Annotated in this window: 52 protein-coding genes and 1 tRNA gene (2 of these 53 cut by a window edge); 23 read left to right on the top strand and 30 right to left on the bottom strand. The window is 46.8% G+C overall.

The features are described from left to right. The 4 genes from FN124_RS13955 to FN124_RS13940 form a co-directional block, all read right to left on the bottom strand. On the bottom strand, nucleotides 1-944 hold the 5' portion of the coding sequence (locus FN124_RS13955; RefSeq protein WP_142685316.1) for a tyrosine-type recombinase/integrase. It extends 469 nt beyond the left edge of the window; 944 of the gene's 1,413 nt are visible here — the first part of the coding sequence; the start codon lies at nucleotides 942-944; its stop codon lies off the left edge, out of view. 271 nt (nucleotides 945-1,215) lie between these two features. Then, a complete protein-coding gene (locus FN124_RS13950) occupies nucleotides 1,216-2,175 on the bottom strand; it encodes an ISAon1 family transposase (RefSeq protein ID WP_260607295.1) in 960 nt (319 codons plus the stop codon). A 16-nt stretch (nucleotides 2,176-2,191) separates the two neighbouring features. After that, entirely contained in the window at nucleotides 2,192-2,515 is a 324-nt protein-coding gene (locus FN124_RS13945) for an ISAon1 family transposase N-terminal region protein (protein WP_142683040.1), read from the bottom strand. 228 nt (nucleotides 2,516-2,743) lie between these two features. After that, nucleotides 2,744-2,817: transfer RNA gene (locus FN124_RS13940), tRNA-Pro, on the bottom strand. Between the two features lie 417 nt (nucleotides 2,818-3,234). Here FN124_RS13940 and FN124_RS13935 point away from each other — a divergent pair. The 6 genes from FN124_RS13935 (at nucleotide 3,235) to FN124_RS13910 (ending at nucleotide 8,549) form a co-directional block, all read left to right on the top strand. Beyond that, nucleotides 3,235-3,906, top strand: coding sequence for an arginase family protein (locus FN124_RS13935; protein ID WP_142685315.1), 672 nt, complete (start codon nucleotides 3,235-3,237; stop codon nucleotides 3,904-3,906). A gap of 49 nt (nucleotides 3,907-3,955) precedes the next feature. Next, nucleotides 3,956-4,561, top strand: coding sequence for a Crp/Fnr family transcriptional regulator (locus FN124_RS13930; RefSeq protein ID WP_142685314.1), 606 nt, complete (start codon nucleotides 3,956-3,958; stop codon nucleotides 4,559-4,561). 62 nt (nucleotides 4,562-4,623) lie between these two features. Then, a complete protein-coding gene (locus FN124_RS13925) occupies nucleotides 4,624-5,076 on the top strand; it encodes a nuclear transport factor 2 family protein (RefSeq protein ID WP_142685313.1) in 453 nt (150 codons plus the stop codon). A gap of 189 nt (nucleotides 5,077-5,265) precedes the next feature. Continuing rightward, nucleotides 5,266-6,288 (top strand): outer membrane protein assembly factor BamB family protein, encoded by a 1,023-nt coding sequence (locus FN124_RS13920; RefSeq protein WP_185937192.1) that lies wholly within the window; start codon nucleotides 5,266-5,268, stop codon nucleotides 6,286-6,288. 86 nt (nucleotides 6,289-6,374) lie between these two features. Further along, complete coding sequence (locus FN124_RS13915; RefSeq protein WP_142685311.1) at nucleotides 6,375-7,241, top strand: helix-turn-helix domain-containing protein; 867 nt, start codon at nucleotides 6,375-6,377, stop codon at nucleotides 7,239-7,241. A gap of 93 nt (nucleotides 7,242-7,334) precedes the next feature. Continuing rightward, nucleotides 7,335-8,549 carry an epoxide hydrolase family protein gene (locus FN124_RS13910; protein WP_142685310.1) on the top strand — a complete coding sequence of 405 codons (1,215 nt, stop codon included), beginning with the start codon at nucleotides 7,335-7,337 and terminating at the stop codon, nucleotides 8,547-8,549. 127 nt (nucleotides 8,550-8,676) lie between these two features. On the opposite strand, the gene FN124_RS13905 is transcribed toward FN124_RS13910, so the two are convergent. From FN124_RS13905 to FN124_RS13890, 4 genes are read right to left on the bottom strand one after another with little or no spacing between them, the layout of a single operon-like run. Next, nucleotides 8,677-9,642, bottom strand: coding sequence for a 2-dehydro-3-deoxygalactonokinase (locus FN124_RS13905; RefSeq protein ID WP_185937191.1), 966 nt, complete (start codon nucleotides 9,640-9,642; stop codon nucleotides 8,677-8,679). Nucleotides 9,643-9,667: 25 nt separating this feature from the next. Continuing rightward, nucleotides 9,668-10,954 carry an MFS transporter gene (locus FN124_RS13900; protein WP_142685308.1) on the bottom strand — a complete coding sequence of 429 codons (1,287 nt, stop codon included), beginning with the start codon at nucleotides 10,952-10,954 and terminating at the stop codon, nucleotides 9,668-9,670. 21 nt (nucleotides 10,955-10,975) lie between these two features. Next, complete coding sequence (gene dgoD / locus FN124_RS13895) at nucleotides 10,976-12,124, bottom strand: galactonate dehydratase (RefSeq protein WP_142685307.1); 1,149 nt, start codon at nucleotides 12,122-12,124, stop codon at nucleotides 10,976-10,978. A gap of 17 nt (nucleotides 12,125-12,141) precedes the next feature. Further along, nucleotides 12,142-12,765, bottom strand: a complete 624-nt coding sequence (locus tag FN124_RS13890) for a bifunctional 4-hydroxy-2-oxoglutarate aldolase/2-dehydro-3-deoxy-phosphogluconate aldolase (protein WP_142685306.1) — start codon at nucleotides 12,763-12,765, stop codon at nucleotides 12,142-12,144. A 166-nt stretch (nucleotides 12,766-12,931) separates the two neighbouring features. Here FN124_RS13890 and FN124_RS13885 point away from each other — a divergent pair, with 166 nt between their 5' ends. Both FN124_RS13885 and FN124_RS13880 read left to right on the top strand, forming a co-directional pair. Further along, a complete protein-coding gene (locus FN124_RS13885) occupies nucleotides 12,932-13,372 on the top strand; it encodes a (2Fe-2S)-binding protein (protein WP_142685305.1) in 441 nt (146 codons plus the stop codon). A gap of 16 nt (nucleotides 13,373-13,388) precedes the next feature. Further along, the gene (locus FN124_RS13880) at nucleotides 13,389-15,482 is read left to right on the top strand and encodes a xanthine dehydrogenase family protein molybdopterin-binding subunit (protein ID WP_142685304.1); all 2,094 of its coding nucleotides are present in this window, start codon (nucleotides 13,389-13,391) and stop codon (nucleotides 15,480-15,482) included. Between the two features lie 74 nt (nucleotides 15,483-15,556). Here the strand turns inward: FN124_RS13880 and xylA are convergent, their stop codons facing one another. After that, nucleotides 15,557-16,885 (bottom strand): xylose isomerase, encoded by a 1,329-nt coding sequence (gene xylA / locus FN124_RS13875; protein WP_142685303.1) that lies wholly within the window; start codon nucleotides 16,883-16,885, stop codon nucleotides 15,557-15,559. A 138-nt stretch (nucleotides 16,886-17,023) separates the two neighbouring features. On the opposite strand from xylA, the gene FN124_RS13870 reads away from it, so the two are divergent. Continuing rightward, on the top strand, nucleotides 17,024-17,863 hold the full coding sequence (locus tag FN124_RS13870) for an AraC family transcriptional regulator (RefSeq protein ID WP_185937190.1): 840 nt from the start codon (nucleotides 17,024-17,026) through the stop codon (nucleotides 17,861-17,863). Between the two features lie 91 nt (nucleotides 17,864-17,954). Here the strand turns inward: FN124_RS13870 and FN124_RS13865 are convergent, their stop codons facing one another. From FN124_RS13865 to FN124_RS30895, 3 genes are all read right to left on the bottom strand, one after another. Continuing rightward, nucleotides 17,955-20,339 (bottom strand): ABC transporter permease, encoded by a 2,385-nt coding sequence (locus FN124_RS13865; RefSeq protein WP_142685301.1) that lies wholly within the window; start codon nucleotides 20,337-20,339, stop codon nucleotides 17,955-17,957. Nucleotides 20,340-20,534: 195 nt separating this feature from the next. Beyond that, nucleotides 20,535-20,798: a hypothetical protein gene (locus FN124_RS13860; protein ID WP_142685300.1), complete on the bottom strand. Its 264-nt coding sequence runs from the start codon at nucleotides 20,796-20,798 to the stop codon at nucleotides 20,535-20,537. A 37-nt stretch (nucleotides 20,799-20,835) separates the two neighbouring features. Further along, entirely contained in the window at nucleotides 20,836-21,006 is a 171-nt protein-coding gene (locus FN124_RS30895; RefSeq protein ID WP_185937189.1) for a hypothetical protein, read from the bottom strand. Between the two features lie 310 nt (nucleotides 21,007-21,316). Between FN124_RS30895 and FN124_RS13855 the strand changes: the two genes are divergently transcribed. Then, a complete protein-coding gene (locus FN124_RS13855) occupies nucleotides 21,317-22,852 on the top strand; it encodes a DUF5010 domain-containing protein (protein ID WP_142685299.1) in 1,536 nt (511 codons plus the stop codon). 133 nt (nucleotides 22,853-22,985) lie between these two features. On the opposite strand, the gene FN124_RS13850 is transcribed toward FN124_RS13855, so the two are convergent. Together FN124_RS13850 and uxuA are read right to left on the bottom strand one after the other, a co-directional pair. Then, on the bottom strand, nucleotides 22,986-23,873 hold the full coding sequence (locus FN124_RS13850) for a hypothetical protein (protein ID WP_142685298.1): 888 nt from the start codon (nucleotides 23,871-23,873) through the stop codon (nucleotides 22,986-22,988). Nucleotides 23,874-24,001: 128 nt separating this feature from the next. Then, the gene (gene uxuA / locus FN124_RS13845) at nucleotides 24,002-25,171 is read right to left on the bottom strand and encodes a mannonate dehydratase (protein WP_312847223.1); all 1,170 of its coding nucleotides are present in this window, start codon (nucleotides 25,169-25,171) and stop codon (nucleotides 24,002-24,004) included. A 265-nt stretch (nucleotides 25,172-25,436) separates the two neighbouring features. On the opposite strand from uxuA, the gene FN124_RS13840 reads away from it, so the two are divergent. Genes FN124_RS13840 through FN124_RS13820 form a run of 5 tightly spaced genes read left to right on the top strand, consistent with a single transcriptional unit; the run spans nucleotide 25,437 to nucleotide 33,896 of the window. Next, nucleotides 25,437-26,480, top strand: coding sequence for a LacI family DNA-binding transcriptional regulator (locus FN124_RS13840; protein WP_142685297.1), 1,044 nt, complete (start codon nucleotides 25,437-25,439; stop codon nucleotides 26,478-26,480). Between the two features lie 52 nt (nucleotides 26,481-26,532). Continuing rightward, complete coding sequence (locus FN124_RS13835; protein ID WP_142685296.1) at nucleotides 26,533-28,683, top strand: alpha-glucuronidase family glycosyl hydrolase; 2,151 nt, start codon at nucleotides 26,533-26,535, stop codon at nucleotides 28,681-28,683. Between the two features lie 28 nt (nucleotides 28,684-28,711). Beyond that, nucleotides 28,712-29,461, top strand: coding sequence for an SDR family NAD(P)-dependent oxidoreductase (locus tag FN124_RS13830; protein ID WP_142685295.1), 750 nt, complete (start codon nucleotides 28,712-28,714; stop codon nucleotides 29,459-29,461). A 13-nt stretch (nucleotides 29,462-29,474) separates the two neighbouring features. Beyond that, the gene (locus tag FN124_RS13825; RefSeq protein ID WP_142685294.1) at nucleotides 29,475-31,961 is read left to right on the top strand and encodes a glycosyl hydrolase 115 family protein; all 2,487 of its coding nucleotides are present in this window, start codon (nucleotides 29,475-29,477) and stop codon (nucleotides 31,959-31,961) included. A 24-nt stretch (nucleotides 31,962-31,985) separates the two neighbouring features. After that, the gene (locus tag FN124_RS13820; protein WP_142685293.1) at nucleotides 31,986-33,896 is read left to right on the top strand and encodes a sialate O-acetylesterase; all 1,911 of its coding nucleotides are present in this window, start codon (nucleotides 31,986-31,988) and stop codon (nucleotides 33,894-33,896) included. Between the two features lies 1 nt (nucleotide 33,897). On the opposite strand, the gene FN124_RS13815 is transcribed toward FN124_RS13820, so the two are convergent. From FN124_RS13815 to FN124_RS13800, 4 genes are read right to left on the bottom strand one after another with little or no spacing between them, the layout of a single operon-like run. Next, nucleotides 33,898-35,376: a glycoside hydrolase family 28 protein gene (locus tag FN124_RS13815; RefSeq protein WP_142685292.1), complete on the bottom strand. Its 1,479-nt coding sequence runs from the start codon at nucleotides 35,374-35,376 to the stop codon at nucleotides 33,898-33,900. Between the two features lie 11 nt (nucleotides 35,377-35,387). Further along, nucleotides 35,388-36,347, bottom strand: coding sequence for a pectinesterase family protein (locus FN124_RS13810; protein WP_142685291.1), 960 nt, complete (start codon nucleotides 36,345-36,347; stop codon nucleotides 35,388-35,390). A gap of 10 nt (nucleotides 36,348-36,357) precedes the next feature. Beyond that, nucleotides 36,358-37,098 carry a 3-keto-disaccharide hydrolase gene (locus tag FN124_RS13805; RefSeq protein ID WP_142685290.1) on the bottom strand — a complete coding sequence of 247 codons (741 nt, stop codon included), beginning with the start codon at nucleotides 37,096-37,098 and terminating at the stop codon, nucleotides 36,358-36,360. Between the two features lie 10 nt (nucleotides 37,099-37,108). Next, nucleotides 37,109-37,375, bottom strand: coding sequence for a glycoside hydrolase family 95-like protein (locus FN124_RS13800; RefSeq protein WP_221887774.1), 267 nt, complete (start codon nucleotides 37,373-37,375; stop codon nucleotides 37,109-37,111). A 14-nt stretch (nucleotides 37,376-37,389) separates the two neighbouring features. Between FN124_RS13800 and FN124_RS13795 the strand changes: the two genes are divergently transcribed. After that, a complete protein-coding gene (locus FN124_RS13795) occupies nucleotides 37,390-37,755 on the top strand; it encodes a hypothetical protein (protein ID WP_142685288.1) in 366 nt (121 codons plus the stop codon). A 12-nt stretch (nucleotides 37,756-37,767) separates the two neighbouring features. Then, on the top strand, nucleotides 37,768-38,778 hold the full coding sequence (locus FN124_RS13790; protein ID WP_142685287.1) for a GntR family transcriptional regulator: 1,011 nt from the start codon (nucleotides 37,768-37,770) through the stop codon (nucleotides 38,776-38,778). Here FN124_RS13790 and FN124_RS13785 read toward each other — a convergent pair. From FN124_RS13785 to FN124_RS13775, 3 genes are read right to left on the bottom strand one after another with little or no spacing between them, the layout of a single operon-like run. Further along, nucleotides 38,775-39,791, bottom strand: coding sequence for an ABC transporter permease (locus FN124_RS13785; protein ID WP_142685286.1), 1,017 nt, complete (start codon nucleotides 39,789-39,791; stop codon nucleotides 38,775-38,777). The genes FN124_RS13790 and FN124_RS13785 overlap by 4 nt on opposite strands. After that, the gene (locus FN124_RS13780; RefSeq protein ID WP_142685285.1) at nucleotides 39,733-40,752 is read right to left on the bottom strand and encodes an ABC transporter ATP-binding protein; all 1,020 of its coding nucleotides are present in this window, start codon (nucleotides 40,750-40,752) and stop codon (nucleotides 39,733-39,735) included. Before FN124_RS13780 ends, FN124_RS13785 begins: the two co-directional genes overlap by 59 nt. Nucleotides 40,753-40,755: 3 nt before the next feature. Further along, the gene (locus FN124_RS13775; RefSeq protein ID WP_260607424.1) at nucleotides 40,756-41,535 is read right to left on the bottom strand and encodes a COG1470 family protein; all 780 of its coding nucleotides are present in this window, start codon (nucleotides 41,533-41,535) and stop codon (nucleotides 40,756-40,758) included. A gap of 206 nt (nucleotides 41,536-41,741) precedes the next feature. On the opposite strand from FN124_RS13775, the gene FN124_RS13770 reads away from it, so the two are divergent. Further along, nucleotides 41,742-42,452 (top strand): 4'-phosphopantetheinyl transferase family protein, encoded by a 711-nt coding sequence (locus FN124_RS13770; RefSeq protein ID WP_142685283.1) that lies wholly within the window; start codon nucleotides 41,742-41,744, stop codon nucleotides 42,450-42,452. A 165-nt stretch (nucleotides 42,453-42,617) separates the two neighbouring features. Next, nucleotides 42,618-42,989, top strand: a complete 372-nt coding sequence (locus tag FN124_RS13765) for a response regulator (protein ID WP_142685282.1) — start codon at nucleotides 42,618-42,620, stop codon at nucleotides 42,987-42,989. A gap of 64 nt (nucleotides 42,990-43,053) precedes the next feature. On the opposite strand, the gene FN124_RS13760 is transcribed toward FN124_RS13765, so the two are convergent. The 3 genes from FN124_RS13760 to FN124_RS13750 all read right to left on the bottom strand — a co-directional run bounded on the left by FN124_RS13760 (nucleotide 43,054) and on the right by FN124_RS13750 (nucleotide 48,014). Continuing rightward, nucleotides 43,054-43,557 carry a hypothetical protein gene (locus FN124_RS13760; protein ID WP_142685281.1) on the bottom strand — a complete coding sequence of 168 codons (504 nt, stop codon included), beginning with the start codon at nucleotides 43,555-43,557 and terminating at the stop codon, nucleotides 43,054-43,056. Between the two features lie 127 nt (nucleotides 43,558-43,684). Next, nucleotides 43,685-45,112 (bottom strand): hypothetical protein, encoded by a 1,428-nt coding sequence (locus FN124_RS13755; protein ID WP_221887773.1) that lies wholly within the window; start codon nucleotides 45,110-45,112, stop codon nucleotides 43,685-43,687. Between the two features lie 505 nt (nucleotides 45,113-45,617). Beyond that, on the bottom strand, nucleotides 45,618-48,014 hold the full coding sequence (locus FN124_RS13750; RefSeq protein ID WP_260607423.1) for a TonB-dependent receptor: 2,397 nt from the start codon (nucleotides 48,012-48,014) through the stop codon (nucleotides 45,618-45,620). A 279-nt stretch (nucleotides 48,015-48,293) separates the two neighbouring features. Here FN124_RS13750 and FN124_RS13745 point away from each other — a divergent pair, with 279 nt between their 5' ends. Continuing rightward, nucleotides 48,294-48,968, top strand: coding sequence for a response regulator transcription factor (locus FN124_RS13745; protein WP_142685278.1), 675 nt, complete (start codon nucleotides 48,294-48,296; stop codon nucleotides 48,966-48,968). A 42-nt stretch (nucleotides 48,969-49,010) separates the two neighbouring features. After that, the gene (locus FN124_RS13740; RefSeq protein WP_142685277.1) at nucleotides 49,011-50,294 is read left to right on the top strand and encodes a sensor histidine kinase; all 1,284 of its coding nucleotides are present in this window, start codon (nucleotides 49,011-49,013) and stop codon (nucleotides 50,292-50,294) included. 3 nt (nucleotides 50,295-50,297) lie between these two features. On the opposite strand, the gene FN124_RS13735 is transcribed toward FN124_RS13740, so the two are convergent. The 6 genes from FN124_RS13735 to FN124_RS13710 all read right to left on the bottom strand — a co-directional run bounded on the left by FN124_RS13735 (nucleotide 50,298) and on the right by FN124_RS13710 (nucleotide 54,657). Beyond that, the gene (locus FN124_RS13735; protein ID WP_142685276.1) at nucleotides 50,298-51,224 is read right to left on the bottom strand and encodes a transporter; all 927 of its coding nucleotides are present in this window, start codon (nucleotides 51,222-51,224) and stop codon (nucleotides 50,298-50,300) included. Between the two features lie 10 nt (nucleotides 51,225-51,234). After that, nucleotides 51,235-52,284 carry a cytochrome-c peroxidase gene (locus FN124_RS13730; RefSeq protein ID WP_142685275.1) on the bottom strand — a complete coding sequence of 350 codons (1,050 nt, stop codon included), beginning with the start codon at nucleotides 52,282-52,284 and terminating at the stop codon, nucleotides 51,235-51,237. Next, a complete protein-coding gene (locus FN124_RS13725; protein ID WP_142685274.1) occupies nucleotides 52,284-53,105 on the bottom strand; it encodes an MbnP family protein in 822 nt (273 codons plus the stop codon). Before FN124_RS13725 ends, FN124_RS13730 begins: the two co-directional genes overlap by 1 nt. Before the next feature lie 81 nt (nucleotides 53,106-53,186). Further along, on the bottom strand, nucleotides 53,187-53,534 hold the full coding sequence (locus tag FN124_RS13720; RefSeq protein WP_142685273.1) for a hypothetical protein: 348 nt from the start codon (nucleotides 53,532-53,534) through the stop codon (nucleotides 53,187-53,189). A 223-nt stretch (nucleotides 53,535-53,757) separates the two neighbouring features. After that, the gene (locus FN124_RS13715; RefSeq protein ID WP_142685272.1) at nucleotides 53,758-54,465 is read right to left on the bottom strand and encodes a DUF7133 domain-containing protein; all 708 of its coding nucleotides are present in this window, start codon (nucleotides 54,463-54,465) and stop codon (nucleotides 53,758-53,760) included. A gap of 12 nt (nucleotides 54,466-54,477) precedes the next feature. After that, nucleotides 54,478-54,657, bottom strand: coding sequence for a hypothetical protein (locus FN124_RS13710; RefSeq protein ID WP_142685271.1), 180 nt, complete (start codon nucleotides 54,655-54,657; stop codon nucleotides 54,478-54,480). A 151-nt stretch (nucleotides 54,658-54,808) separates the two neighbouring features. Here FN124_RS13710 and FN124_RS13705 point away from each other — a divergent pair, with 151 nt between their 5' ends. Both FN124_RS13705 and ligD read left to right on the top strand, forming a co-directional pair. Continuing rightward, nucleotides 54,809-56,329, top strand: coding sequence for an FAD-dependent oxidoreductase (locus tag FN124_RS13705; protein ID WP_142685270.1), 1,521 nt, complete (start codon nucleotides 54,809-54,811; stop codon nucleotides 56,327-56,329). Nucleotides 56,330-56,357: 28 nt separating this feature from the next. Continuing rightward, nucleotides 56,358-57,671, top strand: the 5' portion of a protein-coding gene (gene ligD / locus FN124_RS13700) for a DNA ligase D (RefSeq protein WP_142685269.1). 1,296 nt of this gene lie beyond the right edge of the window; the window shows 1,314 of its 2,610 coding nt (coding positions 1-1,314); it begins with the start codon at nucleotides 56,358-56,360; its stop codon lies beyond the right edge, outside the window.

Genomic DNA, 57,671 nt, shown 5'->3' with positions numbered 1-57,671 from the left:
TGTTCCAGGCCAAATTCTTCCAGGATTTCTTTGGCCTTATCCAGTAGCGGTACCCATGCAGGAACTTCACTTTTTACCCTTGTGTAGGTCATCCAGATATTGCCGAACATATCTTTGGACAGTTGGCTGGGTCTGAGCGATTGTACATCAATGGGGGCCATACCCGTATAACAACAAAAAACAAAGATGGCCCGGACAAGCCTTGTTAACGGATTAATTAACACCACGTTTTCTACGGCCTGTAATTGTTCCCACACCAGGTACTCGGTTTCCTTTCTCTTAATGCTGATTTTAAATTCAGCAAATACATCTTTAACACACCATCCTTTTAAGCCGGCCCACTTCACCATCTTTTTTAACCTTTCAATATGTTTCATGGCGCCTGTCTTTTTACAAGGGTCGTTTGGCTTGATAGGGTTCTTTAAAATATAGGTAAAAAATTCATCCACGAAATTGAAGTTGAGCTGCCGCAGGGGAATATCCCCGCCGGAGTATTTTGATTCGCAAAAACGGGCGATATAGCTGTTGGTGGCCCCATAGTTTTTAAGGCTGCCTTTTTTTAGTTCCAGGCTGTATTTTTCGTAGGCGCGTTTGGTGAGTTCCAGCATGGTTACCCGCTCTATGGCATCACCCTGGCCTAAATAGTGGTTTTTGATGTTGTCTGCAGTGAGTATGCCTTCATTTAATTCCAGCTCCTGGTAGATGGCTGTTAGCTTCGCATCGACCTTGTTTAGGTAGGTATCAAACTCTCTTAATTCTTTGGTATAAAGATGGGGTCTACCTCTCCCTTCGTTCCAGTTCTTGGGGTCAAATCCGCCTTTAATGGTGATCTCCCTTTCAGGAGTGCCGTTGCAAGAAATTTTTGCGAATACAGAATAGTCTTTCCGTTTGTTTTTGTTTTGCCTGATGGAGAATAAAACTCCAAAGGTGTTTTCGCTTCTCATGTTGTTTTCTCATTTTAAATGGACAAATCAATTACTCAATAAAACCGGACCCACTGGCCAAAAAATGAGTAGAAAAAAGCGCTCGCATACCATTTGAAACAAGTTGATATGCTTTGTAATGAAATGCAATACAAATCACTACATATGCTAAATAATCTACATTGAGTAGGTAAATTACTCAATAAACCTACTCAATGGATTACGCGGCTAATAACTTGAAATTGGATGTAATAAGGGATCAAGTTGAAAAGTTGGGGGATGTCCATAAATTTTAGGCATAAAGTTTAGTCAATCTATAAAGAAAGAATTCTACATCCCGCACCCCTCGCAGTGCATTTCTAAAGGACTTTACTTTTGCATTGAATGATTCTGCAGCCGCATTGGTGGCTCTGTTGTTGAAGAAGTTGAGGATACCCAGATAATGAGTTCTGATAGTCCTGGCAACGGTCTTGAAGGATAAAATCCCCGCTTCCTCCACGTCATTATACCACAAAGCCAGCTTCTTAAATGCTTCTTCTTTACACTTACAATGTCTGTAAACCTCACCGAGTCGCAGGGATAGCTGGTAGGATTTATGAATAAGGGGGTAATGACTAAATAAAAGTTCCGCTCTCTGCTGCTGCTCTCTGGTCCATAGTCTGGGATGCTTAAATAGCAAGTATCGGCTTCTGGCCAGCAGCTGTTTAGCTGTATCGCCGTTAGCGAGCCTGACTGGCTCATACTTCATTGCGGCTCGTTTTGCCTGCTCGTATTCCAGATTCTCCTGTTCCAGGGCTTCCCAGCGATGCTTTATTCTGATTTCCTGTACCGCATCAAAAGCCAGGTGTTGCACATGGAAGCGATCTATCACCCGATGGGCGTTAGGGAAACAGGCTTTAACAGCGCTATTAAGGCTACCAGACATATCGATGGTAACTTCCTGTACTCTTCCACGCAGGCGTTTAGGGATCTTAAACAGTATTTCTTTCAGAAATTCAGACTGAGTGCCCTTGATCATAGCCACTATTGAGCCTTTGCGCCCTTTGGCCAGCTTATTAGTGACAATTGTATACAGTTCTCCACTGGAAAAGGCTGTCTCGTCTATACTTAAAGCGGCACCAATGTTTTGTTCAAAAAGCATCCATTCAGTAGCATGTTCTTTTTGATCCCAGGTACCAAAATCACTGAGATGATGCTTGTATTGCTGGCCTAACTGTTTACCGTCTATCTGAAAGAAATGGCCCAATTGCACAGGGCTTACAGGATATTTATCTAAGTAATCCTTTTAAAAAAGCACCGAACTCCGGTGTCATTCGTGTGCCTTTTTTAACTATTTCCCAATCTCTTGTTATTATTTCTCCATCCTCTAAAACCTCCCACCGACGGCGTTTGGCATGCAGGGTGACCTTTTGGCCACGTATAGGAAAATCCTGAATTGCAATTTCTGAGAAGAAACCTTTGGAGTGTGCTTTTCTATGCTGATGCTCTACTGGGATTGTATTCTTTTCTTCCAGGTATATATCAATACCCTCCTTATTCTGACTTGAATCAATTAAGTCAAAATACTCTAAAACCCCTGCTGGTAACAGCATCTCTACTAGTTTGCGAAAATTCTGATCCACGTGCTTCGTTGGTTAATCTGCTGCAAAAAAACTACTTTTTATCCTATCCCCCAACTTTTCAACTTGATCCCCAACTTTTCAACTTGATCCGTAATAAGATGGTATATGGCGGAAAACAAAAAAGCCCGCAGATCTATGATCTACGGGCTTTTGCGGCGAATTTGATAACAAAGTGTTACAAAACATTTTGCCTAAAAGTCGGGACGACTGGATTCGAACCAGCGACCTCTTGCACCCCATGCAAGCGCGCTACCGGGCTGCGCTACGTCCCGTTTTTACCGGTATTCCCGTGTTTTACGGGATGCAAAAATAGTTAATTATTTTATTTTTCAAAATTTAAATCCCTTTTTCATAATTATTTAGATCAAAAAACCAGGCAGCATCTGTTGAAAACGGATTTAAATGAGAAACGTGAGTAATCACTCACCCTGGAACAGAATTTGCGCCCCTCTGCACATGAAAATCCTGAAAAACCATATAGAAATAATAGCAGCACCATCCATACTTGGCCTAAAGCCTAATGGTGTGGAGCTCCTGCCTGAGGCCCTCATCAACGCAGGACTTGAAAAGCAGTTGCAAACCAATATTCCTGTTCAATACCTCTCCACATTGAACGCCATGTACAGCAAGGATAGAGATCCTGAAACCGGATGCCTCAATCCTGATACGCTCCGGCAGTTCTCCATAAAATTGGGCAAAGTAATAGCTGCTACAGCCGGCAGGAAACATTTGCTTTTGTTTTGGGAGGAGATTGCAGTATCCTGCTGGGAATTATGTCCGGGCTTAAAACCATGGGTACCTATGGCCTGGTATTCATAGATGCCCACGCCGATTTTTATGAGCCTTCAAAATCCCCAACGGGGGAAGTAGCAGATATGGACCTGGGCTTTGTAACCGGCCGTGGCCCCGCCAGTCTAACCAATATCAACAATTCACAACCTTATGTAAAGGATGAACATGTGATCCATGTTGCACAACGGGATGCAGCTGAGGCTGCACATTATGGCTCCCGGGATATCCGTGATACGTCCATTCGTGTTTATGATATGGAGCTGATCGGACAGAAAGGTATAGAAACCGTAACTACTGGCATCATTGCAGATATCAATAACTGGAAGGTAGATGGTTACTGGCTGCATTTCGATACCGACTCCCTTGCCGATGAGATCAATCCCGCAGTAGAATACCACCTGCCCGGTGGTCTTTCCTTTGAGCAGACGGCCTATCTCATCAACCAGTTGCTCCACACCGGCAATATGGCCGGCATCAGCGTTACCATCTTTAACCCTCGTATGGACCCGGACGGCCATATCGCCAAGAACATCACCCAAATGCTTATCCGCGCTTTTACTGCCGGTTGAGCTACATCTCCGCTTCAATAATATCTTCGTACTGGAAATCAATCCGGCCATGACAACAGCTTATCAAAAGATCCTCGCAGGCATCAATAGGGTTAGCAGAATTACAGAAGAGGACTGGAATCTTTGCCAGGCCGGTCTTCGTTATAAATCCTTCAAAAAAGGCGAGTTCTTTATAGAAGAAGGGAAGATCTATAAAGAGATCGCCTTTGTTATCAACGGTCTTTTCCGTGCATATTATGTGATTGACGGAGAAGAGATCAATTGCAGCTTTTTCTTTGAGGGACAATGGCCCAAAGCCTATCACAGTTTTCTTACGCAAACACCAGGCAAAATGTGGATCCAGGCCATGGAGGATTCGGAGGTCTTCCTCCTCTCCTATGAGTTACTACAATCATTGTTCAATACCAGCAGAAACTGGGAAAGGTTTGGCCGCATCGCTGCCGAAACACTGTACGTGTCTGCCCTGCTATGCAGTGAAATGTTGTTACTTGACAAACCGGCAGACAGATATCTCAAACTGCAACAACAGCAACCTGAAATACTGGAACGTATCCCGTTGTATCATATCGCTTCCTATATCGGCATCAAACAGGCCTCCTTGAGCCGCATCCGCAAAAGACTTTCAAAAAAGGCGATAGCTGAAGTACGATTATAACCCAGGTTATAATGGAATGGCCCATCAGTTCCTAATTTTACAGTGTACAAAAACAGTATGTAATGAAAAGAATTACAGGCACTATCGCTCTGCTTATAGTGATGATGACTACTTATGGCCAATCTAAAGATCAACATATGCAAACACAACAGATACTGGACGTCAATCGCCAGCTTTTTAAAGGCACCGCCGAAAAAACAGAAGCACTGATCCGGGAAAATATAGCAGATGGCTTCCTGTTCACGACTGCAAATGCAGATGTACTGGATAAGGAAGGCTATATCAAAGGCTTCGCACTTCATCCTTCCATAAAAATATCATTGATGAGCACCTCAGATGAGCATGTGACCATCTCCGGTTCAACTGCGATTCTGACCGGAGTAGCACATATCAGGATCGCTAAAAATAATGAAGCCCCCCGCGACCTTCTGGAGAGAATTACAGGCACTTATATTCTCGCCGGTGGCCGTTGGAAAATGCTGGCTTTACAAGCAACTTATGTTCCCGGGAAATAAAAGCGGCGGCCCCCTGTCTTTACTCTTCCTGCCGCCAACCTCTTTCCCGGCTACCGGAGGCAAATACATTAGTTACGACAAAGAAAACATTGTATTTTAGTGGATACCTCTCCTTTGAGAGTTTGTTTCAAACTTACCATGTAAGTGCATTTTGAAACATCAGCTTTATTTTTTTTGTCAGATAATATGATGCAATTAGTCCACCGACTAAACCAGGTACAGGAACCGCTTATTACAGCAGCAGGTATTGTTTATAAGAACAGCGATAACGCTATCATCCGGATAGACTACAATCTTTTAGTTAGCGGAGGCGTACCGGAGCCAACGCCTTTTGTGCTGGTTGCAGCAGCAAATGAGGAAGTGGTTATTCGGACAAAAGACAACATCATTACCTGGAACACAGATAGCAACGTTAGAAAGGAATATCCGTTCAATTATACAGGCAGCCTGCAGATCAAACTGCTGTATGATGATAGTATGATCATCCGCAATAAAACGGCTGCCGGCTGGAACCTGAGCAAATATAATTTCCGGAATTCCAGCATTATCTGGGAAACTGATGGCGCCTATACTCACCTTTTCACCAGGAATGGCGATCTGTTAGTGGCAACACATACTGAGAAAAAAGAGCTGCTCACCTGTTTCAGCGAAGCAAAAGGCACCGCCATGTGGGAAGTGAATATAAATGAGCTGGGCCTGCCTGCAGGGAATTATGAGATCGTCGCCCGCGGACAGTTTGCCGGTAACCGTATATACGTAGGCGTTACCAGCGGGCAAACAGACTATCTACTTTGCCTGGATGCCGGGAACGGCAGGTTACACTGGCTGGTGAAAGGCGCTGGCATGAGGTTCCAGGTAACGGGTCAGACCATATTATGCTTTGTGAACAGGGAAATATGGCATATCAATGCTGCGGATGGTGTATGCCTTCACAGCGTGGACCTGTCATCTCTTATTAAATTTGCAGACATTGACCTTTATGCCAATATAATATTCAGGGATAACAAAATGTACATGGCAGGTATCCTGGATACCATTATCAGCGAATGGGATATACAAACCGGCGAGCTGTTATGGCATTACCGGATACACGATACCAGCAAAACCGGCCGTAAAGGTATTATGATCCCCGCGGCCGAAGATGTATTTTATGTATTTGATAACCGCATGTATGTGCTGGATTCAGAACAGACCTTACATATATTTACATGATCATTTGCGCCATCCCATTATACAGCACATTTTTTTGGTAATCCGCCCAACAATACCTTAATTTATAGCAACCATACATACCCCATATGAGAAAGGGAATGGATCTTGCATCATTCGACATCTTTAAATATATAAAGTATAATTTCTTTAAAGCAGCAAATACCCAATACATGCTGCTGGACGATGCCACCTTTAAAGTGGCAGACATCCGTTTCCCGATACGTAACTTTTTTTATGGTATAGGCATCACTTACGGCGGTAAAGACAACGTTCTTATTGCAAACAATGAATACGTCATAAGCAAGGGCAGTTGTATTGCCATCGGCCCGGGTACTATTTCCCAATGGCTGAATGAATCTACAGCACTAACGGATACGGCACTGTTTACACGCGATTTTTTCAGGAGCTCCCCTTTTGCCGGGTTTCCTGATTCACTTCCGTTCTTCCAGCCCGGCGGCAACCATGTAATCCAGTTAAATACCGCGCAATTAAAGCAAATGAGATTGTTGTTCAACACACTTAAAGCGTTCAGGGATGATGAAACCATTGTTACCGGTATCGTTTATTCCATTCTCATGCTTGCAAACAAAATGTATGATATCGATCTTAACCATAAGCTGAATGGGCTCACTCATAAACAAAAACTGGCAAGGCAATTTCAAAGCCTTGTGGTGGAACATTTCTTAACAAAACGAACCGTCGATTTTTATGCCCGGGAAATGAATATAACCCCCAAATACCTGAGTGAGATCCTGTTATCCGAAATAGGAAAACCCGCCAAAACATTGATCGACGAAACGGTTTTCCTGGAAGCAAAAACATTATTGAGACAAACAACTATGTCGGTCCAGGAAATTGCCGACTGGCTTAATTTCCCCGAAACTTCCAACTTTATTAAAGCTTTTAAAAAAAGAGAGCACCTAACGCCTGCTGCATACAGGAAGCATGAATAATGCATTACCGGAAAAAATTACCATTATTACCGACATTTTGATAATTATGCTGATAATTTTTGAAGCAACTTTACTGCAACAAAACTATATAGCATGAATAACACAATCACCCCGTTCTCAATTAACATTCCCCAGGCGGAAATTGATGATCTGAATCAAAGACTAGCCTTATCGCGCTTTCCTGCAGGAAAAACAAATGACTGGAAATGCGGAGCGCCCGTGCCTTATCTCCAAAAAATTGCACACTATTGGCAAACAACATTTAACTGGAAAAAGCAGGAAGCCTGGTTAAACCAATACCCCCAATACATGGCCAACATAAATGGTCAGCCTATACATTTTCTGCATATCAGATCAGCTGATCCAAATGCTATTCCATTGATGCTCATTCACGGTTATCCCAGCTCATTTGTTGAATTTATAAAGATAGCCGACCTGCTTACCAACCCGCCACAACATGGAACGGAACCAGCCGTTTCTTTTCATTTGATCATTCCCTCCATACCAGGATTTGGCTTTTCCATTCCTTCTAATGACGAAAGTTGGGACCTGATAAAAATAGCGGCTGTTCTTGCAGAACTGATGACCACATTGGGATATGAAAAATTTGCTGTGCATGGTACAGATATGGGCGCTGGCATTACAGGCATGCTATCCGCAATTGCAGGCCACCGGTTAATAGGAACGCATGTAAATACCGATTACACAGCTGTAACAGGCATGGGTATGTTGCCGCAGGATCTGCAATCCTTCTCAGACCTTGAAAAGGAACAGATCACCAGGTTCCGGGATTATGAAAAAAATGAAACCGCCTATCTGAAGATCTTATCAACAAAACCACAAACATTGGCGTATGCGCTCACCGATAGCCCTGTAGGCCTATTAGGCTGGATCATGGAGAAATTCCAGGCATGGACAAATGCCGCGAAACATTTGCCTGAAGATGCCATCGGGTTAGATCTTATGCTTACCAATATTTCAATTTACTGGTTCAATAAGCTTGGGGCATCTGCTGCTTATACATTGTACGATGGCATGAATATGTCGTTCAACTGGAATACACAAAACAGTGATGCCAATACACAACCGGCAGCTGAACAATCATGGGCGCCGCCAAAAGTCCCATCGGCAATGGCAGCCTTTGGTGGCAATGGTGCACTCCTTAAAAAATTACTGGGGCCGCTGGGCAACCCCGACAGGTGGAGCTCTTATGATGAGGGATTACATTTTCCGGCGATGGAGTGCCCTGAGCTACTGGCGAAAGATATATATAGTTTCTTCCAGGCATATGGTGCCCCCACTGTCTGATGAAGCAGTGGGGCAAGGCGCTATCATTAAAAAACGCCTCCCACTTGCTTCCCTTATTCCATCAACCAATAATTCAAACCTGTAAACCACTGGTTAAAACTTCTCTGCTAAAGCAAAAACACTAGTTTCAGGTATCGTTCACTCCTGAATTATACCTCATGTCATTACGCTCTCTGATAGTTCTCAGCACCACCTCCCTCTGCCCTCTCACCAACGCTTCATCCCCATCAATCACCTTCGCTACCTTTATCTCCAGCGCCTCGCACGCCGCAGTGTAAAGCCGGGCATGCTGCGGCCCCGCCACCAGGAATACCTCCACATCAGCCGGTACCGCTTTCAGTTCCGCACCAATCAACAACCCGCTTAAATAAGAACGGTTATGTGCCGCTGGCATCTTTTTGAGCACCTGGTTGGTACGTACCATAAACGCCGCATGCAGCAGGTTATCCGACCATCCGGCGCGCACCCCTTCCGTAAAGCAGGCAAGGGAATCTTCCAGCGTGCCTTCTGCACCTACCGATGCAGCAAGGATACTGTGCGTGGACAACAGATCAAAAAATTCGCCTGTCATGAAAGTTTGAAAACGAACTGCCTGTTTGTTATGCACTACTATATGCTTGGGATGCGTACCCGGTAGTAACAGCCATTGCTCCTCATCAACATCAGGTAGCAATGTATGACAGCCGACTACTTTGGTTTCTTCTCCCCGCATTACATCATGCCCATTGCTGGCGCCGGAAACAATAATAAACCGTTGAAAGGTATGCACTCCCAAACCGGTTCCGCCCAGGTGAAAAGGCAGTGCTTTATAAGGCAGTTCTATCATGCCGATACTGGAAGAGGCCATACCGGAAAGCACTACAGGCACATCTTGCAGCGGGATACCTGTTCTTCCCTCAAGCTCGTCAATCTGCCGGTTGATGATCGCAGCAAAAAATTCTTCACGTGGCAGGGTTGTTTGCTGCCATTGCTGGTATGTACCGGCAATACCCGCCCCTGATCTTTCTTCTGCTATAATATGCAGGCTATCGGTTTCCGCCAGCCGTAGCCGGAAAGAGCTGGTGCCCCAGTCGCAACTTAAAAAATATTTCATCTCCTGCCTGTTTATACTATTTTCTTTACTCATCCTCTCCCGTTTTTATCCGCTCCACATTCCCTACCAGGAAAAGATAGGAGCATGCTCCCAGCAGCCCCAGCATCGCCACAAATACCAATGCCGGCGCGAAGTTACCGCCGCTGGCCAGGAAACCTATTGCAATGGGCACAATGATGCCCGCCAGTTGTCCAACAAAATTAAATACACCACCGGTAAGATTGATGAGATGTTTGGGTGCCAGCGTGGATACAAAGATCCAGGTGATGGAAGCAAAGCCTATCCCAAAAAATGAGAGCGACATAAAAAAGATAATAAGCCCGGGCGCATTTACATAATTGGCGCCCAGTATAAAGACCGACAACAGCAAACCTATGATGATAGGCCGCTTGCGCGCTTTTGCAACAGATACACCTTTCTTCACCAGGTAGTCTGATAAAAAACCGGAACACAAAATACCGGTAAATGCAGCGAGATAAGGTACCGATGCCCAGTAGCCTGATTTGATGAAATCCAGTCCCCGGTAGTCCACCAGGTATTTCGGGAACCAGGTAAGGAAAAACCAGAGCGTAGCGTTCACTGCAAACTGGCCTATATAAATGCCCCACAACTTACGGTAAGAAAGCACGGCCTTCAGATCGGTCCAGCGGAAAGCCGTTCTCTTTTCAGCCTGCTGCTTGTCCAGCATGCCGCCGCCGCTTTCAATATGCTGCAGCTCCGCGGCGTTCACGCCCTTATGCATGAACGGGTCCCGGTAAAACAGGTACCATATAACGCCCCATATAATGCCAATGAGACCGGTCACCACGAACAGCCCTTTCCATCCTACTTCCAGCTGGATCATCGACAACACCGGCATCAAAAAGGCCAGGCCCAGGAACTGCCCGGAAGTATATACCGCAATAGCGGAAGCCCGCTCATTGTCCGGGAACCAGTTGCTCACCACCCGGTTATTGATGGGAAATGCGGGCGCTTCAAACGCGCCGGTGGCCATACGTAAACCAAACAGCGTGGTAAAGCCTTTTGCAAACCCCTGTATAATAGTGGCAAGCGACCAGGCAATAAGACTGAAAGTATACAAAATACGTGGACTAAAACGGTTCACCAGTATGCCGCCGGGGATCTGGAACGCCAGGTAGGTCCAGCTAAAAGCGGAAAAGACCAACCCCAGTTGCACCGGTGTAAGTTTAAACTCCTTGTCTATTTCAGAAGCGGCTACGGCCAGGTTGCTTCTGTCCATATAGTTGATCACTACGTTCACAAATATCAGGAACAGTATCCGGTATCGTATATTGGTAGGTTTAACACTCATGTTTTAGTTGCAGGTCTGTATTTACCATTCTGCTACACTGCCATCCGTGTGGCGCCACACGGGATTGCGCCAGTTATGCCCTTCCTCGGCCATTTTTCGTACATACGCTTCGTTTATCTCTATACCCAAACCAGGTTTGGAAGGAATTTCCACATAGCCGTCTTTGTACTGGAACACGGTTTTATCAACCAGGTAATCCAGCAGGTCGCTGCCCTGGTTGTAGTGAATACCCAGGCTTTGCTCCTGTATAAAAGCATTATGACAGGTAGCATCTACCTGCAAACAGGCGGCCAGTGCAATAGGTCCCAGCGGACAATGCGGGGCGGCCGCCACATCAAAGGCTTCCGCCATGGAAATAATTTTCTTGCACTCGGTAATGCCACCGGCGTGTGAAACATCAGGCTGAATAATGTCTGCGTATCCTTCTTTCAGCAGCGTTTTAAATTGCCATTTGGAGAACATACGCTCACCGGTGGCAATGGGGATAGCTACATGTCGGGCTATTTCGCGCAGGTCTTCATTATTTTCCGGCAGCACCGGTTCTTCAATAAACATCGGGCGGAAAGGCTCCAGCTCTTTGGCCAGTATTTTGGCCATAGGCTTGTGTACCCTGCCGTGAAAATCGATGCCGATACCCATACCGGGGCCACCCGCCTCGCGCACTGCGGCAATACGTTGTATAGCAGCATCTATCTTTTCATAGCTGTCTATATACTGCAGTTCCTCAGTAGCATTCATTTTCACGGCCAGGAAACCCTGCTCTGCCATCTTATGGGCAGCAGCTCCCACTTCTGCAGGACGGTCGCCGCCAATCCAGGAATAGACCTTCATTTTGTCGCGCGCCCTGCCTCCCATCAACTGGTAAACGGGCGCGTTGTAGTATTTTCCCTTGATGTCCCACAGCGCCTGGTCGATGCCCGCAATGGCGCTCATCAGAATAGGCCCTCCGCGGTAAAAGCCGGCGCGGTACATCACGTTCCAGTGATCTTCAATCTGCATAGGGTCTTTACCTATCAGGTATTCCATCAGTTCATCCACTGCAGTTTTAACAGTAGCGGCTTTGCCTTCAATCACCGGTTCGCCCCAGCCAATAATACCTTCGTCCGTTTCTATTTTCAGGAACAGCCAGCGGGGCGGCACCTGGAACAATTCATAGCTTCTTATTTTCATAACGTTGTATTGCTTTTTCAGGATTGAATGGCGCGGATAAACTGCCTCGATTTTTCCGTCAGTTGCTGCAGGTATTCCGGCGTAATGGCGGCCTTTGCATTCACCAGCGCGCTGCCAATACCAAAACCGGCGGCGCCAGCCTGCTGGAAATCCCTGATGTTCTCCGGTGTGATACCACCGGTTGGCAGCAGGTGCATTTTGGGCAGGGGCGCTGTAATATCTTTGATATATGAGGCAGAAGTAGCCGGGAAAACCTTGATCATATCTGCTCCCTGTTTATAGGCTGCATAAATTTCAGTGGCGGTATAAGCGCCCGGAATGCTCACCAGGCCAAGCCCGCGGGCTGTTGTGATCACTTCCGGTTCCAGTATGGGGGAAAGGATAAAACGGGCTCCCGCAGCAGCTGCTTCACGGGCCGTAACGGCGTCCAGCACAGTGCCAGCGCCTATGATCATTTTATCGCCCATCCTGGCAGATACTTCTTTGATAACGGTCAGCGGATCAGCTGAATTCATTGTCACCTCCAGCAGGCGGATACCACCTGCATACATGGCCTCTGCCAGCCTTAGCACATATTCCGGCTGCACACCACGCACGATGGCAATGATCTTATGTTCGAGTATTTGAGAGAGTGTAGACATGGAATTTATACGTATGATTGAATCACGGTAAGATAAAAATAAATAAGTGTATTTTCAACATTTCTTATCCTTTAGGTACCGGGCTTGCAGAAGTACCCTATTATGATTAAATTAAGTTTGATTTACCCGATAGCAACGGTTTTCTCATCATTATAAATCGTCTCTTATGAAGATCAATGTAAACGGCACGGATTATACCCTGGATGTGCCGGCTAACACTTCCCTTCTTGATGCTTTAAGAGTAAATCTACATCTCACCGGGAGTAAATACGGCTGCGGCGAAGGCGCCTGCGGTGCATGCAGGGTGCTCATCGACGGTCATGCTACGCCTTCCTGTATTACACCGCTGGCCAGCGTACAGGATAAATTTGTGGTCACCATAGAAGGACTGGAAAAAGAAGGACAGCTGCATCCCGTACAACAGGCGTTTCTTGATGAAGATGCTTTTCAATGCGGCTACTGCTGCTCCGGCATGATCATCTCAGCAGTTGCTTTAAAAACAAAAAATCCCAGGCCCACCAGGCAGGAGATCATAGAAGCCATGCAGGGAAATATTTGCCGCTGCTGCGTTTACCCACGGATCATAAAAGCTGTCAGCAAAGCTTAACTTAAAACCACAGGTAATGAAAAATTTAGGCACAAAAGAAGCTTCCGTTGAAGGGATCAACAGGCGGAATTTCCTGAAACTGCTAGGCGGCGGCATCGCGGTGGCCCTTACCTATACGGAGCTGAACGCATTGTCAAAACAACCGGGCCTCTTTCCTCCCGCTGATGATACTATTGCCGCATGGATCCATATCCTGGAAAACGGAACGGTCACCGTTTACACCGGGAAAGTGGAAGTAGGCCAGAACATCCGCACTTCTTTATCGCAGGCAGTGGCGGAAGAACTCTCCCTTCCTGTTAGCAGCATCGAATTGATCATGGGTGATACCCTGCTTACGCCTTACGACCGCGGCACCTATGGAAGTCTTACTACGCCTGCTATGGGGCCGAAGCTGCGGAAGGCAGCCTCCTCCCTGAGAGAAGAGCTGGCAAACATGGCAGCCAGACAATGGAATGTTGGCAAACAAACCGTAGAAGTAAAAAATGGGCAGGTCATCCACACCCCCTCGGGTAAAACAGTTAGCTTCGGCGATCTCACAAAAGGACAGAAAATACTGCTGCCGGTAAATGACCAGGTACAGCTCACACCGGCGGATAAATGGAGCACCGCCGGCACCGCGGTAGCAAAGGTGAATGCGAAAAGTTTTGTTTCCGGGAAACATAAATACGTATCTGACATGACCCTGCCGGGTATGGTATACGGGAAAATACTCCGCCCTCCCTCCTATGGTGCATCGCTGCTTTCAGCGGATACTGGGAATGCAAAGATCTCTTCCGGTGTAACTGTTGTTAGGGAAGATAATTTCATCGGTGTAACCGCCCCTGATCCTCAAACAGCCGCCAATGCGCTGGCCAGGATAGAGGCCCGCTGGAAAACCACCCCACAGCCTTCCAGGGCGGAAATTTTCACGTACCTGAAAACGCATTCGGAAAACAGGGAAAAGGGCGCTCCGGAAGCCATCAGAGCGGCCTGGCAGGCAGCCCCCATACAGGTACAACAACATTTTGAAGTGCAGTATATCGCCCATGTTCCGCTGGAGCCGCGGGCAGCGCTGGCGGTATGGGAAAATAAAAAGCTAACGGTATGGACCGGCACCCAGCGCCCTTTCGGAGTACAGGAAGAGTTGGCGGAAATATTCTCCATCCCGAAAAATAATATCCGGGTGATGATGCCGGACACCGGCTCCGCCTACGGTGGAAAACACAGCGGGGAAGCGGCGGTGGAAGCAGCAAGACTGGCCAGGGCCACAGGTAAGCCGGTAAAAGTATTGTGGACGCGTGAAGAAGAATTCAAATGGGCTTACTTCAGACCCGGTGGGCTCATTGAAGTAAACGCCGGCGCCGGTAAAGAAGGATTGCTTACTTCCTGGGAGTTTCATAACTACAATTCCGGCGGCGCAGGCATCGAAGTGCCATATGAAGTGGCGCAACGGCATATTCAATACCATCCATCCGACACACCGCTGAAACAGGGCTCCTACCGCGGGCTTGCAGCTACGGCCAACGTGTTCTCCATCGAAAGCGTGATAGACGACCTGGCCTGCCAGGTAAAACAGGACCCGCTCCAGTTCCGGCTTAACAATTTAAAAGATGAAAGGTTTAAACAGGTACTGGAGGCCGCAGCATCCAAATTCGGCTGGAAGCGGCAAAAGGAAACCGGTCGTGGTTACGGTATAGCCTGCGCATTTGTAAAAAACGCCTATGTGGCCACCTGTGCGGAGGTAGCTTATAATAAATCCAACGGGCAGTTGCAGGTGCTCCGGCTGGTGGTAGCTTTTGAATGCGGCGCCATTGTAAATCCCCTGCACCTGGAAAACCAGGTAATGGGTTGCGTATTGCAGGGACTTGGAGGCGCGTTGTTTGAAGCGGTCGATTTTAAAGACGGGCGTATTTTAAATCCATCCCTTTTCAGCTACCGGGTGCCGCGGTTTGGGGATATTCCCGAACTGGACATCCTGCTGCTCAACAGGAAGGATCTTCCCTCTTCCGGGGCAGGCGAAGCGCCGATTGTTGGCGTGGCCCCTGCCATCCGCAACGCAATAGCAGATGTTACCGGGGTGAAACTGCACAGTCTTCCGCTGCTGCCACATGGAATGACACTAAAAGTCTAAAAAAATCCCACCCGCTCTTATGAGAGCAGGTGGGAGTAATAGCCACGAGGGCCATAACGGGAATGCTTAAAATGCTACAAATAGTTATTAATGATATTCTCCAGGTATTCCTGTCTTCCGCTTCTCACTGCCGGCTCTCCGTTGGCAACGGCAAAAGCGCGCAGGTCTTCCAGGCTGGCCTGTCCTGCTTCAAATGCCTTTGCAGTGGCTGCATCAAAAGAAGCATAACGTTCCTGGCGTAATTTTTTGTAATCACTTTTCTCAAGGATCGCATCAGCGGTGATCAGGGCACGGGCAAAGCTGTCTACCCCACCGATGTGTGCATAGAATATATCAGCAGGATCGGTAGAGTTTCTCCTGATCTTTGCATCGAAATTAATACCGCCTCCTTTAAAGCCACCGCCTTCAAGGATAATCAGCATCGCTTCTGTAAGTTCGTTAAGATTGGTAGGGAACTGGTCTGTATCCCATCCATTCTGGTAATCGCCCCTGTTGGCGTCAATGCTTCCCAATAAGCCGGCATCTATTGCTACCTGCAATTCATGCTGGAAGGTATGGCCTGCCAGTGTAGCGTGGTTCACTTCAAGATTGAGCTTAAAATCGTTCAGCAGGTCGTACTGGCGAAGGAAGCCGATCACTGTTTCTGCATCATAATCATACTGGTGCTTGGTAGGCTCACAAGGCTTAGGCTCAATAAAGAAAGTGCCTTTAAACCCATTCTTGCGGGCATAATCCCTTGACGCCTGCAGAAACCTGGCCAGGTGCTCCTTTTCCTTTTTCATGTTTGTATTTAACAGGCTCATATAGCCTTCACGACCGCCCCAGAAAACGTAGTTCTCTCCGCCTAACGCAATGGTAGCATCAAGTGCAGCCTTTACCTGTGCTGCCGCATGGCTCAGTACATGGAAGTCGGGGTTGGTGGCCGCACCGTTCATATACCGGCGGTGACTGAACAGGTTTGCGGTTCCCCATAACAACTTCACCCCGCTCTCTTCCTGCTTCTGTTTCAGGTACTGTGTAAGCGTTTGCAGGCGCTTTTCATTCTCCTCGATATCGTTTGTATAATCCACCACATCCACATCGTGGAAGCAATAGTAAGGGAGATTAAGTTTGGTAATGAGCTCAAAAGCGGCATCAGCCTTATCTTTCGCCCTGGCAACAGGATCTGTGTTCTTATCCCATTCAAAAAGATGCGTTGCTTCTCCAAAAGGATCTGCGCCTGTTCCATTAAAAGAGTGCCAGTAAGCAACAGCGAAACGTAACCACTCTTTCATTGTTTTGCCGGCTACTACCCGGTTCTCATCATACCAGCGGTAAGCCAATGGGTTATCTGTCTTTGGACCTTCAAATTGAATAGCCGGAATTCCTGCGAAGAATGTTTTCTCTCCTGTAACTGTTTTCATATCGTGTTTTTGATAAGCAAATATTGCCTGATTTTAAAAAGTATTCAACCGCTATTTTTGAAAGAAAATATGCTATCTTATCAATATTTCGACATATTCATCCATTTAAATGATAAGATGGCTTATCTTAGGGCCTGTATGAAAACGATTCTTCAAAAAATCACCAATGATTCAAGCCAGAGTTTTGCCTGCCGCATTTATGAAACACCGCAGTTCGAAACCAGCTGGCACAAACATCCCGAATATGAATTGATCCTGATATTAAAAGGACATGGAACTGCTATGATCGGAGACTATGTATGCGATTATAAAGTGAACGATGTATTCTTCATGGCAGGCAATCTTCCGCATTGGTTCAGGAAAAGCCATCCGCAGATGAAAGGGGCCGCCCTGGTGATACACTTCACGGCCGACTGCTGGGGAGAGGGATTGTTACAAATGACGGAGATGAAAACGATACAATCCCTGCTGCAAAAGAACAACGGTATACAACTGGGGAAGGCGCTGAAAAAGGAAGTGTCGGAAAGTATGCAGCTGATGTACCGCGAAAAAGGATTTGATAAACTCATCCTGCTATTGCAATGCCTGCATAAAATAGGCCATTCCACGCAATATAAAACCCTGTCGGAAGACTTCAACGACACCGGCAACGTAGTGAACCCGGTCATCGAAAGAATTATTGATTTCTCTTTTAAACATTACCTGGAAAAAGTAACCCTGGAAGAGGTAGCGGCTATCGCCAATATGAGTGTGCCCAACTTCTGCCGCTTCTTCAAAAAAAATATCAAGAAAACATATTTTGATTTCCTGAGAGATTTACGGATCAGCCACGCCTGTAAACTACTTACCTCCACTACCCAGCCAATACTGGATATCTGCTATGAAAGCGGTTATAAAAGCTGGGCGCATTTCAGTAAACAATTCAAGGAAGTAAAGCTGCAAACGCCCAGCCAGTACCGTAAAACGTATTTATCGTGATACAAAAAGGCCTGTTGTAAATAAGTACAACATAACTGGTTGGAAAAACGCCGGCCCCATCACTATGAAGAAAACCGCAGGGAAACAACTGCTATTCCGTTCTCAAACTTTTTACAGGATTGGCTATAGCGGCCTTTATTGCCTGGAAGCTCACTGTAAGCAGGGTAACCACTACAGATAACGCCATCACCAGCATAAATACCCATACACCAATATGAATTTTATACTCATACTGCTTTAGCCAGTTATCCATGACATAAAATGCAATAGGTATGGCAATGGCGCATCCTGTTAACACCAATACCACGAAATCTCCTGAAAGCATCTGCCACAGGTTTGTTACACTGGCCCCAAGCACTTTGCGGATACCGATTTCCTTTGTCCGTTGTTCTGCCATAAAAGTAGCCAGGCCAAAAAGGCCCAGGCAGGAAATAATAATGGCTAATACTGCAATGATGGCAGCTAAGCTTCCCACCAGCTCTTCATAGTTGAATTTCCTGGCATACTCCTCGTCTGCGAACTTGTATTCAAAAGGAAAGGAAGGATTATACTTATCAAACACCGGCTTCATGCGGCTAATGGCTTCAGATACCGGCATACCGGGGTTTATACGGATGCAAAGCTGGTTCACCCAGCCTTTAAAGAACACGATCATTAAGGGGGAAACCTGTTGAAAAGGGGATTCCATCTGCATATCAGGCACTACGCCAGTCACCGTCCGGTTCTCTCCATTCCATTTCAATACCTCCCCTACAGGGTTCTTCAGCCCTATGCGCTTTACAGCCGCCTCGTTTAACAACACGCCACTTGAGTCGGTAGCAAAATCCCTCGAAAAATCCCGGCCTTCTTTCATTTGAATACCCAGTGTTTTCGTATAGTCATACTCGGTAGCAATGGTTGGGAAAGAGATCAGCTTGTCATTATGCTGGCTCCCCTTCCATTCCCAGCCGCTTTGTCTTGCCCAAACTTCGGTGGGAGGCGAATTGGTTTTACAAACGGAAACCACGGCGCCGGAATTTAACAGCTCCTGTTGTAAAGGATCAAAATTCCTCTTGATATCATCAGAGTAATTAATGGAAATCAACCCATACTTATTAAAGCCAACCGGGCGGTTCTTTCCGTACTGAATTTGCTGGTAAACGATAATGGTGCCAATCATCAGGACCACAGAGCAGGCAAACTGGGTTACCACCAGTATTTTCCGTGGCAGGGCGCCGCCCGGCCCAACGCGGTGCGTTCCTTTCAGCACTTTTACCGGGTTAAACGACGACAGGTAAAAGGCAGGATAACTGCCTGCCAGCAACCCGGTTAATACGGTAAACACTATCATAATCCCCCAGAAATAGGGATTGGTGATCTGCAAGCTCATCGTTTTTTCGGTAAGCCTATTGAAATAAGGTAAAGCAATAGCCGTAATGCCCAGGGCCATAAAAAAGGCCAACACCGAAATAAACAGCGATTCAATCAGGAATTGTCCCATCAGTTGTTTCCGTAAACTGCCTACGGCCTTGCGGATACCCACTTCCCGTGACCTCTTTTCAGACCGGGCTGTGCTCAGGTTCATAAAATTAATACAGGCAATTATCAATACGATCAGGCCAAGCGCTCCAAACATCCTGATGTATTTAATGAAACCGCCGGTGTTCACGCCATTTTCAAAATCGGCGTATAATCTCCATTTCGACATAGGAAACATCGCCACTTCCGGCTTTGAGTTGATCACCAGCTGGTCGCCGGGAAAATGATCCAGTATTACATTCTTTATTTTGGCATTTACGGTGCCGGGATCGGCATGATCGTTCAGCTGCACAAACGTACGCCAGGAGTAATTTCCCCAATTGTCTTTGTAAGTTTTGATATTAGGATAGATATTTTCCTGTAGCTGCCAGGGAAGTAACAGGTCAAAAACAAGGGTAGCATTTTTGGGCTGCCCGGCAACAACGGCGGTCACTTTCAGGTCGTAGGCATTGTCCAGCTTCACTATTTTACCAACAGGGTTCTCCTTCCCGAAAAGCGTATGCGCCGTTTCTTCTGTGAGCACAATGGAGTATGGATCATGCAAGGGGTGGCTATCACCATTCAACACCTTAAATGAAAACATATCAATGGCTTCCTCCCCTATAAAATAGCCCTCCTTACTGAACCGCTTATCGCCATAGGATAAAGAATGCCTTCCTCCCCAGTCGCACATGGCTACCCCTTCAAATTCGGCAAACCTGGCTTTCAGCTCATCTCCCATGGATAAAGGCATTCCACGGTTGGTACGCCTTACCCCGTCAGTAGTTTGATGCATGATCACCTGGTACAGCGTGCTGTAATGCTTATGATGCGTATTAACGGAAACCTCATCATATATCCACAGGCCAATGAGCATAGCCACTGCTATACCTGTGGCAAGACCGAAGATATTGATGAAAGAAAAGATCTTATTTTTAGCCAGGTTTCTCCAGGCAACCCTGAAATAGTTTTTCAGCATAAATAGCGACTTTGGTCAGATGACACGCCCCACAATAATGCCAGGTATTTTATGACTGTTAATCATTGGGATATACATATTTTTGGGAAAAAAATGTCCGGTATTGGCACAAGGGTCGTCCGGTTCCATAACACCGCTTACTGTGTGGATACGCTGTCGTTATACAGATAAAAAAGAAAAGCCTGAAACGGGCAGCTAATTCATCACGCCTGTAAATTGAGGAAGCTGGTTGATTACCAGCAGCAATCCCAGTACCAGGAACACCCAGAACCTTATTCTACGGTAGTTGGGCTCAGTGATGCTGTAAAGCAGCAGGCAAATCAGCCAATAAAGGATCGCTACCACCCTGAAAGCCATGGAATCTTTCATGTAGGTATTTGCAATGAGTAAAAGTATCAGCCCCACCGCTTCCAGGGGCGGGCCAAAACGTTGCCAAAATGAAACCAGTTTTTCTCTCATGACAATTATATCTTTCGTTAAATAATTTAACTGCTCGTCATCCGGTAATGGCATTGAAACGCCCCTGAACAGGTATTGATTGGAATTCCACGAATAGAAACCAATCGCTCCCCTGCCCCGACCGGGTATCATCAATATCAAAAATAAAATCACCTGCCTGGAAATAATCCTTACCATCTGCCGGCAGTGCAAAAGCATGAGTGTCCATGAGTCCGTTCTTTTAAGATGCAGCTTGTTTCCGTCAAACTGGGTTAACCGGGTTATCGTTATAGGCGTAATGATACGGAAAAGCTCCGAAAACAGCAAGCGTCCCTTTTTTCGTAGTGTCTTCCACGTTATTAATGCATTTGTTAAGCCTTTTGTTAAGCAGGTGCTTCTACCTTCGCCTTTTAAACCCACGGTATGAATTATTATCACCCGCCATGAGGCAGCGGCATCACTAATGCTGCGCCCCCTTTCCACGTTAATAGGCATTCTTCTTTCAATGCCTCATTTACCATCTTATAAAACTTCACATTATGAAACACCTGTTATTTGTTAGTGTACTGATCACTGTAGTGAGCATATCATCCTGCTCAAAGAAAGCACTGGAACCGGAAGCTGTTCCAGGTGACAAAACGTTGTCGGCCTCCGCGAACACCCTGGCGGCGACCCAATTTATTGGCTCCGTAGTTGGCTTCAATAACACCATCCGTTCAGGAGGAGGCCCTAATCCCACACCTGCAGGTAACATCCTTTACAACCTGCCCCTGTATAAATCATCTGCCAGCGAAGACGACTGGTGGGATAACCTGGTGGAAGAATTTGCCTTCAGCGGGCAGGACTTCTTCGCCGCCAATTGCCGTGGCTACAGTCCCAATGTGCCTACCGTTGACCATGGTGATCCGCGTAAGCTGACAAAGCTCACGCAAGCCATGGACCGCAGGGGGGTAACCGGTAAATTCACCATCGCTGTATTTGATGACTGCCCCTCATCCTGGTGCGCCAACAGGAATGTGGATAACGGGCTGGGCTATACGACCTCCACTCCTTTCGACTGCGGCGATACGGCCAATTATAAGTACATCTGGACCTACAATATCAAAACCGCCTATCAGAATATACCAGACGCCAAACGCTTTAAGTATAACGGCAGGCCGGTGGTGTTTTTCTGGGCCGTGCATCCCAGCTGGGCTATTAATTCCGGTAACGGTAACCTGAAGAAGATCCTGCAATATATACGCACCCAGTTCAACGCTACCTTCGGACAAAATCCTTACCTGGTCATTGAAAAATCGTGGATCGACAGAGACCCTGCCGTGAACGACCCAACGGTAACGGATGCCGTGCATAACTGGTTTAACATGACTAACCCCTCCACGCTGTATACTTTCAACGGTGTAAAAGTAGGCTCCGGCGTGCCTGGCTTCCGCGTAGTGCAGGGCACTACCAATATGTTCATCGATGCCAACCACGGGCAAACCTGGATCAACACGCTCACCAACACCTGGGGAGCCGGCGCCCTGTTTACCTTACTGGAAGGCTTCACCGATTGTGCAGAGAATGCCGCTATTTTCAGGAGCAAAGATGTTACTTATTATGATTATCCCAATCAACGTATCAATATCCTGCGGCGCTTCAGCAATGACCCATATCCTGCCACACTGAAAGTGGAAGCGGAAGGATGCGATTTTTACAATGACCTCAGCAGCGGCAACAGCGGCGGTACTTTCCGTGATGGCGACCTGGACATCGTGAAAAATGGCGACACCTACGGCGGATGGCATGTGAACAACACACAGGCCAACGAATGGCTGGAATGGAGAGAGCTTCCCTTCAGCGCCGGCAACAGCAAGTTCGAAGTGCGCTACTCTTCCAACCAGGCGGCTTCTATCCGCTTCAGTGTTGATGGTGTGGATCTGCCGGTGATCAGCATGCCGGTTACCGGCAACGGCGCCTGGTCACTCATAGACGCAGGCACACTTTCCTTTCCCGCGGATGGCCATCACACGGTACGCCTGAAAATAGTATCTGGTTCCTTAAGTATTAATTTCTTTAACAGGGTGAGTTTATAAAAAAACAGCCGGCTCAAAACAAGAGCCGGCTGTTTTTCATTGCTGATGGTTCCAAGCCTGGTAGGTTCCACGGTAATGGTGATTTCTGTTTGCACCATACTTACGCAGCAGGCGCCCTTACAGGAGTGCTTGCTTATACCTGTTCCCTGGGTTGAAGTATCCAGGTATTTGCCTCTGTTAAAATCCCCAGTGCCCATTCCTGTACTTCGTCAGGCACCAGATACAGTGTGGAAAGCGGGTAGCTGCCATCATAAAACGGGATTTTTTCAATGTTAAAACCAGCAGCTTCATAAAAAGACATAGCAGCAGCTTCATCTGCAAAATCATTTGCCGTAATATTTCTTCCTACCTGTTCTGAAATGTTGCCCAGCACAGAAGTATACAGTTCTTTGCGGCTGCCGGTTAGTGCGGCAAATAATTGCTTCCGTATATCTGAAAACATTATATCCGTAGTGATCCAGCAACCACCGGAAACTTTAAGCAAAGCCCGTATATTCTCCGCCATGATCTTTTTCTCTGAAGTATTTAAATACATCAGCAGGCCTTCGTTACAGATATCAAATGTTTTTCCCTGGAAATGCCCTGCAGCATTTTCAAGCTGCGCCTTATCCAATACATTGGCTGCATGGAAATGAATACGCTGCATGGGCAATCCCTGTCGCCACCCTATACTGTTGATAACAGGCTGGCTTTCTGCAAGTATTTCCGGTAAATCTGTTCCTATATATTCAATCCCTGCCGCTGCAAGCTGCAAGCCACGGGGCGATAAGCCACAGGCCAGTTCGATGATATGCTGTGCCCCGCTTTTCATAATAGCGGCATCAATGGCCTTATACCTTGCTTCCAGTATTAAAGGAGAGAAGGTGATCATGGCGGCTATATTATTGCCGAGCGACTGCTGCGCGGTTTGCTCTGCCTGCAGGGCAACCGCAATTTCCTTTGAGAAAGGAATATCCGATAAAGACTTCCAGTAAGCGGCAATTTTCGCGGTAGGGCTGATTTTGCTATGTGGGTTTTCCATCGTTTTTTTTACGACGAAATTACAGGCCGGAGCATGCGTCGCGCAAGTATTATCCGGTAAAACGCCTCCCGGGGAAGGTAAAAGCCACAGGAACACCGGTGTGTCAGCTACGGATACTAAAAATTATTTCAGGCCTGCAACAAACTGGCCAACCCTACCTGCAACCCGCGAAGCTCCGCAAGCCCCTTCAATCTTCCTATACATGAATAACCCGGGTAAGTGGTCTTATCCAGGTCGTCGAGCATCTGGTGACCATGATCCGGCCGTACCGGTAAAGAAACGTCCCGTTGTTTCATCAGCAGTAACAACTCCCGAACAATGGCTACCATGTCTGCATCACCATCTAAATGATCTGCTTCAAAAAAGTTCCCGGCAGCATCCCGGCGGGTATTACGCAGGTGAAGAAAATGGATATGCGCTCCCAATCGCCGGATGATCCCTGTAAGATCGTTGCCCGGCCTTACCCCCAGTGATCCCGTACAATAACACAAGCCGTTGGCAGGCGAAGGCACTGCGTTTACAATGTTTTGCAGATCCTCTTCCGTGCTCACCACACGCGGTAATCCCAGCACCGGGTAAGGCGGATCATCAGGGTGTATGGCCAGTTTCAGGTCCTGTTCTTCCGCCACCGGCACTACTTCTCCCAAAAAATAAAATAAGTGTTCCCTTAGCTTCGATGCATCAATATCCCTGTAGGTTTGCAGTGCGGCCAAAATTTCTTCCGGTGTAAATCGCCCGGTGCTACCCGGCAAACCTAATAAGGCATTCTGGAATACCTTATGTTTTTGCTCTTCGGTATGCGTATGCAGCCATTGTTCTGCCGCTGCAGTTTCAGCGGCGGCGTAATCTTTTGCAGCGTTCTCTCTTTTCAGCATAAAAAGATCAAACGCCACAAAAGCGGCGCGCTCAAAATAAAGAGCCTTGCTCCCCACAGGCAGGGTATAACTGATATCTGTACGTACCCAGTCCAATACAGGCATAAAATTATAAGTGATCACATTCAGCCCGCAGGCGGCAAGGTTTCGCAGGCTTTGCTTATAATTGTCGATATGCGCCAGGTAGTTCCCGCTTTGCCGTTTGATATTCTCACTAACAGGCAAACTTTCCACTACCGTCCAGCTCATACCTTCTGCTTCAATCAGGGCTTTCCGTTGCTGAATTTCTGCTACCGGCCACACGTCGCCAACAGGAATATGATGTAATGCGGTAACAACGCCACCGCAACCCGACTGCCGGATGTTTTTCAAACCAACAATATCATGCGGCCCGAACCAGCGCATGGTTTCATGCATTAACATAAAATATTTATTTTTTGAGAGAGATGAATGTTGCATCCATACCGCAATAGCATCCATATCCCGGTTATCGCCTGTTTAGAAATTACTTCTCCTGTTGTTAGTCCCGGCGATGCCCTTACTTTTATTTCCCCGGTGGTTTGATTGATATCAGCGGGTCATAGTTTGCCCCGGGAAACGAATATAAGAAAAATCAGGAGTTACGTAACCGATTGCATTTGTTTATTCAAAAAAAGTTCATTTCCTTTGACGAACAAGCTGCACTAAAATGTCTGAAGACCGGGAGGTAACGATATATGATATAGCCAGATACCTGAATGTTTCGGCTGCCACTGTAAGCAGGGGATTGAAAAACAATCCCATGATCAGCAAAAACACCCGGAAAAAGATCACTGAAGCCGCCAAAACGCTTGGTTACCAATCCAATACATTCGCCAGCAGTTTAAGGAGCAGGCATACCCATACCCTGGGTGTGCTGGTGCCCCGGCTTAACAGCCATTTCATGTCGTCTGTACTGGCCGGCATGGAAAATGCCGCCAACAGGCATGGTTACAACCTTATTATTGCGCAATCGCTCGAAGATGTGGAGAAAGAAAAGCGCAATGCGGCCACCATGTTTAATAAAAGAGTGGACGGGCTCCTCATTTCACTCTCCTATAATACAACAGACATCCACCACCTGGAGCCGTTTTTCAAGCGGAAGATCCCCGTTGTTTTCTTTGACCGTATTTACCCGCACGAGGAAAGCACTTCCGTGGGCATCAATAACTATGAGGCGGCTTATAATATTACCAGGCACCTGGCAGAGCAGGGATGTAAAAGGATCATGCACCTGGGCGGCAACCTGTTGCGGAATGTGTACCAGGAGCGGCTGAACGGCTACCGCCAGGCCCTGCGCGACCATCACCTGCCGGTTTCCAAAAAGCTATACCTGACAAGCACCCTCTCCGAACAGGCCGGAACTGAAGCAGCCAGGTATATCCTGGACCTGCCCCCGGGCGAACGGCCCGACGCCGTTTTCTCCGCCAATGATACCGCCGCCGTGTATTGCATGCTTGCCCTCAAGGCAGCCGGGCTCCGTATCCCGGATGACATTGCCTTTGCCGGCTTCAACAACGATCCCATCAGCCGGGTGATTGAGCCTAACCTTACCACCATGGACTATTCCGGCGACAGCATCGGCAATACCGCCGCTACCTATTTAATTAACCATCTTAAAGGGATCAGCAACCTGTATACCACCGATGCCATTACACTACGGGCGGAAATGGTGATCAGGGCCTCTTCCCTGAAAAAGAAATTGCGGGAGTAAGTTTTTTTTGAGATATTTACGCAACCGATTGCGCAAAAAGTGCATAAAACACATGAAAAAGACCACGTTATTGATTTTATACTTATGCTGCTTCTTTATAACAAAAGGAGAAAACGGGTATGATCTCTGGCTGAGATATAAACCGGTCAGCAATAAAACACTACTCACATCTTACCGGGAAAATATTACTACCATTATTGCAGGCAACTCCTCTGCAACGATGAAAATTGTAAACGAAGAATTGTTTGCAGGCCTGTCGGGCTTACTTCAAACTAAAATAGATACCAATACCGCTATCCCCTGTAACGGCGCCATCATTGCAGGCACTCCCCGCTCCTCCTCATTGATCGGCCAGGCAGATATAACAGCACTGCTGAAAGATGCCGGCGAAGAAGGATTCGTTATCGTTTCGAAAACAATTAACGGTAAAGCCTGTACGCTCATCAGCGGCAATACCGAACAAGGCGTGCTTTATGGCGCTTTTCATTTCCTGCGTCTCCTGCAAACCTCCCAACCCATCCGGCAGCTGCATATCATCTCTGCACCAAAGATCCGTTTACGCATGCTCAATCATTGGGACAATGCCGACAGAACGGTGGAAAGAGGCTACGCAGGGTTCTCTGTCTGGAACTGGCATACGCTTCCTACGTATATTGATCAGCGTTATATCGATTATGCGAGGGCCAATGCATCCATTGGCATCAATGGCGTGGTGATCACCAACGTAAACGCCAACGCCCTTTTCCTCACTCCTGCCTATCTCGAAAAAGTAAAAGCCCTGGCGGATGTATTCAGACCTTACGGTATCAAAATATATCTCACCGCCAGGTTCAGCGCTCCTATTGAAATAGGAGGCTTAAAAACAGCAGACCCGCTGGATAAAAATGTACTACAATGGTGGAAGGGAAAAGTAAAGGAAATATATACCCGTATCCCCGACTTCGGCGGATTCCTCGTAAAGGCCAACAGTGAAGGACAACCCGGTCCGCAGGATTATAAACGCACCCATGCGGATGGCGCCAATATGCTGGCAGATGCCATTGCCCCATTTAAAGGCATCGTAATATGGCGCGCATTTGTGTACAGCCATGACAACCCTGCAGACCGGCATAAGCAGGCTTATGACGACTTTGCTCCGCTCGATGGGCAGTTCAGACCTAATGTAATGGTACAGGTAAAGAACGGGGCTATCGACTTTATGCCCCGGGAACCTTTTCATCCGCTGTTTGGCGCCATGCCCAAAACACCGCTGATGATGGAGTTCCAGGTAACACAGGAATACCTTGGGCAGGGAACAAGCCTTGTTTTCCTTGCACCCCTATTCAAAGAAACCCTCAACAGCGATACCTACAGCAAAGGGAAAGGCAGCACCGTAGCCAAAGTGATAGATGGCAGCCTGGAAAAACATTCCCTCAGCGGCATGGCCGGGGTAGCCAATATTGGTAATGACATTAACTGGTGCGGCCACCCGTTTGCACAAGCCAACTGGTATGCCCTGGGACGCCTGGCATGGGACCATACCCTTAGCAGTGGACAGCTTGCAGATGAATGGCTGCGCATGACCTTTTCAGATAATACGGACTTTCTGAAAGCGGCAACTGCCTTAATGCTGGAAAGCCGCGACATCATTGTACAATATTCCAATCCCATTGGTCTGCATCACATCATGGGTACCAGCCACCACTACGGGCCCGCACCCTGGGTAGACGACCAGCGCCGCCCGGAATGGAACCCTGTCTATTATCATAAAGCAGATAGCCTTGGTATAGGATTTAACCGTACTATAACAGGCAGTAACGCCCTGGCCCAATACTTTCCGGGTGCACGAAAACAATGGGAAGACAGCAGCACCTGCGACGAAAAATACCTGTTGTGGTTTCATCATGTATCGTGGAGTTTTACGGTAAAAAGCAGGCGCACTTTATGGGAAGAGCTCTGCTATCAATACTACAAAGGCGCTGAACGGGCAGGCAAAATGCAGGATACATGGAAAACACTGCAGCCGTACATAGACAAACAACGATTTGAACAGGTAAGCATGCTGCTGAAAATACAACATGAAGAAGCTATCTGGTGGAGGAATGCCTGTGTGCTGTATTTTCAGACCATCAGCAAAATGCCCATCCCTCCACAATATGAACAGCCAGATAAAACACTTGAATATTATAAACAGCTGCGGTTCCCGTTTGCTCCGGGAATTTAGCTACCGTATATTAAACTGACGAAGGAAGATGACTGCGACAAAAAGAAAATTAGCTATTGTAACGGGCGGAGGCTCGGGAATCGGGCTGGCCATTGCCGGGAAATTTGTACAACAGGGTATCCGGGTAGTTATTGCCGGAAGAAACCAGGAACGGCTGGATACAGCCCAACAACAACTGGGAGAACTGTGTCATGCCATCCCATGCGATGTCACCGATCTCGCTGCCATTCCCGGCTTTGTTCAAACAGTAATTGATCGCCACGGCCCCATCGATATACTGGTGAACAATGCTGGCACCAATATGAAAAAAGATTTCACCGATGTTACAGACGAAGAATTTCAGCAGGTGATCCTTACCAATCTCAGCGCCGTTTTTTCAATGAGCCGGGAAGTGGTAAAGCATATGCTGCTGCAGCAAAACGGCTGCATCATTAACATCAGCTCTATGGCAGCTCAATATGGCATTCCAAAAGTGATTGCCTATTCTGCCAGTAAAACAGCAATTGACGGTATGACCCGGGCAATGGCCGTTGAGCTTTCTCCCAAAGGCATACGGGTAAATGCCATTGCACCCGGTTTTATTTATTCAGACATGACGGCAAAAGCACTGGACAGCGACCCGGAAAGAAAAGCAAAAGTATTTGCCAGAACCCCGATGGGCACTATGGGTCAACCCGCCGATATAGGTGAAGCTGCTTATTTCCTGGCCAGTGATGCCGCAAAATTTATTACAGGCGTAATACTGCCGGTAGATGGCGGGAACAGTATTGGTTTTTAACAACGGGTAGTTTATGAAACGGAGCATATCCTCTCTCATAGCATGCATGCTGGCAACTTGTTGCTATGCACAATCGATCATTACCGACCGGTTGTCTGACGCATCATTTTCCCTGGCCGGTGCAGTTATTTGCGTTGACCCGGCTGATGATCCGCTGGTGCTGCAATCCGCTAGCTGGCTACAACAGGATATAGAAATGGTTACCGGTATGAAACTGCCTGTTGTATCTTCCATTCCTGCAACACCTGCTATCATTATCGGATCACCGGGAACATCACTACCCGTTACATCTCCCGGAAAAATAAAAAACAAATGGGAAGCCTACCTGATCCAAAGTACCGGCAACCAGCTTATCATTACGGGCAGCGACAAAAGAGGAACGGCCTACGGCGTATTTGAATTATCAAGGCAACTGGGTGTATCGCCATGGTACTGGTGGGCGGATGTACCCGTGAAAAAGAAAACATCCGTCTCTATTAAAAAGAATATATCCATCACCGATGCCCCCAAAATAAAGTACCGCGGCATCTTCATCAATGATGAAGCGCCGGCGCTGGCCAACTGGAGCAGGGAAAAATTCGGTGGCTTTAATCACCGCTTCTACGAAAAGGTATTTGAACTAATCCTCCGGCTGAAAGGCAATTATATCTGGCCCGCGATGTGGGGCAATGCGTTTTATGACGATGACCCGCTGAATATAACCACTGCAGAAAAATACGGCATTGTAATAGGCACCTCGCATCATGAACCGATGATGAGAGCGCACGACGAATGGAGAAGATATGGAACCGGACAGTGGAACTACGACAGTAACAGCACCCGGCTGAAAGCATTCTGGCGCAACGGCGTGCAGAGAGCGGTCAATGAAAAAATTATAACCATAGGCATGCGGGGCGATGGCGATGAGCCTATGTCGGAAAAAACAGCCACTACACTGCTGGAAAGGATTGTTGCTGATCAAAGACAGATCATTACGGAGATAACCGGTAAACCCGCCAGCGGAACACCGCAGCTATGGGCTTTGTACAAAGAAGTACAGGACTATTACGACAAAGGAATGCGCGTGCCTGATGATGTAACCCTGCTGCTTTGTGACGACAACTGGGGCAACATCCGGAGACTACCACGCCCCGGTGAAAACAAACGCAAAGGTGGTTCTGGCATTTATTATCATTTTGATTATGTAGGTGGGCCAAGGAACTATAAATGGATCAACACCAATTCCATTGCCAGGGTATGGGAGCAAATGCATCTTGCCTGGGCATATAACGCGAGGGAAATATGGATCGTGAATGCAGGTGATATTAAACCGATGGAATTCCCCATCTCCTTCTTCCTCGATTACGCATGGAACCCGGAAAATACCGGCCCCGGCGACCTTCAGCGATATACGGAAAAATGGGCCGCTGACCAGTTTGGTAATAAATATGCCAAAGACATTGCAGCCATTATTACTGCCTATACAACCTTCAATGCAAGAAGAAAACCTGAACTGCTGGATGCCAATACTTATAGTCTTCCTGACGAATGGGCTACCGTTGTTAATGATTACAACAACCTGCTAAAAAAAGCTGAAACCATCAACAGGCAATTACCAGCGGCTTACCACAGCGCCTACTTCCAGCTGGTATTACATCCCGTGAAGGCATCTGCCAACCTGAATGCAATGTACTATAACGTGGCTCTGAACAGGGAAGCGTATAAAAACAAATGGCCGGAAACCAATGCCTATGCGGATAATGTAAAACGCTTTTATCTTGAAGATTCTCTGATCACCATAGCCTATCACCAGTTGAATAATGGTAAATGGAACCACATGATGGATCAGGCGCATATTGGCTACACTTACTGGCAGCAACCACTTCAACAAAAAATGCCGGAAGTGCAATACCTGCCGCCGCATGTAGTTACCGAAAGAAAAACACAGGAGGCACGGGATCTTAAGCGTGCAAATATTCCTGCCGGCATTACCGGTAATATTTTTTATGAAGCCGCGGAAAAAGGAGTATCTATTGCCGCTGCCCATTTCACGAGAGCCGTCCACTCAAACGGTATTAGCTGGAAAGTGCTTCCCGGTCATGGAAGAACCGGGTCTGCCATCACCACCTTTCCTGTGACTGCAGCAGCACAGCAGCCCGTAGGCAATGCGCCCCGTGTGGAATATGATTTCTATACCTATAGTAAAGGCGATGTTAGCATCAACGCATACTGCTCTCCCACATTGAATTTCCATAACAGTGAAAATGGTTTGCAGTATGCAGTTTCCATCGATGATGAAGTGCCGCAGATCATCAGCATTAACAAAGAAGGCAACTGGGACAAATGGGTAGCAGAGAACATCATTATCAAATCCAGTAAGCACCAGTTACTGGCGCCGGGCAAACATACACTGAAGTATTGGATGGTAGACAGCGGCGTGGTTTTACAAAAACTGGTATTGGATTTTGGTAACATAAGAAAAACCTATCTTGGTCCACCTGAAACTATACTTAACCGGTAGATTCCGTCTGTAAATATCCCCGTTATGAAGCAACTTATTATCCTCCCGTTATTCCTTTTTTCTGTATATGCCGGAACTGCCCAGGTAAAGCTGCCTGCGCTTGTGCGCGACAGTATGATCCTCCAGAGAGATGAAAAAGTAAAGCTCTGGGGATGGGCATCAGCCAATGAAAAGATAGAGATCCGCTTCAAAGGCAAAGTATATAAAACAACTGCCGGCACTGGTGGCAGTTGGGTAGTACAGCTGCCTCCTACCAAAGCAGGCGGCCCGTACAACATAAATATTAAAGCAAGCAATAAGATCACCCTGCATGATGTGCTGTTTGGAGATGTATGGCTTTGCAGCGGCCAGTCGAACATGGTTCACCAGATGAACGTCCATGATGTAACCTATGCCAATGATATTGCCACAGCAGATTACCCGCAGATCAGGCAGTTCCTGGTGCCCACGCTTACTGACCTTCAGGGTCCCCAACAGGACTTACCTGCCGGGCGCTGGGTGCCTGCGGTGAGAGAAGAAGTAAGGCCCTTTTCTGCCGTAGCATATTTCTTTGCAAAAAAGATCCATGAAAAATACAGGATCCCTGTTGGCATTATTAATGCCAGCGTGGGAGGCACACCTATAGAAGCATGGATCAGCAGCGAAGGACTAAAAGAATTCCCTGCGCAAACAGCAGTCATCGAAAAAAATAAAGACACCGCCTATATCAATAGCTTTAGCAGGCAGGCAGCAACTGCGCCACAGCCGGCAGATGCAGGACTGGCTGTTTCGCCCGCATGGTATGATATAGCCTATGCGCCGAAAGGCTGGCGTAATATCAACATTCCGGGCTACTGGGAAGACCAGGGCATCCGGGACCTGAATGGTGTTGTGTGGTACCGCCGGGAAATAGAGATACCGGCTTCCATGACCGGAAAAGCAGCCAGGGTTTTCCTGGGAAGGATCGTAGATGCAGATGAGCTATATATCAACGGCAAAAAGGCGGGTACTACCAGCTACCAGTATCCCCAACGCAGGTACAATATAGCGCCGGGTGTACTGAAAGCAGGTAAGAACCTGTTTGTAATACGTGTTACCAACACTGCCGGTAAAGGCGGCTTTGTAGCAGATAAGCCATACTGCATATTCGCAGGCAGCGATACCATTGACCTGAAAGGCAGCTGGCAATATAAAGTAGGCGCCGTTTTTAATCCCGTTACAACGCCTGTAAAACGGATCACTCTCCAGTATCAGCCGGCAGCTCTGTACAACGCCATGATAGCCCCGGAGATCAATTATACCATCAAAGGATTCTGCTGGTACCAGGGCGAAGCGAATACCGGCCAGGCTAAACAATATGAAAAACTACTGCCAGCACTGATCAGTGACTGGAGACTGAAATGGGGCCAGGGCACCCTTCCCTTTCTCTATGTGCAGTTACCTGGTTTCCAGGATTACAATTACCTGCCTGTGGAGAGCGACTGGGCTATGCTGCGGGAATCGCAGCTGAAGGCATTATCGGTTCCAAATACGGCCATGGCAGTGGCTATTGATCTTGGTGAGTGGAACGATATTCATCCTGATAATAAAAAAGATGTGGGTGAGCGATTGGCGCTCGCAGCGATGAAAACGGCTTATAGGGAAGATATTACCTACAGCGGCCCTCTTTATCAATCGGCTGTTATTGACGGAGACAAAATTATTGTCAGCTTTACACATACAGGTGATGGCCTCATCACAAAAGATGGAGAAGCGCCCGCTACGTTTGAAATTGCGGGCGCCGGTAAAAAATTTGTGCGGGCAAATGCAAAAATAGAAGGGAATAAAGTGATAGTATGGAGCAATGAAATTGCAGCCCCTGTGTATATCCGTTATGCCTGGTCAGATAACCCGGTAAATCCCAATCTGTGTAATAAGGAACAATTACCGGCGTCTCCTTTCAGAACAGACAAATAACCTATCTGGAAACCTCCTGTAATACAGCAAAAGAAGTATCGCGTGGCTGCTGCGTGGTAAGCCGTACGTTATCGAGCACAATATTATCTGCATCGGTTAATTCTTTTCCGATCACCGTTTTAAAAACACTGTTGGTAATGCGGATATTTTTTACCGGCATCTCCGGCAGCCCGCGGATAAAAATGGCTTTCTTCGCCCCATTACAAATAATATTATCAAACTCCATATCCCTGAATACGGGTGTACCTTCATTCACCTGTGGCCGCTCATCCCGCTTGCTGTCGGTAGCAAATTTTACAAAGTAATAAAGATCAAAAAACACCGCTTCTTCCACGATATCCTTCATGAATATATTTTTTGCAAAGATCTTCTCTACCACACCTCCGCGGCCACGGGTGGATTTAAAGCGTAACCCCTTGTCTGTGCCTATGAAAGTGCAGTTATATACAAAAATATTCCTGGCGCCGCCGCTCATTTCACTGCCGATTACAAAACCTCCATGCGCTTTATATACAGTACTGTTACGCACTATGCCATTCTCTGTTGGCTTGCCGCGTTTGCGCCCTTCTTCATCTTTACCGGATTTGATACAAATCGCATCATCGCCTACATCAAATATGCAGCCTTCCACCAGGAAGTTGCGGCAGGACTCAATATCAGCCCCATCGCCGTTCTGGGCGTACGATGGGTTCTTCACCAGCAGGTTACGTAGGGTGAGATCTTCACAAAGCGAGGGATGCAGGCACCAGGCGGCGGAATTCTGGAAGGTGATCCCTTCCAGCAACACTCTTTCACAGTTGGTGAGCGCTACCAGGTTTGGGCGTAGAAAATCTTTCATCACGGCAAAATCTGCCAGTGGTTTACCGGGTACCAACAGCATACTCATACCTTCTTCCTTTGCTTTTTTATACTGCTCACTCGGATACCATTCATTACCATTCTTCCCCAACACGCCTCCGGAGGCTATTTTCTTCTTCCATTCGCTTTCCGTCATTTGCCCCTTGCCTACCGCCCTCCATACATCACCGTTGCCATCTATGATCCCTTTACCTGTAATGGCAATATCATGCAGGCCGCTTCCGCTCACCGGCGATTGATTACGGGCAGCGGAGCGGCCTTCATACGAACCTTCCACCAGCGGGTATTGGTTTTTATCAGGTGTAAACAAGAGCGTGGCGCCGCTTTTCAGATGCAGGTTCACATTACTTTTCATTTCCACGGGCCCGGTGAGCCACAGGCCTTCCGGCACCAGCACTACGCCGCCGCCTTTCATGCTGCAGGTGGCTATTGCCTTATTAATGGCCGCCGTATTCAGTGTAATCCCATCAGCTATAGCGCCGTAAGAGATGATGCTGAATGTATCTTTCTTAAAAACAGGCGACGCTATCCGGGGCAGCTGCTTCCAGGAATACTGTGCAAACGACTGTACCGTTATTCCCAGGCAGGCGGTAAATAAAATGCTTGTATTTCGTATATTCATACCAGTTATTTTTATTTAACAGCGGGATCCCAACCACCGAATATTTTTGCAGTTATATATTGAGCCGCTTCCGCAGCGCTGAGTTGTTTGCTCCAGGGCACTCTTACGGCAACAGCTGCGCCTTCTCCCCTGTTATCATACTCCGCGTAGAAAGCAGTTTGTTCGTTTTCCGTTTTACCCCAGTTATGCCAGCCTGCCGGCAGGATATGCTTTCCCATTTCGCAGCGGATAAATACAGTGTGTGCATATGCCCGCCACGGCCTGCCGAGATATACCTTCTGTGCTTCCTGGGCAGCGGTAAGATTACATTCCAGGAACACGTAACCGTATGCCTGTTCCTTCGTGGTAGATGCAGCGGTAATATAGGAATCGGAAAGGCTCCTGATAGTACAACGGCGGAACAACGCGGTAGCCGGGCCAAAAATAAAATCGGTGGTACCGGCAATGAGGCAATTTTCATAATACTGACAACTGTTATCATTAGCGGTAAGCAGTGTATCCTGGTTACCAAGCAGGTTACAGTTACGGATCACGAAATGATTGCCATCCACATGTAATGCAACGGCCTGGCCTATACGTCCTGCGGTATTGCGTATGGTGAGGTTCTCCATTTTTACATCATTGCCCTGCACCCATACGGTGTAGGAATTGAATGTGCTCAGCTTCTTATCTCCCACCTGTTTACCGGAATAATCATCATTGGTAATAATTGTACTGTCGCGGCTTTCCCCGATAAATGTAATGTTTGTTACCCAGGAAGGAATGACCAGTTTTTCATGATACACTCCATTTTTAACTGTAATGGTAAGCGGCACGGGAGAATAGGCCCGCACTGCATCTACCGCCTCCTGGATGGTAGTATAATCCCCGCTCCCGTCTTTGGCCACGGTCAGGCGGGAAGGATAGTTTTGCTGCGCCGTTGCAGTAACAGCGGAGATAACAGCGAGCACTAAATAAAATATCTTTTTCATCTGATCTGATTTAAAATTCCCTAACCCAGATATTGCGGAAGCTAACACGGCTGTTATGCTCCTGCAATACCAATGGCAATTTATTTTCATGATACCTGTACCGGGGATAACCTGCATATACCATAGGACCTTTAATCGCCACGTGGCATTGTACTAATACCCCATTATGGAATACAGTGATATAGGCAGGTGTTTTGAGCGATCTGTCGGCATTAAACACCGGGGCCTCAAATACCGCGTCAAATGTTTGCCAGGTTTGCGGCGGCAGGCAGGCATTCACCAGCGGTGCATATTGCTTGTAGATACTCCCTGCCTGCCCGTTGTAATAGATCTTATGCAGATCCCGGTAGCTTTCATAGATCTGCAGCTCATACAGCCCCATAAACAGCACCCCGCTGTTGCCCCGGCTATTACCATGATCCTCGCGGGGATCAGGCGTTTTCCATTCCATATGCAGCTGTATATTTCCGAACAACTGCCGTGTGCGGATGTCTTTTGCTTTAGGCGTTACCGTTAGTTCCCCTTTGTTTATTGTCCATTTTACAGCGCTGCTATCCAGGTGCTCCCATTTGCCGAGGTCCTTCTCACCGGCAAACAGCACAACGGCATCCGACGGCGGCTGCGCAATTTTACCGGGCGTTACCAGCGGAGGCGGTGTGGACCAGTCTTCCGTAGCCTCGGGCTTTACTTCCTGCGCCACCGCAGCGAAAGCTGAAAGAAAGAAAGCAAATAAAAAGCAATACTTCTTCATAAAGATATAATTACGGCACAATTTTCAGCTGTCCGGCTGTTACCTTTAACCGGTAGTGTTTACCCTGCTTAGCTGCAAATTTTATGGTTTGATCTTTATAACGCAGCTCACACGGGCCATCCGAGGTAGCCGTTACCGTTAGTTGCTCCAACCTGCCCTGCTGCCAGCGGATATCCAGTATAAAGCCTCCCCTTGCGCACAGGCCGCTAATATCCCCGGTGGGCCATGCATCCGGCAGTGCAGGCAGCAGGTCTATATAGCCCATATGGCTTTGCACCATTACCCTTTTCCATGCAGCAACAACAGGAGAATGGCACCAGTCTTCGCTTCAGGAATACCCGCCCGGTAAAATTGCTAGTCGGTTATTTTGATACAAAAGAGAAAACCTGCCTGCAGGCGCCCGACCTGGAAACTGATGCCAGTGCGGATGATAAGGGACAGGCCACCGTCAGGATGGTACACGCCCTGTCTGTTTCCTCCATGCCGCCGGTAAACGTACATACTTATTATTTTGATACGGGCGAACATACATTTATATTGGGCAAAGGAGCCTGCCTGTTACTGGGCTTTATAAACGGCGACCAGGAGATCAGCAGGTATAATACAAACGGGAAAACAGACAGTACACAACAACTGGATTGGCTATTTGAAAAATAAATACAAGAATATATGAAGCCGGTTATTTCACTCGACCATTCTTCGGATGCTCCAAAGTACCAGCAGATCATGCAGTTCATTATCAATGCAATTGATACCAGGCAGTTAAGGATCGGTGATAAACTCCCTTCCGTAAACCAGGTTTGCGAAAATACCGGCATTGCTCCCAAAACCGTGATGCAGGCTTTCCGCAGCCTCACACAGGCGGGCATCATATCTGCCGTAAGGTATAAAGGATATTTTGTAGCCAGCACTAATACGCTGTCAACACACAACATCTTTGTACTGTTCAACAGTCTTACTGCCTACAAAGAAGAAATATATGAAAGCATAAAAGATACGATCGCCGGTAAAGGAACGGTGAGCATTTACTTTCATCATAATAACGTTGCATTGTTTAACACGCTGCTGGCACAAAGCAATGGTAAGTACACCGCCTACATCATCATGCCTATTAATGATAAGGGCATTACCCCTTCGTTAATGCAGCTGCCGCAGCATAAGATCTACATCCTTGATCTGGGATACCGGGACTGGGGCACAAAATATCCTTCTGTATGCCAGTATTTCCGGGAAGATATTTACCAGGTATTGCGTCAGCATCTCACAAAGATCCGTCGCAAATACAACAAGCTGGTACTGGTAACAGGCCCGGGGTTCTATAATCTCAGCCAGATTGAAAGCGGCTTCCGGCTGTTCTGCAGGGAATCCGGGATCCGCTCAGCGGTTATTACCCACGTGGATAATAAACCGCTGACGCCCGGCGAATTGTATATATTGGTACATGACGGCGACCTGGTGCATCTTGTAAAGCGGATCAGCGCATTGTCCCTCAAGCTGGGAAAAGATATTGGGATCATCTCCTATAATGATATTCCCATCAAGGAAATTGCTGCCAATGGTATTGCTACCATTTCCACCGACTTTACAAAGATGGGGGCAGATATCATTAACATGGTGCTTCAGAAAAAAAAGATGCATCTCAAGAACCTCTGTAAACTGGTAGAGCGGCCATCTTTTTAAGTCCTTATTTCCCTCCGCATAAAAAGATAATAGGAAAGCGCAAAGCAAACAACCGTAGCGGCAATAAGGCCGCTCACCTGTGGCCATACCACCAGCAGGCTTTCCCTCACCGACAACGGCGACGGTATGGCGCCGGCCATTTGTTCCATTGTAAGAGGCCCCAGGCTACGCACAGAAGGCATCAGTAAAGTAGTGGTCGCATCTGTGTACAACTGGCTCGGCACAAAACGCAGGAAAGTTAAAATGATCCTGTTATATGCTACCAGCTGATCCTGGCTCAGTACATCAGGGCTAGGCAGGAATGCTTTGATAATAACATTCACGATGATCTGGTAAAAGACCGTAAAAAACAACCAGATAGCAATGGCCGTTAATGCCGATGTAGCCGGTTGCCGAAACTTCACTGAAAGCAGTATGGAAAGGTTCAGCCAGAATGATACGTAGATCACGCTCAATATTACAAAGCACAGTATACGCACCAATTCAGACGGTTCCATACTTACACCGGTAATAACTAATCCCCCACCTATCATCAATAAGTTAAGTGACAGGAAAAGCGTGCTGATAACAATGAGCGAGGCCACGAACTTAGCGTTGATCACTGAATCGCGGTAAACCGGTTGCGCCATCAGCCGGATCAGCGTGCCGCTTGACTGCTCTGAATTGATGGTGTCAAAACCCAGGCTGATACCCAGCAACGGCCCAAGGAAGCCGATGAAGATATGAAAGGGCGGCAACGACCCGTCTGTTGTAGTAAGCAGCTTCAGGTACAGGTATAACCTGTCCGGGTCATTGATATTTGATACTGCCTTACTGATATTGGTTATGGATACATACATAGATCCCAGGAAAGTAAGCAGTATCAATCCCGCCAGGATAATGAAGCGCCAGCTATGTACCTGGTCTGCCACCTCCTTCCTTACCATGGCAAAGAAAGGACTGGTGGCTTTAGGATTACTGCTTTTTGAACCTGCTGAAAAAAGACCGTTGAAATAGGCCGCTTGACTTTTCATTGGACGCGTTTTCCTTTAAATTATTTTCAAAATACCGTTGATAGATCTCATCAAGGCCATAGCTTTTCTGTTGAACGCCGGTAACATCAAAACCACGCTGCACAAAGAAGCGTACAATATCAGGCGTAATATCTTCCTCTCCTGATATTTCCACTACTGTTCCATCTACTGTTACTTTGCTTACCGCCGGCATCCGGAGGATGTCTTTCTCCAGTCCGTTCGCCTCACTGATGGCTGCTTTCAGCGTTACCTGCACTGCATAGGGAGCTGCATTGAACAGGTTAGCAGCCAGGGTTTCAATATTGCCTTCCGCCAACAGGCGCCCACCAACGAATATGCCTACACGATTACACACCTGCTGCACCTGGTGCAGGTGATGGGACGACAATAATATCGTAAGCCCCTGCGCCTCGCTTAACTGCCGGATCAGTTCCAGGAAGTCCCTCACACCCGTAGGGTCAATACCTAGTGTAGGCTCATCCAGGATGATCACCTCCGGTTGCTTCAGCAGCACATCCGCCAGGCCGAGACGCTGTTTCATACCACGGGAAAAGGCTCCTGCTTTTTTATGTATGGCAGCTTCCAGTCCTACTTCCACCAGCATGTTCCTCGCACGGTCCTTTACTTCCGCTTCCGGGATACCGTTCAGTCGCCCGATATATGTAAGATTCTCCAGTGCCGTTAGCTCATTGTAAAAGCCCACGTTATCCGGCATATATCCCACTTTGCGTTTCACTGGAATAGGATTGCGCGCAGCATTCAGGCCGCAGATATGCGCTTGTCCGGCAGAAGGCTCGGTAAGACCGAGCAGCATTAGTATTGTGGTTGATTTCCCGGCGCCATTGGGACCAAGCAACCCGAATATTTCACCTTTGTTTATCGACAGGTGTAGGTTATCCACGGCCTTCAGGGAGCCGTAGTATTTGGTCAGCCCGTTGATCTCAATAATTGGTTGTTCCATAAGCTATCTCCTGCCATATTTACGGATAAGGTAATACACAACGCCTAATGCGGCTACTATCACCAGTATGCCAATCCACCCGGTAAGAACGGATGTGGTAACTGTCATACGGAAAGATGCACTGGAGGAAGCGTTGGTATTTTTAACGGAGAAGTTGGTTACATAATCACCGGCAATGGTTTTATCAGGTACGCTCAGCGTGGCGGTAACCTCCGCATCCTTACCGGGCTCCAGGCGGGTGATGGTAGATGGTACAAATGCAGCGTCCCACTGCGGGGGCGCCTGGCTGGAAAGATCGAGGTTATCAAGCGCAATAGTGCCGGTGTTCTTTACCACCAGGTGGATCTCTTTGCGGTTGCCTTCAGTTATTTCATCGCTCAACCTGCCGGATGGCGTAGTGAGAGAAACGCTGTATGATCCTTTCACTACTGCTTCCAGGTTCAGCTTTGCAGTATCAGCACCTGTTACCGCCAGTACCGGTATATTATATTTCCCGGGCTTGGTTTCTATAGCGGGATTAATTTCCAGGGTAATATCCTGTGTTTTTTCTGAATCGATATTCAATGAGGTTACCTGTACGCCCTCTACTTTAAAAGAAGCATTCCATCCCGGGGGAACATTGGCAGAAAGCTGGTATACACGGGATGCGGCAGCAGTGTTATGTAACCTGGTGTTGTAGATAAAGGGCGTATTGGTGGCCGCCTCAATGTTGATGAGCCTGGCCGTAAAAGGTGGCTCTGAATGTTTGTTTGCCTGCGCCGTGCTTTGTTTGGTGAATGACACAGATAAAAGGAATAAACAAAAAAAAGAGGGCAGATTCCGGGCGATCCTCCGGCGATGTTGGTTGTTGCTTGCTGACATTGCTAACATGAGATTAATAAATAATAATTATATTCAGATGAAATAATAGCTATTTACTTCTAAGTACAGCATTGGAAAAATGATAGTTGATTATTCCAGACGGCGCCCAAATTAAAAAGAAATCCTAAATGGAATTGCAAAAAAAATGTGAAAATTTTAACGAAGATATGGGGCCTGTGGCGATCACCGTTTATTATACCTGCTATGATACGCCGATGCCGGCTCCCGTTTTCAGCAGGCTGGCGGCTGTTCTCCCCGAGAACTTACGCGCCGCCGTTTACCGGTACCGCCGGTGGGAAGATGCACACGCCGCACTCCTGGGAAAACACTTATTGCGGTATTCATTGCTGCGCCGGCAGCTTCCATATACCCTCGCCGATATTGAATACACCGCCAACCGGCGCCCTTTTATCAATGGAGCACCCGATTTTAATATTACGCATTCCGCTACTGCAGTGGCCTTCGCAGTGGCTGAAAAAGGCCGTGTCGGGATTGATATTGAAAAACCCCAGCTATTGCCAATGGATGATTTCCGGCAACAGTTCAGCGGGGAAGAATGGTACAACATCTGCCAGGATCCTGCACCACCGGCCATTTTCTACCGGTACTGGACAAAGAAGGAAGCGGTATTAAAGGCTGCCGGCACAGGGCTGAACGACGCACTGCATCTGCTTAATACTACAACAGATGTAGTTCACTATGACCAGCATACATGGCAACTTCATACCCTGTCCATACTGCCTCCATATATCTGCCACCTGGCATGCAGTGAAATAAATGTCGCTATTTCTGTTCACCAGGTAAATATCAGTGAACTGGCCGCAGATGCCATGTTGTAACCAACCAGTTGTGCCCCGGCTTGGGGCAGATTCTCTCCAAAAATATCTAAAAGTAAAATGATATCACATTTATTAAATAGTTAAAAATCAACTCGTTGAAAACAGGCTAAACAATTCTGGTGCGATATTGGTTTTACTATTTGGGCACATCAAAATCGTAAGGCTATGAACAGGAAAATCCTAATCACAGAAAGCGATGTTGATATAAGATTACTTTTATCATCATTGCTCAGGAAACATTATCAGGTGTTTTTCTTGAATGATGCGAAACAATTACTGGAAGGATCGTTTGAGAAACCGGATTTGTTTATTTTGAATAATCAAATGCCCGGTGTAAGCATACAGGAAGTATGCAGGCACCTGAAAACAAATATTCATACCAGAAGAATACCGATTCTGATCATTGCAGGATCGGAAGATATTGATGCGTTGAGAGAAAAATGTCCGGGAGATGATATTATTACCAAGCCGTTTTCCGGGGCAGAGCTGTTGGCAAAAGTGCATAGCGCTATTGATATAAATATTACCAGCAGGTAATTAAATTTATTTTCAGGAAGATGTAAAGCCTGTACGGGCTTTACATCTTTTTTTATCCGGGAAATTAATCTTTATGCCCCCTGCCCTTATTACCTTTATTACCCTTGTTACCTTTATTTCCTTTATCCTGTTTGTATTTTCCGTTACCTGGGTGTCCTTTTACCACGTAATACTTTTCATCATTGCTGTAACGGATAATCTGCTGTTTACCATAATTGCCTTTGTACTTCCCATATTTGCTCCGGTAAACATCCGGGTGAAGATAGGGCTTTGGCTCATTTACAACTACCTTGTAACCCCTGTTCAGATCATAGTGATAACTGGCTGGTAAAGCAGGGGCAAAAACCCACCTTCCGCCATGGAGATAAATAAAACGTTGTTCGGGTACATAATAATAGGCATCTACATCAGGCAGGTAGTAATATTCTGCATAATCATACCCTACGGGCCCCCACAGCGGCTGACTGCCTATATTCACGTTTACATTTACCCTTACCTGGGCATGGCCTGTATTCCCATACAATAAACCTGCTATTGCTAAACAGGTGACTATCAACATCTTTTTCATAACCATCTTATTTATACTCTTATAGGTTCAAATGGGGTGCCAATCTGAAGCATTGGGCGGGCGCGGGCTCATAAGCACCCCGGCTGGCCGGTTTTCTCTTTCCGGTAAGTCCCCCGCTTGAAGTGCGTTACAGGTTATGAATAAAGGCAATCACCAATGCAGCAGTTATTCGTGTAGCCGGTACCGTGCCAATAGTGCCGCTAAGAAGATTGGATTCCTTCGGATCATCAAAGTTAATGGGCTGCTGATAGCTGTTGGTATGTCCATAACCTAAGAGAACACCTGCGCGGAGATTATACTTACTTCTTTTAACATTCACTCCAAGCTGGCAATAGTAGTTATCCCATGTGGATGTATTAGGTAAAAAACCGTCTGTGTCCTTTCTATCTGCATAATTAAAATCGGTTCTGAAAGAGCAATAGCCTGTTAATAATGGTTTCAGCCGGTAACTAACGCCAACGGATATATTAAAAATTGCTTTTCTGGCTTCGCGCATTTCCAGCAATGCCACAGTGGATAAGTTACTGTTTCCCGTATCCGGCCGTACAAAAAACTCCGGCCTAGGGGTAAGGATGTTATAGTCTTTCTCTTTCATAAAATATTCCGCTGCTGCATATACCTGTCCTTTATCATAGTCGTATGCATATCCCAGGGCTATACTGGCTGGTACCTTGTAATTCGTTTTAAGATTGGTTTGCCGCGTATTGGCCAGCAGGTTAACCGGCTCATCGTCGATAAAATGAACATTTGCGATCGCGTTATTGCTCAGCAGCGTTCCTCTCCCACGCAGATGAATAAGGGGAGACGACAGCAATAACCCCAGGTGATGCTTCCCTGCTTCATAGCTCAGGCCAAGTTTTAATCGCAAACCGATATGATGATCATCTACCTGGTAAGCCCCTTCATTGCTGGCCAGGGGCTGCGTACTGGAAGTACTATCGTTCACCAGTGCGCGGGAGGTAAAAGCTTCGCTGTAATGCTGGGAACGGGACTGGCCTTCCGCCATAAAACCAATTGCCCAACGGTTGGAAAGCCTGAACCCTGTACTGATGAGGGCTGATGCTTCTCTTGTATGATTCTGAAAATTATATTGGCCCACATAATATTCCAGACCGGGGCTTCCACCCCTGTCTATCACATCCAGTTTCGCATCCTGCTGCTGGGAAACGTTGTAATTAAGCACAGATATATTCGTAAGCGCATAGCCAAAATACACGGGCTTCCTTCGTCCTACAGACACGATGCCTGACAGCATCTGCGGTACACTGGAAATGATACGGGAATGCAGGTCTTTACCGGTTCCCGCACCGTTCTTCACCTTAATGGATTCCAGCTGGTAAATATTCCCGGTAATAGAAGCGGTTTTCTTTTTAGTAAGCGCCTGTAATGCAGGATTGTAGAACAGTACACCACTGTCCTGGTTATTTGCTATCACTGCGCCCGGTGTAAAAAAGGCTCCGGGCCCATAACTGGCAGACCAATAATTGGCATCCTGGGCAAACAATATCTGGCTGATGCATAAAACCAATATGCCGGTAAGAATTACCCTGATCATTATTTTGTTCATTATAAGTTTACGGATAGTGTGTGGTTGAGCTACAAAGGATTTCTTACTGAACAATCAGGGAAGAAAATTGTTGAGCGGCCTCAAATAAAAGAGACTGGCAATATAAGCGGAAAAGGGCGTATGATAGAATCGCCATAATCAATATTTTAGTGAGTTAATAAACATATGTATTAAATACTTTCAACCCAGATAACCTGTATCTAAAAGATACGGGGTACATGCCGGCGCAAATATGGCTTATATATGGTGCATATATGGGTTAACCGGGGCAGTATCCATACTGCAGGGTTAACTTTACACCCTTGTTTCCGATGAGCGTTTTACAGTAATGAAATTAGTGATCCTTTCAGATTAGATGATAACTTACGGGCGTTGTCATTTATTTTTATATCAATTGATATAGGGGATTGGAGTATACGGTGCTTTTTCAGCTAAAAAAAGGAGGGCTACCAGATGATAGCCCTCCCGGAAGATATAAAAATATGATATAAAGCTAGAACTTGTACGACACGGTTCCTGTAAACTGTGTAGGTGGTATCGGGTTGATGCTATAGTTCTCATGCACGTAATAGCTGTAGGTATTGGTAACGTTAGACACCTTACCCATTACTGCAAAACGTTTGAAAGCATATCCTGCGCTCAGGTCGAGGGTGGAGAATCCCGGAACGGAGATCAGCCTGTTGTATTGCTGCGTTTGCCCGATAGTATTGTTCCAGCCGGCAAAGCGCTGACCTATGTAGTAAAATCCTGCACCGAGCTTAAGGCCTTTTAACTTTGTTTCCTGTAAAGTGTAGAATACGCTGGCGTTGGCAGTATGATTAGGGTTACCTACCAGGCGCTCTCCTTCTACAGAGCTTCCTTTCTGGCCGGGTGTTTTCTCGATGGTCATGTTATTATAGCTGTAACCAGCAATGAGGTCCAGGCCAGCCAGCGGATGACCGGCAATATCCAGTTCAACGCCCTGGCTGAGGGTTTCCCCTATCAGTGTTTTTATGTTGGTATTGCTGTTAGGGGTAACACCGTCTTTCTGAAATGCGGCCATCTGTGCATAGTTGTTGTTCCTGATGCGGTATGCAGTAACGTTAACGGACAAACGACCATTGAAGATATCATTCTTCACGCCTAGTTCATATTGCTCTATATTGGATGGCTTCAGGTTCTCTCCGTTAACATCCTGACCGCTGTTGGGTGTGAAGGAAGTAGAATAGCTGGCAAATAAAGCAGTGGAGGAAATTGGTTTGTACACCACACCCAAACGGGGAGAGAAGGCATGATCATACTTTGCGGCGCCGGGCTTTTTACCGCCTTTAAAATCGTAAACAACCGGGGCTTCTGTTTGCAGGTAGGAGAAGCGGACACCAGCCATTACCTTGATCTTTTCGGAGATGCTAACCAGGTCCTGCACGTATACGCCTAACCTGTTAACCGGTGCATTGCTCACAGTTTTCAGGGTGTCTGCCGGCATATCCGTACGGCGTGGGAACTTATTGGGGTCATATACATTGATGATATCATAGATACCTGTTGTTTTGTTGATAGACGGAACACCGTAGGCATAGGTGCCGGTCAGGTACCTGTCTGCATCCACACCGGCAAGTACGGTATGTTCTATAGCGCCGGTCCTTATCTTACCATTTAGATCCACCTGTGCAGCATAGTAGTCTTCATTGGTACTGTTTCTTCCCAGCGGACGGGCCCAGGTGCTGTCGCCTTTTGCCTGGATCCTTTCTATTGAATAGTAGTCGCGGTAGTATTTAGAGTAAGCAATGTTACCGGTAATAGACCAGTTATCATTCAGCCTGTGTTTGATATTGGCGGAGGCAGTGGTTTGCTGCGTATGTGCATACTGCCAGGGAGCGCCGTAGAAAGTATTGCGGGGCACTTTAATCAGGGCAGTATCGGCGATGGAACCGGTACCAAAATCAGGCGTGAAATCATGTTTCAGGTAATCCGCCTGCACCAGTAATTCGGTACGGTCGCTCAGCTTAAACAACAGCGAAGGGTTTACATAATAACGTTTGGAATGTACCTGGTCGCGATAGCTGTCTGCTGTTTCAAAGGTGCCATTCACGCGGTAAGCTATTTTAGACGACAATGGGCCGTAAATATCGAAGGCGGGTTTCAGCAAACCGTAGCTGCCTGCACGAAGATTTACTTCCCCACCGAAATTGAATTTGGGCTGCTTGGTTACCATGTTCATAATAGCGCCGGGGGCTACGTTTCCATACAGGATAGCAGCGCTGCCTTTCAGCACTTCCACCCTTTCCAGGGAGCTCATTTCCGGCATGGCGCCTGAGTTCACACGGGCCCCGTTTTTAAACGTATTGGTACTTGAAAATCCGTAACCGCGTGCATTAAATGTTTCCTGTGTACCCGCCCTTGTAGAAGCCATGTACACACCGTTTATATTTTTTACCACATCACTGAGGCGTTGTGCCTGCTGATCTTCCAGTACTTCATGACCAATAATAGCCACGCTTTGAGGCAGATCCATCACCGGTACCGGTAATTTGCCGATGCTTACAGGTCTTTTATTAATGGTTCTTGTTTTGGTACCATCTACCACTACTTCGTTCAACTGGCTGGCAGTGGCTTCCAGTACAATATTCACGGCAGTTACTTCATCTGCACCGATCGTCACATCCTGGTGCAGTGTTTTTGCGCCTGTATAAGAGATCACCAATGTATACTTACCTGGCTTTACATTCTTCAGTGTAAACAAACCTGCTTCGTCTGTGAGCGTTCCTTTTTTAGTGTCTTTCAATCCAATGGTTACAAATGCAGCAGGCTGACCGTCGACAGAGCTGATCTTTCCTTTGATGACACTATTCTGTGCCAGTACAGCAAGGTTGATAAAAATGAGACCAAGAATAAAGTATAAATGTTTCAACGAGATTAATTTTATGCAAAGAAAAACCAATCACACCGTATGGTTCAGACGGATCGGGAAAAGTTCCTCATTCCCTTTGTAACTGTAATCAGCTCCTGTGATCCAGGCAACTTCCCCGTCCTCATCTCACTGAAAAATAAATACAAATACGTAATTAGTTTATTTACAATTAATTAATGATATTTTAACGGTAAATAAACATAAATATGCCTTTAGCCCGTTCCTGCTGATTGGCTATAAGTTCAGAATTAATTCAGAATTGAAGTCTAATTTAGAGCCATGAAATTACTGGTCATAGAAGACGAGATACAGCTGGCGCAGAGCATTATCTCTTATCTGTCGGGTGAAAACTATACCTGTGAATATGCCGGCACTTATCAACAGGCACTTGCAAAAATAGAAATGTTCGAGTATGAATGTATACTGCTGGACATCATGTTACCTGGTGGTGATGGCATGAGGTTACTGGAAGAAATAAAGAAGCGCGACAGGGAAGAAGGTATAATTATTATCTCTGCAAAAGATTCCTATGAAGATAAGATACAGGGATTGCAAACAGGGGCAGATGACTACCTGGCCAAACCATTTCATTTACCCGAGCTGTCGGCCAGGGTATATTCCATTATCAGGAGAAGAAAATTCAACAACGCGAATGTTGTCCGGCAAAATGAGCTTACAATAAACCTGCTGTCCAAAACCGTACTTGTTAATACTACCCCGGTGCTTCTTACTAAAAAGGAATTTGACCTGTTATTGTATTTCATTGGCAATAAAAATAAAGTCATCTCTAAAAATGCACTGGCAGAGCATCTTTCGGGCGACATTGCCGGTATGCTGGACGATCACAATTTTATTTACGCCCATATTAAAAATCTCAAGAAAAAACTGGGAGAGGCCGGCTGCGCCAATTATCTTAAAACTATTTACGCCACCGGCTATCGTTGGGAAGTATAACCTATCTTAGCAGCCGTAATGCATCTGCATTAAACTGCCTATATGAATAAGCTGCTTAATAAATCGATGAAGGCATTTGTGCTGTATGCCGGGATCGTACTGGCCTGCAGCATCCCCGCATATTATGCCATTATAGATTTCATCTGGAAACACGAATTAAAAGAGCATAACCGTATTGTAAGCGCCACTACCTGGCAAAACCTGCAGGCGCTTTCACTTTCCGATAAAGAACTTGCCGAAAGCGTGGCGCTATGGAACAAACTGCATCCTGAAACACAGCTACAACCGGCTGCGGCATTACGCCCCGACTCCACCTATAACATCTACCGGAAAAATAAATATATTCCAGCAAAGGGCTGGGACAGGTTCCAGGGGCTTGTTACCTATTTTACTGTCAATGGAAAAATATTGCGCCTTACCCAGGAAACCAATATAGAGGAATCTTATGAAACGATCATTGCTATAGGCGGTATCACCTTCATTTTCTTCCTGATCTTATTAGGTGGTTTTATTTTTATTAACAGGAGAATATCGAAACAATTGTGGCTGCCTTTTTATAACACCCTGGAGAGAATAGCCTCATTCGACCTGCATAAGCAAAATGCTATCCGGTTTGAAAACAGCGGTACAGAGGAATTTGATATGCTTCACCGTTGCCTTGAAAAATTAATTGCGGGTAACGTGGCTGCCTATAAACAGCAAAAAGAATTTACGCACAATGCCTCACATGAATTACAAACGCCCCTGTCTATTGTGAAGTTCAAGCTGGACCTGTTACATCAAAGCAAGCCAATCACAGATGAACAATCAGGGCTGATCAATGAAGCGCACCAATCCCTTTCGAAGGTTACGCGGATCAATAAGAACCTGTTGCTGCTGGCTAAAATTGAGAACAGCCAGTTCTCTGTAAAGGAATCTGTCAGTCTCTCTGCCCTGCTGGAAAACCAGCTATCACTGCTGGAAGATTTCCTGGAGGATAAGCAATTACAGGTACAAAAATATATTGCACCTGCAATAATACTACCGGGTAATAAAGTACTGGCAGAAGTAATGCTTACCAATCTTATTATGAATGCCGTACGGCACAGTCGCCCGCAGGATGTGCTGATGCTCAGCCTCGGGGAACATCAGCTGGAAATATCCAACACGGGCGCCGCGCCGCTGAACAGGGAAATGCTTTTCAGGCGCTTTGGCTCCTCCTCTCCCAACACTACCGGCACCGGGCTGGGACTGGCTATTGTACGCCAGATATGCCATCTGCATGGGTGGCGGGAAAGCTACCGTTTTAAAAACGGGTTTCATGTGTTTACAATAGCATGGTCATAAGCATCAGAACAGGTAAGTAACATGCACCATTGCCCGGCTACCGGCTTTGATCCTGTTATCCGCCAGCTGTTGCGAAATGGCAGGCTGAAAATTGCCTCCAATGGAAACCGCTCCCATAGTGGCTTCTATGCCCACTGTAGCCAATAATGAATAACCACCGGAAACATCCACACGATACCTTTTGGCTTCTGTATCCTTGTCTGCCGTTTCATATAGTATACCTGCATCAGGCGCCAGCGTTACTTTTTCCGCCACCCTGATTTTATAATAGGCCAGCAGGTTTGCAGTGAATTTGTTTCCATACCGGTAATCATATTTATTATTAGTGTTGATCTTATAACTTACATTGGCATTTACACCGAGGTCCATCAGCCGTATATCATACATGGCATTAAGGGTGAAGTCGGTGCTGGCCGTTCCCAGCTGGAAATTATTAGGCGCATCTTCGTTCTCCTTATGTTCTGCCGGTTCATATTTGCCGGTAGGTGTTTTCACACCACCGCCTATCCATAGTGACTGCACCAGCAGCTTACCGTTGCAGGTAGTATGCTGCTGATCCATTAACCGGTAATAGCCTACCAGGGCAATATCGCCGATACCAGACCTGCTCATAGTAACGCCCTGGTTCTCCCGGCTGTTGAAATTAACCGGTATAAATCCCAATATCCTGAAACGTTTGCCGATGTTCCAGCCGCCCCATACTTCCGCCGTTTGGTAGGTTTCACTGGTAGTAAGATAGGAGGTTGTACCGCCTGGTCCCAAATGAGCGCGCAGTGTTTTATACTGGTAACGCACACCGATAAATTTCTTTTTGAAATCCGGTAGCAAACCAATGTAATAGCTCCCTACTCCACAGCCGCAGATATCACAGGCATATGTTTCACGAAGCCCTGCTATCAAACAGACCAGGAGTATCAGTATCTTTTTCATCTGAAGTGTTTTATTGGGTTTCCTGGGAAAACCTTATGTCTTTAATAAAATTTTTATCATTTAATGTATTCAGAAAAGCCAGCAATTTTTGCTGTTCACCTGTGGTGAGAGGAATGCCAGGCCTGCCATTTACTTTCAGCAGCGGATCCAGTGTAGGCATATCCGTTACTTCAGAAGTATAATGCGCAAGCACACCCTGCAAGGTATAAAACCGGCCATCGTGCATATAGGGCGCTGTATAGGCCAGGTTACGGAGACTGGGCACTTTGAACTTGTATTTATCACCCGGGTTCAGTGTTACCTGGTAACGGCCTTCGTCATTATTCGGACCAGGCAGGATACCATTGTTCCGGAACGAGTGATCCGTGAATAAGGGCTCCCGGTGACAGCTGTTGCACTTCTGCTGAAATATTTCATATCCCTGCCGTTCTTCCAATGTAAAGCCTACCCCCTGCTTACGCATTACGCTGTCGTATTTCGACTGGTCACTTACCAGCATCACCATAAACTGGGATAATGCCTTCATCATATCAGCAGTGGTAATGTCATTTGAGCCGAAGGCTTTTTTGAAAAGTGCGGGATAGGGCGGCGTATTCCTCAGCTTCACCAGTACATTGGCAACCGTTTCGTCCATTTCAACAAAATTGGTAATAGGCGCTACCGGTTGCAGATCCAGGTCAAAAACACCTCCATCCCACATGAATGTGGGATTCCATGCCAGGTTCATGATGGGCGGGGAATTCCGGCTACCTAAGCGGTCGTCGATGCCGTGACTGATATCATGCCCGTGATGCGTAAAGGCGGATGTTTGCAGGTGGCAGGATCCGCAGGAAATAGTATTATTACGGGAAAGACGGGGCTCATAAAACAGCTTCCTGCCTAATTCAAACCCCTCTTTCGTTACCTGGTTATTTGCAAATTTATATGCAGGCAGGGGAAACCCTGAAGGTTGCTGAAAACCGGCGAAGTCCACTACCGGCTCTTTCATCTTTTCACTTTTACTGCAGGCCGGCAGGAAGAGCGCAAAACATGCCGCTATTAACCACTGTAGCTTAGTCATCAGTTCTCCGTATGATCGTGGTGAAACATCTGCGTATAGTTGTTCGCGATAGTGGTACTGAAATCGCCGAACATAACGGTAGGGTGCGCAGCTATGCTAACATTGGCAGCGCCATTAAACATTTTCAGGATATCCACCATCAGGTGTACATTGGCCTCCCTGCCTTGCCGCACCCTGGCAATGCCGCCGGCGGTAAGGTCAACTGTGATGGTTTTGATATTATTGAGCGTAGGCGCACTATAACCTCCGAAGCCGCCAATATGGTAGCGGAAATTATGCCGGCCGCTGGGATCTGCGGGCGCAGCATCAGAGGTACCTTCCATTTTAAAGAAGATGTAACCCATATTCCATTCCCAGTACATGCCATCGTCCATGCCGCCCGAAGGATCCAGTACGCCGGTCCTTTTCCGGATATCCATTACACTGCTGAGGCTATCCACTCCAAGAATAAAACTAATGGAAGTATACTCGCCTTCCGGTACTTTTACTTTTACGAACTGTGAAGCGGCATCTGCTTCAGATACGAGGAAGTAGCTGCTGTCTTTAGGCACTGTAAATGTTTCCCCATTGGCTTTCTTTGCACTGATGTTTGTGATATAATATTTCAGGCGCTCTACAGTAAACTTTTCTCCTGCGGCATTTGTATAAATGCCTGTGTTCAGCTGGAGATTCCTGTCGCCGGCAATGTTATCAAACTGGATAGATAAAGTAGCTTTTACCGTATCATCGCCTGATGGAGCGGGTGCGTCATCTTTCTTACAGGCGGTAAGGCAGCTGGCAATTACTATTACGGATAATATGATGTGTTTAATTCTGAGCATGATTTTTAGATTATGTATGGGCACGTTGAGGCGTTCCCGTTATCAGACGGGAGATGTAAGGGGCAATTAAAACAACGGCGCTTATGAAATGGGAGGACGGAACACGTCAGAGGGCCGGTCTGTTGCAATACCTATACTATAAGGATATAACCAGGCATGGGTGATACTGGTAAAAGAAGGTTTTAAGAAATCCGGTTCATTCGCAGCTGTATAAAAGACCTCGTTGCTGTTATCCATTTTACGATCCGGCCGTTCCTGGTCTCTCCTGTCTTCTTCGCTCATCTTTTTAGCAAGATGGCATTTACCGTTACAGTGCAGTTGTGGCTTATCGCGGTTAACACATAAATTCTCTGCGATGTACGCCTGGTTCATATAAAAACTGAGGATAGTTACATAACGGCCCGACAGCTGGCAGATCCAGGTCAGCATAAAAAACACCGTTATTATTTGTTTCCGCATTTCTTACGTGGGCCATTTAAATTTCCTGCAAAGATATTTCTTTCAGCAGTGGCAGCCCGGTAATGAACGGGACAATTATTTAGATAAAGCGGAATTTTAAATAAATATGCTGCAATGCTATCGTGTTAAAGCCTACTGCTAAATCACCATCCGGAGAAAGGGTGGCAAAACCAACCCGACTATATGGTGAGTACTACACATAGAAGACTCCTAAGTATCCAAGAAGTATGCGGGAAGTAACCGGGCTTCCACTGCTTCGCAAACCTCTAAAGAAGCAGGGCAAAAGATCAATAACAGCAAAAGGCAATATGGCTTTACCGGCGCCGGAAATTTTATTGTCGCCGTTCCTGTAGGGGAACTGCATCACCCCATTTGTATTGGCTACATAAAAACTATTGTTGAGGATAAGCATCCCGAAAGGCTGATCGAGCTTTTCCAGGAAGATAAAACGCTGATCGGGTTTACCATCTTTATTGGTGTCTCTAAGCAGTGTGACGCGGTCGGCGCTTTTAGTTTCATTTTCAGAAGCGGCTTTCCCTGATACCACATCTCCCACTTTCTGTACAAACGCCCTGGTGGCATTGCTTTCCGCCACAAAGATATCGCCGCCGGGCGCTACATAGATCCAGCGGGGGTTTTTGAGCCCGTCTGCAAATCTGGTAACCGTAAATCCTTCCGGCGCCTGCGGTGTTTTATTACCCGGCCAGCCAATTACCCGGCTGAAGTTCTTAACAGACTTCGTGGTATCCGGCAATGGAAAAGTATCGCCTGGTACATTCTGCTGGGCGGCTATGCTATCCGCAACGGTTAATCTTTGCCGCTGGTTATTGCAGGCAAACAACACTGTTGCCATAAACCCGGCAGCCATCCATTGAGTTATTCTAACGGGTTGCATCTGCATAAAATAGTTTTATTATTCTTCGCCGGTATCTTCTTCCTGCTTCTTTTCTCCATCTATATCCTCATTCTCCTCTTTTTCAATATCATTTTCAGACTGGATCTGCGCCGGTTCCGACTGCTCCTGTTTACCTAACAGGTCACTCTTTGAAAAGGGCTTGTCTGAAGGATTTTGTTGCTGATCATGCTGTACCATAACTCATCTTTTTAGATCTTTAAAAAATATTCCTGCATAAAAAAAATCGGCAAAATCATGCCAGTATAAACAGCGATATGAGCCGTAAACAGGAAGGTCTTTTGTTACGTGGCATAGTTTTACATGTGGTTAAAATATTAAATCAACTGTTATGATAGCAAGAGATGCATATACCACCAGCCTCTGGCAGGACCACGCCACCCCCTTTGCGGAAAGCAATAAAGCCCAACCGGAAACTCTATATGATGTGATCATTATCGGCGGAGGTATTACCGGAATAAGCACAGCCTTTCTTTTACAGGATGAAGGTAAGAACTGCCTGCTGCTGGAAGCCGAGAACATTGGCTATGGTACCTCCGGCGGCACCACGGCACACCTGAACACCCTGCTGGATGTTCCTTATTACCAGATCCAAAAGAACTTCGGAAAGGAAGCCGCACAGCAGGTATATGCAAGTGCCACCGAAGCTATTGCACTGATCAGGCATAATATCAGCAGATGGGGAATTGACTGTGGATTTCGTGACGCAAACGCTATCCTGTTTGCTCAAAATGAGGAACAGGATAAAGAGCTGGATAAAATTGCAAAAACATCTGCTGAAGCTGGTCTTGAAATGAATACCATCGACAGCCTCCCGGTAGATATTCCTTTTACCAGAGCTATGCAGGCCGGGGAACAGGCCACCTTCAGCCCGCTGCAATACATTCAGGGCATGGCCCGGGCCTTTGAAACAGCAGGCGGTACCATCTTACAGCAATGCCGGGTTACCGGAATTGAAAATAATAACACCGTAACAGTTACTACCAATGCAGGCGCCTTTAAAGCGAAAGCGGTGATCTATGCTACGCATATTCCAACCGGTATCAACCTGCTGCATCTGCGCTGTACCCCATACCGCAGCTATGCCATGGCTTTTACGCTGGAGAACGGGCAGTACCCGGAAGAACTTATTTATGATATGTATGACCCCTATCACTATTACAGGACACAGGAAGCAGACGGGCAAAAATACCTGATAGCAGGAGGAGAAGATCATAAAACCGGTGAACAGGAAAATACCCAACAATGTTTCCTGAAGCTGGAAGCTCATATCAGGCAACATTTCAAGGTGAAGGAAATAAAATACAGGTGGTCGTCTCAATACTATGAACCGGTAGATGGCTTACCCTACATTGGCCGGCTTCCGGGCACGGAAGATAACATCTATGTGGCCACCGGTTATGGAGGCAACGGCATGACCTACAGCAGTGTGGCTGCGTTGTTATTAAAGCGCCTCATCCTGGGGCAAAATCCTAAAAATGAATTATTGTTTGATCCCAACAGGCTTAAACCTGTGGCTGGTTTCAGCCAGTTCATTTCCCACAATGCAGATGTAGTGAAACAATTTATGGGCAAGTTCTTCTCCGGAGAACAGCTGGAAGCGCTCGCGGGTGTAGCTCCCGGCGAAGGCAAGGTAGTGGAGTATGAAAACCAGAAAATTGCTGTTTATAAAGATGAACAAGGTAAATTGTATGCGGTAAAACCGATCTGCACACATATGAAATGCGAAGTGGGCTGGAATACTGCCGAGCGCTCATGGGACTGCCCCTGCCACGGCGCCCGCTATGATATAGAAGGCAAGGTGCTCAATACCCCGGCTGATCAGGGACTGGAACAACTGGACATCACCTGAAAACGTTATAGTAATAAACTCCTTACATATGAGCCTGGAAAAGTACCGGCAAAAAAGAACCTTTACCAAAACGCCTGAGCCTACCGGCGGAAAAAGTGAGGATCAGGCGCTACACTTTGTTGTACAAAAGCACGATGCCTCACACCTGCATTACGACTTCCGCCTTGAAATGAGAGGGGTATTGAAAAGCTGGGCGGTACCTAAGGGCCCATCGATGGATCCGGCAGTTAAACGGCTGGCAATGATGGTAGAAGACCACCCGTATAACTATAAGGACTTTGAAGGCATCATACCTGAAGGCAACTATGGCGCCGGTACTGTGATGGTATGGGATGAAGGCATTTATGAACCAGCTGAACCGGATCATACAGATAAGAAACAACAAACCCAAGACCTGCTCCACCAACTGCACAGCGGTAAACTGAAGTTTGTGCTCAGGGGGAAAAAGCTCAAAGGCAGCTTCGCCCTTGTGAAAGCCTCCGGCAGAGGGGAAAACGCGTGGCTGCTCATGAAAGTAAAAGACCGCTATGCTTCTGAAACAGATGTTACCACTAAAAATAAATCAGTGATCTCAGGGAAAACGATTGAGCAGATCGCAAAAAGCCCGGATCATAAAATATGGAAAAGCAACCGTGAACAAACCACGGTTGCTAAAACAACAACCAGGAAAAAAGCGGCTACACCTGCTACTGATACGCCTGAAGCACTGCTGAAAAAAGGGAAATCCGCTCCTATGCCTAAAGGCATTAAGCCTATGCTGGCAGCTGTTACAGATACCCCGTTCGATAAAGAAGACTGGCTATACGAAATAAAATGGGACGGCTACCGCGCTGTAGCCTATCTTAATAACGGCAAAGTGGAACTGCTTTCGCGCAACCAGCTTTCCTTCAATGAAAAATTCAGCGTGATCACCACCGCCCTGCAGCAATGGAAAGTGAAAGCAGTAACAGATGGGGAAATAGTAGCCGTAGATGAAAATGGCAATCCCGATTTCCAGGCATTACAGAACTATTTTAAACATGGTAAAAAGGCACGCCTGGTCTATTACCTCTTTGATCTTCCCTGGTACAATGGCAAAAACCTTACACAGCTGCCGCTGGAAGAACGTAAAGCTATACTGGCAGGCATCATCCCGGCAAACCAGGATGTGATCCTTTATAGCAACCATATCAGCGGCCAGGGTATTGCGTTTTACCAGGCGGCCATCGACAAGGGCCTGGAGGGTATTATGGCCAAAGCAGCCGGCAGTCATTATATCATCGGGCGCAGAACAGAAAGCTGGTTAAAGATCAAGAACAGCCACCGGATGGAAGCTATCATCTGCGGGTATACGGCGGGCCGC

This window comes from Chitinophaga polysaccharea (assembly GCF_902150045.1).
Classification (GTDB): Bacteria; Bacteroidota; Bacteroidia; order Chitinophagales; family Chitinophagaceae; genus Chitinophaga; species Chitinophaga polysaccharea_A.
The sequence above is the reverse complement of the archived record's forward strand: the minus strand, read 5'-3'. Positions and strand labels throughout refer to the sequence as shown.

What these genes read in the sequence shown, in the direction of transcription:
- FN124_RS13945 (WP_142683040.1), bottom strand. Translation starts at nt 2,515, where the DNA reads ATGCTGTTACCAGCAGGGGTTTTAGAGTATTTTGACTTAATTGATTCA.
- FN124_RS13930 (WP_142685314.1), top strand. Translation starts at nt 3,956, where the DNA reads ATGACAACAGCTTATCAAAAGATCCTCGCAGGCATCAATAGGGTTAGC.
- FN124_RS13925 (WP_142685313.1), top strand. Translation starts at nt 4,624, where the DNA reads ATGAAAAGAATTACAGGCACTATCGCTCTGCTTATAGTGATGATGACT.
- FN124_RS13920 (WP_185937192.1), top strand. Translation starts at nt 5,266, where the DNA reads ATGCAATTAGTCCACCGACTAAACCAGGTACAGGAACCGCTTATTACA.
- FN124_RS13915 (WP_142685311.1), top strand. Translation starts at nt 6,375, where the DNA reads ATGAGAAAGGGAATGGATCTTGCATCATTCGACATCTTTAAATATATA.
- FN124_RS13910 (WP_142685310.1), top strand. Translation starts at nt 7,335, where the DNA reads ATGAATAACACAATCACCCCGTTCTCAATTAACATTCCCCAGGCGGAA.
- FN124_RS13905 (WP_185937191.1), bottom strand. Translation starts at nt 9,642, where the DNA reads ATGAAATATTTTTTAAGTTGCGACTGGGGCACCAGCTCTTTCCGGCTA.
- FN124_RS13900 (WP_142685308.1), bottom strand. Translation starts at nt 10,954, where the DNA reads ATGAGTGTTAAACCTACCAATATACGATACCGGATACTGTTCCTGATA.
- dgoD (WP_142685307.1), bottom strand. Translation starts at nt 12,124, where the DNA reads ATGAAAATAAGAAGCTATGAATTGTTCCAGGTGCCGCCCCGCTGGCTG.
- FN124_RS13890 (WP_142685306.1), bottom strand. Translation starts at nt 12,765, where the DNA reads ATGTCTACACTCTCTCAAATACTCGAACATAAGATCATTGCCATCGTG.
- FN124_RS13885 (WP_142685305.1), top strand. Translation starts at nt 12,932, where the DNA reads ATGAAGATCAATGTAAACGGCACGGATTATACCCTGGATGTGCCGGCT.
- FN124_RS13880 (WP_142685304.1), top strand. Translation starts at nt 13,389, where the DNA reads ATGAAAAATTTAGGCACAAAAGAAGCTTCCGTTGAAGGGATCAACAGG.
- xylA (WP_142685303.1), bottom strand. Translation starts at nt 16,885, where the DNA reads ATGAAAACAGTTACAGGAGAGAAAACATTCTTCGCAGGAATTCCGGCT.
- FN124_RS13870 (WP_185937190.1), top strand. Translation starts at nt 17,024, where the DNA reads ATGAAAACGATTCTTCAAAAAATCACCAATGATTCAAGCCAGAGTTTT.
- FN124_RS13865 (WP_142685301.1), bottom strand. Translation starts at nt 20,339, where the DNA reads ATGCTGAAAAACTATTTCAGGGTTGCCTGGAGAAACCTGGCTAAAAAT.
- FN124_RS13860 (WP_142685300.1), bottom strand. Translation starts at nt 20,798, where the DNA reads ATGAGAGAAAAACTGGTTTCATTTTGGCAACGTTTTGGCCCGCCCCTG.
- FN124_RS30895 (WP_185937189.1), bottom strand. Translation starts at nt 21,006, where the DNA reads ATGGACACTCATGCTTTTGCACTGCCGGCAGATGGTAAGGATTATTTC.
- FN124_RS13855 (WP_142685299.1), top strand. Translation starts at nt 21,317, where the DNA reads ATGAAACACCTGTTATTTGTTAGTGTACTGATCACTGTAGTGAGCATA.
- FN124_RS13850 (WP_142685298.1), bottom strand. Translation starts at nt 23,873, where the DNA reads ATGGAAAACCCACATAGCAAAATCAGCCCTACCGCGAAAATTGCCGCT.
- uxuA (WP_312847223.1), bottom strand. Translation starts at nt 25,171, where the DNA reads ATGTTAATGCATGAAACCATGCGCTGGTTCGGGCCGCATGATATTGTT.
- FN124_RS13840 (WP_142685297.1), top strand. Translation starts at nt 25,437, where the DNA reads ATGTCTGAAGACCGGGAGGTAACGATATATGATATAGCCAGATACCTG.
- FN124_RS13835 (WP_142685296.1), top strand. Translation starts at nt 26,533, where the DNA reads ATGAAAAAGACCACGTTATTGATTTTATACTTATGCTGCTTCTTTATA.
- FN124_RS13830 (WP_142685295.1), top strand. Translation starts at nt 28,712, where the DNA reads ATGACTGCGACAAAAAGAAAATTAGCTATTGTAACGGGCGGAGGCTCG.
- FN124_RS13825 (WP_142685294.1), top strand. Translation starts at nt 29,475, where the DNA reads ATGAAACGGAGCATATCCTCTCTCATAGCATGCATGCTGGCAACTTGT.
- FN124_RS13820 (WP_142685293.1), top strand. Translation starts at nt 31,986, where the DNA reads ATGAAGCAACTTATTATCCTCCCGTTATTCCTTTTTTCTGTATATGCC.
- FN124_RS13815 (WP_142685292.1), bottom strand. Translation starts at nt 35,376, where the DNA reads ATGAATATACGAAATACAAGCATTTTATTTACCGCCTGCCTGGGAATA.
- FN124_RS13810 (WP_142685291.1), bottom strand. Translation starts at nt 36,347, where the DNA reads ATGAAAAAGATATTTTATTTAGTGCTCGCTGTTATCTCCGCTGTTACT.
- FN124_RS13805 (WP_142685290.1), bottom strand. Translation starts at nt 37,098, where the DNA reads ATGAAGAAGTATTGCTTTTTATTTGCTTTCTTTCTTTCAGCTTTCGCT.
- FN124_RS13795 (WP_142685288.1), top strand. Translation starts at nt 37,390, where the DNA reads ATGCAGCAACAACAGGAGAATGGCACCAGTCTTCGCTTCAGGAATACC.
- FN124_RS13790 (WP_142685287.1), top strand. Translation starts at nt 37,768, where the DNA reads ATGAAGCCGGTTATTTCACTCGACCATTCTTCGGATGCTCCAAAGTAC.
- FN124_RS13785 (WP_142685286.1), bottom strand. Translation starts at nt 39,791, where the DNA reads ATGAAAAGTCAAGCGGCCTATTTCAACGGTCTTTTTTCAGCAGGTTCA.
- FN124_RS13780 (WP_142685285.1), bottom strand. Translation starts at nt 40,752, where the DNA reads ATGGAACAACCAATTATTGAGATCAACGGGCTGACCAAATACTACGGC.
- FN124_RS13770 (WP_142685283.1), top strand. Translation starts at nt 41,742, where the DNA reads ATGGAATTGCAAAAAAAATGTGAAAATTTTAACGAAGATATGGGGCCT.
- FN124_RS13765 (WP_142685282.1), top strand. Translation starts at nt 42,618, where the DNA reads ATGAACAGGAAAATCCTAATCACAGAAAGCGATGTTGATATAAGATTA.
- FN124_RS13760 (WP_142685281.1), bottom strand. Translation starts at nt 43,557, where the DNA reads ATGAAAAAGATGTTGATAGTCACCTGTTTAGCAATAGCAGGTTTATTG.
- FN124_RS13755 (WP_221887773.1), bottom strand. Translation starts at nt 45,112, where the DNA reads ATGATCAGGGTAATTCTTACCGGCATATTGGTTTTATGCATCAGCCAG.
- FN124_RS13745 (WP_142685278.1), top strand. Translation starts at nt 48,294, where the DNA reads ATGAAATTACTGGTCATAGAAGACGAGATACAGCTGGCGCAGAGCATT.
- FN124_RS13740 (WP_142685277.1), top strand. Translation starts at nt 49,011, where the DNA reads ATGAATAAGCTGCTTAATAAATCGATGAAGGCATTTGTGCTGTATGCC.
- FN124_RS13735 (WP_142685276.1), bottom strand. Translation starts at nt 51,224, where the DNA reads ATGAAAAAGATACTGATACTCCTGGTCTGTTTGATAGCAGGGCTTCGT.
- FN124_RS13730 (WP_142685275.1), bottom strand. Translation starts at nt 52,284, where the DNA reads ATGACTAAGCTACAGTGGTTAATAGCGGCATGTTTTGCGCTCTTCCTG.
- FN124_RS13725 (WP_142685274.1), bottom strand. Translation starts at nt 53,105, where the DNA reads ATGCTCAGAATTAAACACATCATATTATCCGTAATAGTAATTGCCAGC.
- FN124_RS13720 (WP_142685273.1), bottom strand. Translation starts at nt 53,534, where the DNA reads ATGCTGACCTGGATCTGCCAGCTGTCGGGCCGTTATGTAACTATCCTC.
- FN124_RS13715 (WP_142685272.1), bottom strand. Translation starts at nt 54,465, where the DNA reads ATGCAGATGCAACCCGTTAGAATAACTCAATGGATGGCTGCCGGGTTT.
- FN124_RS13710 (WP_142685271.1), bottom strand. Translation starts at nt 54,657, where the DNA reads ATGGTACAGCATGATCAGCAACAAAATCCTTCAGACAAGCCCTTTTCA.
- FN124_RS13705 (WP_142685270.1), top strand. Translation starts at nt 54,809, where the DNA reads ATGATAGCAAGAGATGCATATACCACCAGCCTCTGGCAGGACCACGCC.